Source organism: Bifidobacterium sp. B4142, from assembly GCF_026537325.1.
GTDB lineage: Bacteria > Actinomycetota > Actinomycetes > Actinomycetales > Bifidobacteriaceae > Bombiscardovia.
Genome location: NZ_JAFNMJ010000007.1, coordinates 1 through 56,782, shown reverse-complemented (window position 1 = coordinate 56,782; position 56,782 = coordinate 1). Strand labels below are relative to the sequence as shown.

The 56,782-nt window shown below is 59.7% G+C and carries 52 protein-coding genes and 3 tRNA genes; 10 read left to right on the top strand and 45 right to left on the bottom strand.

Annotated features, from left to right (window positions below; genetic code table 11):
- Positions 1 to 373 (top strand): hypothetical protein (locus J3U06_RS08950; protein WP_267444958.1); only part of this gene is annotated, 373 nt, incomplete at its 5' end.
- A gap of 126 nt (positions 374 to 499) precedes the next feature.
- Here J3U06_RS08950 and J3U06_RS08945 read toward each other — a convergent pair.
- Positions 500 to 576, bottom strand: a tRNA-Pro gene (locus tag J3U06_RS08945).
- 179 nt (positions 577 to 755) lie between these two features.
- Here J3U06_RS08945 and J3U06_RS08940 point away from each other — a divergent pair.
- The 6 genes from J3U06_RS08940 to J3U06_RS08915 all read left to right on the top strand — a co-directional run bounded on the left by J3U06_RS08940 (position 756) and on the right by J3U06_RS08915 (position 8,365).
- Positions 756 to 2,186 carry a UTP--glucose-1-phosphate uridylyltransferase gene (locus J3U06_RS08940; protein ID WP_198200628.1) on the top strand — a complete coding sequence of 477 codons (1,431 nt, stop codon included), beginning with the start codon at positions 756 to 758 and terminating at the stop codon, positions 2,184 to 2,186.
- 144 nt (positions 2,187 to 2,330) lie between these two features.
- A complete protein-coding gene (locus tag J3U06_RS08935; protein ID WP_267431216.1) occupies positions 2,331 to 4,286 on the top strand; it encodes a helix-turn-helix transcriptional regulator in 1,956 nt (651 codons plus the stop codon).
- A gap of 21 nt (positions 4,287 to 4,307) precedes the next feature.
- Positions 4,308 to 4,631 (top strand): hypothetical protein, encoded by a 324-nt coding sequence (locus J3U06_RS08930; RefSeq protein WP_267444957.1) that lies wholly within the window; start codon positions 4,308 to 4,310, stop codon positions 4,629 to 4,631.
- Positions 4,632 to 4,644: 13 nt separating this feature from the next.
- Positions 4,645 to 7,209 (top strand): DEAD/DEAH box helicase, encoded by a 2,565-nt coding sequence (locus J3U06_RS08925; RefSeq protein WP_267444956.1) that lies wholly within the window; start codon positions 4,645 to 4,647, stop codon positions 7,207 to 7,209.
- 84 nt (positions 7,210 to 7,293) lie between these two features.
- Complete coding sequence (locus J3U06_RS08920; RefSeq protein WP_220237292.1) at positions 7,294 to 7,641, top strand: RNA polymerase-binding protein RbpA; 348 nt, start codon at positions 7,294 to 7,296, stop codon at positions 7,639 to 7,641.
- Positions 7,634 to 8,365, top strand: a complete 732-nt coding sequence (locus J3U06_RS08915) for an HAD hydrolase-like protein (RefSeq protein WP_267400020.1) — start codon at positions 7,634 to 7,636, stop codon at positions 8,363 to 8,365. The genes J3U06_RS08920 and J3U06_RS08915 overlap by 8 nt, the downstream gene beginning before the upstream one ends.
- A gap of 158 nt (positions 8,366 to 8,523) precedes the next feature.
- Here the strand turns inward: J3U06_RS08915 and J3U06_RS08910 are convergent, their stop codons facing one another.
- From J3U06_RS08910 to J3U06_RS08795, 24 genes are all read right to left on the bottom strand, one after another.
- Positions 8,524 to 9,120: a MerR family transcriptional regulator gene (locus J3U06_RS08910; protein ID WP_416378836.1), complete on the bottom strand. Its 597-nt coding sequence runs from the start codon at positions 9,118 to 9,120 to the stop codon at positions 8,524 to 8,526.
- A gap of 14 nt (positions 9,121 to 9,134) precedes the next feature.
- Positions 9,135 to 9,578 (bottom strand): FHA domain-containing protein, encoded by a 444-nt coding sequence (locus J3U06_RS08905; RefSeq protein WP_267400022.1) that lies wholly within the window; start codon positions 9,576 to 9,578, stop codon positions 9,135 to 9,137.
- A 6-nt stretch (positions 9,579 to 9,584) separates the two neighbouring features.
- A complete protein-coding gene (locus J3U06_RS08900; RefSeq protein WP_024627696.1) occupies positions 9,585 to 10,418 on the bottom strand; it encodes a DUF881 domain-containing protein in 834 nt (277 codons plus the stop codon).
- A 4-nt stretch (positions 10,419 to 10,422) separates the two neighbouring features.
- Complete coding sequence (locus J3U06_RS08895) at positions 10,423 to 10,755, bottom strand: small basic family protein (RefSeq protein ID WP_015021764.1); 333 nt, start codon at positions 10,753 to 10,755, stop codon at positions 10,423 to 10,425.
- A gap of 1 nt (position 10,756) precedes the next feature.
- The gene (locus J3U06_RS08890) at positions 10,757 to 11,713 is read right to left on the bottom strand and encodes a DUF881 domain-containing protein (RefSeq protein ID WP_267400025.1); all 957 of its coding nucleotides are present in this window, start codon (positions 11,711 to 11,713) and stop codon (positions 10,757 to 10,759) included.
- Positions 11,706 to 12,320 (bottom strand): CDP-alcohol phosphatidyltransferase family protein, encoded by a 615-nt coding sequence (locus tag J3U06_RS08885; RefSeq protein ID WP_029676262.1) that lies wholly within the window; start codon positions 12,318 to 12,320, stop codon positions 11,706 to 11,708. Before J3U06_RS08885 ends, J3U06_RS08890 begins: the two co-directional genes overlap by 8 nt.
- Positions 12,321 to 12,324: 4 nt before the next feature.
- Positions 12,325 to 13,176 carry an ATP phosphoribosyltransferase gene (gene hisG, locus J3U06_RS08880; RefSeq protein ID WP_267444955.1) on the bottom strand — a complete coding sequence of 284 codons (852 nt, stop codon included), beginning with the start codon at positions 13,174 to 13,176 and terminating at the stop codon, positions 12,325 to 12,327.
- 50 nt (positions 13,177 to 13,226) lie between these two features.
- On the bottom strand, positions 13,227 to 13,490 hold the full coding sequence (locus J3U06_RS08875; protein WP_024627692.1) for a phosphoribosyl-ATP diphosphatase: 264 nt from the start codon (positions 13,488 to 13,490) through the stop codon (positions 13,227 to 13,229).
- 31 nt (positions 13,491 to 13,521) lie between these two features.
- The gene (gene rpe, locus J3U06_RS08870; RefSeq protein ID WP_267444954.1) at positions 13,522 to 14,187 is read right to left on the bottom strand and encodes a ribulose-phosphate 3-epimerase; all 666 of its coding nucleotides are present in this window, start codon (positions 14,185 to 14,187) and stop codon (positions 13,522 to 13,524) included.
- 89 nt (positions 14,188 to 14,276) lie between these two features.
- On the bottom strand, positions 14,277 to 15,188 hold the full coding sequence (gene lgt, locus J3U06_RS08865) for a prolipoprotein diacylglyceryl transferase (RefSeq protein ID WP_267400028.1): 912 nt from the start codon (positions 15,186 to 15,188) through the stop codon (positions 14,277 to 14,279).
- Between the two features lie 37 nt (positions 15,189 to 15,225).
- Positions 15,226 to 16,146, bottom strand: a complete 921-nt coding sequence (gene trpA, locus J3U06_RS08860; RefSeq protein WP_267444960.1) for a tryptophan synthase subunit alpha — start codon at positions 16,144 to 16,146, stop codon at positions 15,226 to 15,228.
- Positions 16,146 to 18,251, bottom strand: coding sequence for a tryptophan synthase subunit beta (trpB, locus tag J3U06_RS08855; RefSeq protein ID WP_267444953.1), 2,106 nt, complete (start codon positions 18,249 to 18,251; stop codon positions 16,146 to 16,148). Before trpB ends, trpA begins: the two co-directional genes overlap by 1 nt.
- An 86-nt stretch (positions 18,252 to 18,337) precedes the next feature.
- Positions 18,338 to 18,736 carry a phosphoribosyl-AMP cyclohydrolase gene (hisI, locus tag J3U06_RS08850; RefSeq protein ID WP_267400030.1) on the bottom strand — a complete coding sequence of 133 codons (399 nt, stop codon included), beginning with the start codon at positions 18,734 to 18,736 and terminating at the stop codon, positions 18,338 to 18,340.
- A 140-nt stretch (positions 18,737 to 18,876) separates the two neighbouring features.
- Positions 18,877 to 19,653, bottom strand: coding sequence for an imidazole glycerol phosphate synthase subunit HisF (hisF, locus tag J3U06_RS08845; RefSeq protein WP_267400032.1), 777 nt, complete (start codon positions 19,651 to 19,653; stop codon positions 18,877 to 18,879).
- Between the two features lie 113 nt (positions 19,654 to 19,766).
- Complete coding sequence (gene rlmN, locus J3U06_RS08840) at positions 19,767 to 20,954, bottom strand: 23S rRNA (adenine(2503)-C(2))-methyltransferase RlmN (protein ID WP_267444952.1); 1,188 nt, start codon at positions 20,952 to 20,954, stop codon at positions 19,767 to 19,769.
- A gap of 37 nt (positions 20,955 to 20,991) precedes the next feature.
- Entirely contained in the window at positions 20,992 to 21,981 is a 990-nt protein-coding gene (locus tag J3U06_RS08835; RefSeq protein WP_267444951.1) for a phosphatidate cytidylyltransferase, read from the bottom strand.
- Positions 21,982 to 22,006: 25 nt separating this feature from the next.
- A complete protein-coding gene (gene frr / locus J3U06_RS08830; protein ID WP_024627683.1) occupies positions 22,007 to 22,561 on the bottom strand; it encodes a ribosome recycling factor in 555 nt (184 codons plus the stop codon).
- A 114-nt stretch (positions 22,562 to 22,675) separates the two neighbouring features.
- The gene (pyrH, locus tag J3U06_RS08825; RefSeq protein WP_267400036.1) at positions 22,676 to 23,431 is read right to left on the bottom strand and encodes a UMP kinase; all 756 of its coding nucleotides are present in this window, start codon (positions 23,429 to 23,431) and stop codon (positions 22,676 to 22,678) included.
- Positions 23,432 to 23,641: 210 nt separating this feature from the next.
- The gene (tsf, locus tag J3U06_RS08820) at positions 23,642 to 24,496 is read right to left on the bottom strand and encodes a translation elongation factor Ts (protein WP_267444950.1); all 855 of its coding nucleotides are present in this window, start codon (positions 24,494 to 24,496) and stop codon (positions 23,642 to 23,644) included.
- A gap of 27 nt (positions 24,497 to 24,523) precedes the next feature.
- Positions 24,524 to 25,393 carry a 30S ribosomal protein S2 gene (gene rpsB / locus J3U06_RS08815; protein WP_267444949.1) on the bottom strand — a complete coding sequence of 290 codons (870 nt, stop codon included), beginning with the start codon at positions 25,391 to 25,393 and terminating at the stop codon, positions 24,524 to 24,526.
- A 225-nt stretch (positions 25,394 to 25,618) separates the two neighbouring features.
- A complete protein-coding gene (locus J3U06_RS08810) occupies positions 25,619 to 26,101 on the bottom strand; it encodes a peptide deformylase (RefSeq protein ID WP_267400039.1) in 483 nt (160 codons plus the stop codon).
- A gap of 3 nt (positions 26,102 to 26,104) precedes the next feature.
- Positions 26,105 to 28,057: an AMP-dependent synthetase/ligase gene (locus J3U06_RS08805; protein WP_267400040.1), complete on the bottom strand. Its 1,953-nt coding sequence runs from the start codon at positions 28,055 to 28,057 to the stop codon at positions 26,105 to 26,107.
- A 38-nt stretch (positions 28,058 to 28,095) separates the two neighbouring features.
- Positions 28,096 to 28,650, bottom strand: a complete 555-nt coding sequence (locus J3U06_RS08800; RefSeq protein WP_034524942.1) for a hypothetical protein — start codon at positions 28,648 to 28,650, stop codon at positions 28,096 to 28,098.
- Positions 28,651 to 28,849: 199 nt separating this feature from the next.
- Positions 28,850 to 29,974: a GuaB3 family IMP dehydrogenase-related protein gene (locus J3U06_RS08795; RefSeq protein WP_267400041.1), complete on the bottom strand. Its 1,125-nt coding sequence runs from the start codon at positions 29,972 to 29,974 to the stop codon at positions 28,850 to 28,852.
- A gap of 163 nt (positions 29,975 to 30,137) precedes the next feature.
- Here J3U06_RS08795 and J3U06_RS08790 point away from each other — a divergent pair, with 163 nt between their 5' ends.
- Complete coding sequence (locus J3U06_RS08790) at positions 30,138 to 31,397, top strand: NADP-dependent isocitrate dehydrogenase (RefSeq protein ID WP_267400042.1); 1,260 nt, start codon at positions 30,138 to 30,140, stop codon at positions 31,395 to 31,397.
- Positions 31,398 to 31,604: 207 nt separating this feature from the next.
- Positions 31,605 to 33,188, top strand: a complete 1,584-nt coding sequence (locus J3U06_RS08785) for a hypothetical protein (RefSeq protein ID WP_267400044.1) — start codon at positions 31,605 to 31,607, stop codon at positions 33,186 to 33,188.
- Here the strand turns inward: J3U06_RS08785 and J3U06_RS08780 are convergent.
- The 20 genes from J3U06_RS08780 to J3U06_RS08685 form a co-directional block, all read right to left on the bottom strand.
- Positions 33,158 to 34,984, bottom strand: coding sequence for an AMP-dependent synthetase/ligase (locus J3U06_RS08780; RefSeq protein WP_267400260.1), 1,827 nt, complete (start codon positions 34,982 to 34,984; stop codon positions 33,158 to 33,160). The genes J3U06_RS08785 and J3U06_RS08780 overlap by 31 nt on opposite strands.
- A gap of 119 nt (positions 34,985 to 35,103) precedes the next feature.
- On the bottom strand, positions 35,104 to 35,769 hold the full coding sequence (locus tag J3U06_RS08775; RefSeq protein ID WP_267441428.1) for a M23 family metallopeptidase: 666 nt from the start codon (positions 35,767 to 35,769) through the stop codon (positions 35,104 to 35,106).
- Between the two features lie 474 nt (positions 35,770 to 36,243).
- Positions 36,244 to 37,323: a LacI family DNA-binding transcriptional regulator gene (locus J3U06_RS08770; RefSeq protein WP_324123895.1), complete on the bottom strand. Its 1,080-nt coding sequence runs from the start codon at positions 37,321 to 37,323 to the stop codon at positions 36,244 to 36,246.
- Positions 37,324 to 37,476: 153 nt separating this feature from the next.
- Positions 37,477 to 38,376 carry a carbohydrate ABC transporter permease gene (locus tag J3U06_RS08765; RefSeq protein WP_229133174.1) on the bottom strand — a complete coding sequence of 300 codons (900 nt, stop codon included), beginning with the start codon at positions 38,374 to 38,376 and terminating at the stop codon, positions 37,477 to 37,479.
- 1 nt (position 38,377) lies between these two features.
- On the bottom strand, positions 38,378 to 39,304 hold the full coding sequence (locus J3U06_RS08760; protein ID WP_267400053.1) for a carbohydrate ABC transporter permease: 927 nt from the start codon (positions 39,302 to 39,304) through the stop codon (positions 38,378 to 38,380).
- A gap of 61 nt (positions 39,305 to 39,365) precedes the next feature.
- Positions 39,366 to 40,736 (bottom strand): ABC transporter substrate-binding protein, encoded by a 1,371-nt coding sequence (locus J3U06_RS08755; RefSeq protein ID WP_267400054.1) that lies wholly within the window; start codon positions 40,734 to 40,736, stop codon positions 39,366 to 39,368.
- 56 nt (positions 40,737 to 40,792) lie between these two features.
- Complete coding sequence (locus tag J3U06_RS08750) at positions 40,793 to 42,328, bottom strand: alpha-N-arabinofuranosidase (protein WP_267400055.1); 1,536 nt, start codon at positions 42,326 to 42,328, stop codon at positions 40,793 to 40,795.
- Between the two features lie 485 nt (positions 42,329 to 42,813).
- Positions 42,814 to 42,886, bottom strand: a tRNA-Asn gene (locus J3U06_RS08745).
- A 78-nt stretch (positions 42,887 to 42,964) separates the two neighbouring features.
- Positions 42,965 to 44,008, bottom strand: coding sequence for a tRNA (adenosine(37)-N6)-threonylcarbamoyltransferase complex transferase subunit TsaD (gene tsaD / locus J3U06_RS08740; protein ID WP_267400056.1), 1,044 nt, complete (start codon positions 44,006 to 44,008; stop codon positions 42,965 to 42,967).
- Entirely contained in the window at positions 44,001 to 44,513 is a 513-nt protein-coding gene (rimI, locus tag J3U06_RS08735; RefSeq protein ID WP_267400057.1) for a ribosomal protein S18-alanine N-acetyltransferase, read from the bottom strand. The genes tsaD and rimI overlap by 8 nt, the downstream gene beginning before the upstream one ends.
- Complete coding sequence (tsaB, locus tag J3U06_RS08730) at positions 44,510 to 45,298, bottom strand: tRNA (adenosine(37)-N6)-threonylcarbamoyltransferase complex dimerization subunit type 1 TsaB (protein ID WP_267400058.1); 789 nt, start codon at positions 45,296 to 45,298, stop codon at positions 44,510 to 44,512. Before tsaB ends, rimI begins: the two co-directional genes overlap by 4 nt.
- Entirely contained in the window at positions 45,295 to 45,879 is a 585-nt protein-coding gene (gene tsaE / locus J3U06_RS08725; RefSeq protein ID WP_267444948.1) for a tRNA (adenosine(37)-N6)-threonylcarbamoyltransferase complex ATPase subunit type 1 TsaE, read from the bottom strand. The genes tsaB and tsaE overlap by 4 nt, the downstream gene beginning before the upstream one ends.
- Entirely contained in the window at positions 45,876 to 46,853 is a 978-nt protein-coding gene (gene holA / locus J3U06_RS08720) for a DNA polymerase III subunit delta (RefSeq protein WP_267400061.1), read from the bottom strand. Before holA ends, tsaE begins: the two co-directional genes overlap by 4 nt.
- Positions 46,854 to 46,881: 28 nt before the next feature.
- Positions 46,882 to 48,366, bottom strand: a complete 1,485-nt coding sequence (locus J3U06_RS08715; protein ID WP_267444947.1) for a ComEC/Rec2 family competence protein — start codon at positions 48,364 to 48,366, stop codon at positions 46,882 to 46,884.
- A gap of 425 nt (positions 48,367 to 48,791) precedes the next feature.
- A complete protein-coding gene (locus J3U06_RS08710; RefSeq protein ID WP_267400063.1) occupies positions 48,792 to 49,457 on the bottom strand; it encodes a ComEA family DNA-binding protein in 666 nt (221 codons plus the stop codon).
- 100 nt (positions 49,458 to 49,557) lie between these two features.
- A complete protein-coding gene (gene leuS / locus J3U06_RS08705) occupies positions 49,558 to 52,527 on the bottom strand; it encodes a leucine--tRNA ligase (RefSeq protein WP_267444946.1) in 2,970 nt (989 codons plus the stop codon).
- A 75-nt stretch (positions 52,528 to 52,602) separates the two neighbouring features.
- Complete coding sequence (locus J3U06_RS08700; RefSeq protein ID WP_267444945.1) at positions 52,603 to 53,433, bottom strand: glutamate ABC transporter substrate-binding protein; 831 nt, start codon at positions 53,431 to 53,433, stop codon at positions 52,603 to 52,605.
- A 9-nt stretch (positions 53,434 to 53,442) separates the two neighbouring features.
- Complete coding sequence (locus J3U06_RS08695; protein WP_267444959.1) at positions 53,443 to 54,393, bottom strand: magnesium transporter CorA family protein; 951 nt, start codon at positions 54,391 to 54,393, stop codon at positions 53,443 to 53,445.
- 106 nt (positions 54,394 to 54,499) lie between these two features.
- Positions 54,500 to 55,315 carry a DUF1287 domain-containing protein gene (locus J3U06_RS08690; protein ID WP_121914813.1) on the bottom strand — a complete coding sequence of 272 codons (816 nt, stop codon included), beginning with the start codon at positions 55,313 to 55,315 and terminating at the stop codon, positions 54,500 to 54,502.
- A 5-nt stretch (positions 55,316 to 55,320) separates the two neighbouring features.
- Positions 55,321 to 56,346 (bottom strand): D-2-hydroxyacid dehydrogenase, encoded by a 1,026-nt coding sequence (locus J3U06_RS08685; protein WP_232340666.1) that lies wholly within the window; start codon positions 56,344 to 56,346, stop codon positions 55,321 to 55,323.
- Between the two features lie 213 nt (positions 56,347 to 56,559).
- Here J3U06_RS08685 and J3U06_RS08680 point away from each other — a divergent pair.
- Positions 56,560 to 56,632, top strand: a tRNA-Ala gene (locus J3U06_RS08680).
- Positions 56,633 to 56,782 lie beyond the last annotated feature (150 nt).

The following is a 56,782-nucleotide window of genomic DNA, read 5'->3' as shown; positions in this document are numbered from 1 at the left end:
GACATCTCGGGCCAGACCCAGGGCGGTGGATTTGATTATGACCCTCTACCAGGCTCCCGCAGTTGTCCTGGGTACGCTCCTTTGTAGTTCTGCACAGAACAGGAGGATACCGGCGACCTCAACCCTGACCGTCCGCCAGGCCGAAGCCAGCCGCAAACGTCAACTGATCCAGGTTGACTACCACGACCTACGTAATTGGACGGAAGAGGATGGCGCAGAGGACTTCCGCCAGTATCAGCGCAGGAATGCATCCGCAGAGACCATCAACATCAAGGGAAGGCGCGGCCGAGTTGCCGGGGACTCTGAGAAAGAAGCTGATGACGGCTTACGCTCAGCTCAACGCCGACCCCGAAGATCTTCTGGCCGATCATGAACTCACAGCTGGCGAATGAAGGGAAACGTGAAGAACGAGCGAAGCGACGGATATATGCAAATAGGTATCAAAGGGCCTGGAACTACAAATAATTCCAAGGCCTAAGACCTTGGAATCGTTGCTATTTGGTCGGGCCGGCGGGATTTGAACCCGCGACCCCTTGACCCCCAGTCAAGTGCGCTACCAAACTGCGCTACGGCCCGACGGTGCATCAGCACCGAGTAGAGATAGTAGCACAGCGTCACCGGGCCGACAATGGCCCGGCGAGTCCCGGCAGACAAGTGCAGACAGACGGGGCCACCTGATCGACTTGCTATCATGATTCTTGACGGTCGGCGCAACCCGCGTCGGCCGCAAGTCGTCCCAGCCCGGAAGGGGTTTCATGAGCACAGACGTTTTCGACCTTTCGGCCGCAAAGATGCGCGACAAGGGCATGAGCGAAGTCTCCATCAACCAGTTCAGGCACCTCTACGAAACCTGGGAACGGGGAGATGCCAAAGCCTGCGTGCGTGAAAAGGACATCACCCCGCTCAAGGACGTGCCCCGCACCAAGGACATCCACGACGCCATGGACATGGACATGGCACTGGACGCATTCTCCCGCACCGCCTTCATCAAGCTCAACGGTGGTCTGGGAACCTCCATGGGTCTGGAAAAGGCCAAGTCCCTGCTGCCCATCCGCCGCCACAAGGCCCGACGGATGCGCTTTCTGGACATCATCATGGGCCAGGTGCTGACAGCCCGCAAGCGCCTAGGGGTGCCGCTGCCACTGATCTTCATGAACTCCTTCCGCACCTCACGAGACACCATGCGCGCGGTCAAGCAGGACCGCCGCTTCGTCCAAAACGAGGTGCCCATGGAGATCATTCAGCACATCGAACCCAAAATCGATGCCGAAACCGGCCGTCCTGTCGACTTCCCAGCCAAGCCCGACCTGGAATGGTGCCCTCCCGGCCACGGCGACATCTTCTCGACCATCTGGGAGACGGGCTTGCTGGACACGCTCAAGGAGCAGGGGATCGACTACCTGTTCATCTCAAACTCCGACAACCTGGGCGCCAGGCCTTCAAGGACCCTGGCCGGCTATTTCGCGCAGTCCGGAGCGCCCTTCATGATCGAGGTGGCCGAGCGGACCGAGGCTGACCGCAAGGGCGGCCACATCGTCATCGACAAGGCCAGCGGACGCCTCATCCTGCGAGAGATGTCCCAGGTGGATCCGCACGACCGCAGCTCGGCCATGTCCATCCGCAAGCATCCCTACTTCAATACCAACAGCATCTGGGTCAGAGTCGATGCCCTGCGCGACAAGCTGGCCGAGTACGACGGGGTGCTGCCCCTGCCCATCATCGAGAACCGCAAGACCGTCGATCCCACCGACCCTTCCACCAGACCCGTGGTGCAACTGGAGACCGCCATGGGTTCCGCCGCCACGCTCTTTGAGGGAGCCATCTGCGTGCAGGTGGACCGCATGCGCTTCCTGCCCGTCAAGACCACCGACGACCTGTTCATCATGCGCTCCGACCGTTTCCACCTGACCGACTCCTACGAGATGGAGGATGGCAACTACGATTTCCCCAACGTCCAACTGGATGAGCGCTACTACAAGTACATTGCCGACTTCGATGAGCGCTTCCCCTACGGGGTTCCCAGCCTGGCGGCTGCCAACTCGGTCACTATCGAGGGGGACTGGACCTTCGGCAGGGATGTGACCCTGTATGCGGATGCCCATCTGAGCGATCGGGGACGTTCCTCATACGTGCCCAACGGCCAGTATGTGGGACCCCAGGGTATCGAACCGGACGAGTGGGTCTAAAGCCAGGCGCAAGAGGGTTCAGCCTGTCAAGAAAAGGGACCGTATTTGAGTGTTTGGCTCCCACGTTCCTGAAAATGAATCTATGATAGACAGATGTGCGTTAGGCGCACTGATAGTCAAAATTTTAACGATACGCGAGGACTGATGGCAGAAGGTACGAACGGAAGACGGCGTTTCTCTGATAAGTGGGGCAAACACGAACTCGATGTCCTGGCCGTCTTATCGTCCGCTTTTCCTCAATGGTTGACTTCTCGGCAGATAGCGCAGCGGGTCAAGGCCTATGCCGACTCTTACGGTGAGCTGGCCGATCAGGCTGCCAAGGCCGCCTTCGCCAAGCAGTTCCAGCGTGACCGGGCCAAGCTGGCAGCCATGGGAATCGCCATCGAATCCCGCCAGCCCGAGTACTCCTCCAAGTCCGAGGGGCAGGATTTCGCCTCCTACCGCCTGCAACTGGGGGACGAACCCCGCATCCGTATGCACTTCAACCAGGAGGACATGCCGGTGCTGGCCGCAGCCAACTATCTGGCCCGTTCCATCGCCATGTCCCAGGAGGCATGCGAAGAGCCCGTCCGCCCGGCCTCGCGCACCACTCCTCGGGTGCCGCAGGTGCCCATCCCTGGTCTGGGCCTGGATTCCATAGCTCCTGGACTGGGTACCCAGCGCATTCCCGACAATCTGGTCAAGGTCATAGACTCCCGCCGCTTCGCCGCCACCGTGGACGTGGACGGAGAGAATCTGAACGTGGCCTATGCCGATTCGGACGATCTGGCCATGTTCGTTCTGGAACACCCCGATGCATCCATCGTCAGCCCGCAGGAGGCCGCAGACGCCTTCCGGCGGCGCCTGGATTCTGCCGCCCGCTTCAAGTTGGCCGACGAGTCGATAAGCCCCGGCGCGGCAACGGTCATTTCCCCGGAGATCGCTCGCACCAGCGTCGAGCACTTCGCCACCGACCTCAGTGACGACGACACCGACCTCAGACACGCTCGCCGGGCCAGCGCATCCTCCTTCCAGACCGGGTCCGAGGTGGACCGTCGACTGCGGCTCATGCTCTTCCTGTCCGCACACCTGGGCGAGGAGTTCTCCCTGGCCGAGCTGGCCGAGCGCTTCATCGGCCACCCCAACAGCAAGGAAGAACTGCGCAAGTACGTCAACACCATCCACAAGGACATCAACACCCTGACCACGGTCTCGGACGACGGTGAGATGGCCGGCAGCCAATTCTTCGACATCGACTGGTCCCTGCTGGACGACAGCGGCATCGTCTCGGCCACCAACTCGCTGGGCCTGGAGCGGCTGGCCGGCATTTCGCCCCAGTACCTGAGCATGCTGACCGCCTCGCTCAGCTATCTGGCCCATTCACCCCTGTTGCCCGAGCAGTCCCGGACCCAGGCCGAGTCGCTCTACCAGCGTCTGCGCACGCATGTTGGGCCGGGCGAGACACCCTGGCTCTCCCTCACCGGGTATGAGACCGAGCCCAAGAGCTTCTCGGTGGTCCGCCGGGCCATTAAGACCGAGTCACTTCTGGACATGGAATACACGGACGCTGCCGGCCGCACCCGCCGCAAGGTGGTGGCCCCAGCCAAGATCTTCGTGGATGAGGGCGTCTACTATGTCGCCGCCTGGACCGACATCGGCGATGCAGCAGAGGGCACTGAGGCTGCGGACGCTCCCTCGGATTCCAGCCGCCACCTCAGGCAGGGCACCGGGCGCAACCGGCAGTGGCAGGTTCTGCGAATCGCCAGAATCGAGCATGCGACCATCGTCAAGCCCAGCCACAAGGTGGAGTTCCCGGACGTGCCAGTCAGCGAACTGCGCAAGTGGTCCTTCGACAACGGCACGGCTGCGGTCTTCATTACCGACCGGCCGGATCTGCCCTACATCAAGTCGCTGCCGGGCGCCTCGGTGGAGCCCTGCGGATCCGGGCAGAAAGTCCACCTGACCGTCTCCTCGGACTCCTGGTTCGTAGCCTTCTGCATCGCCCACGCCAAGCACATCACCGCAGTGGCGCCCAAGACCCTGCGCACCATGATCCTGGCCCGCGCCCAACGCGAGATCACCATCAGTGACGCCCACGACAAGGAGCAGGACCGGCACTAGCCCCGGTCGGAGAGGAGTCACATGCCTGGATGGATCTGGATCCCTTTGGTGATCTTCATGCTGGCCATGCTGATCGGGGGAGCCGTCTACGCCATCCGCCACGCCATGGCAGCCAGCCGCTCCATAGGGCGGGTCTCGGACGATCTGAACCGTCACATGCCGCAACCCCCGGCAGCAGGGCGGTCCCAAGCAACGGATAGGACCGAGGGTCCGGCCTTCGCCCTGCCTCTGTCGCAGTCAACCGAGCGATACAGCCAGGCCCATGCTCTGGTCCTGCAGCGCAAGGAGCAGCGTAGGAGGAATCACGGCCGCACCTGGCGGCGGTGGAAGCAGTTCAATAAGTAGTTCTTGGAGGAACATGTCAGGTCATCGTCACCACGGACAGGATTCAACAGCATCCGAACCGGGGCCGGCGGAACGCTACGCCCGTTTCAGTCGTCACCGCAAGCGCATGACCGGGGCTCCCGCACGCTTTCAGTCCAAGCTGCCCTTCCCCCTGGATGACTTCCAGCTGGAGGCCATCACCGCCCTTGAGGATGGCGACAACGTCCTGGTGGCCGCTCCGACCGGCGCCGGCAAGACCATCGTGGCTGACTTCGCAGTATTTTTGGCCCAGGAACAGAACGTCAAGACCTTCTACACCACCCCCATCAAGGCGCTGAGCAACCAGAAATACCATGACCTGGTCGACCGATACGGCGAGGACCGGGTGGGGCTGCTGACCGGCGACACCTCCATCAACTCCGAGGCGGACATCGTGGTCATGACCACCGAGGTCCTGCGCAACATGCTCTACGAGCAGTCCTCTACCCTGATGGCCCTGAAATACGTGATCCTGGATGAGGTCCACTATCTGGCCGACCGTTTCCGGGGGCCCGTCTGGGAAGAGGTCATCATCCATCTTCCGGCTTCAACCCGAATCGTGGGGTTGTCGGCCACCGTGTCCAACGTGGAGGAGTTCTCCGACTGGATCTCCTCAGTGCGCGGACGCACCCATCTGGTGGTCTCCGAGAGACGGCCCGTACCGCTGGAACAGCATGTCCTGGTCCAGGCCGACAGGCACACCGAGCCCGAGATCTTGGACTTGTATCGGCATGACGGTTCAGGACGGCAGACCCCAAAGATCAACCCGCGTCTGGTCTCCAGGCTGGCCCAGCTGGACAAGGCTGGGCAGGAGCGCGCCCAGGCCCGCGACCAGGGGCACCGCCACCGTCATGGCCGGGGCGGCAGACCGGAGCGGCGAACGGGGGAGCGGTATCGACCAAGCCGGGCCGATGTGGTCGATGAGCTGGACTTCATGGATATGCTGCCCGGCATCTACTTCATCTTCTCGCGCACCGGCTGCGACCAGGCCGTCCAGCAGTGCATCCGAGCAGGGTTGCAGCTGACCACCGATGAGGAAGCCCGCCGCATACGGCACATCGTGGACTCCATGGCAGCCGGCCAGCTCAGCAAGGAGGATCTCAAAGCGCTGGGATTCGCCCAGTTCCGCTTCGCTCTGGAGCAGGGCTTCGCCGCCCATCATGCCGGCGTCGTCACTCTCTTTCGGCAGATAGTCGAACACTTGTTCGAGTTAGGACTTCTCAAGGTGGTCTTCGCCACCGAGACCCTGGCCTTGGGCATCAATATGCCCGCCCGTTGCGTGGTGGCCGAGAAGCTGGAGAAATTCGACGGGACAGGCCATGTAGCTCTTACGCCTGGCGAGTTCACCCAGCTGACCGGTCGAGCCGGCCGGCGCGGCATCGACGACATTGGTCATGTAGTGGTGGTCGACCACCGGGACTTCAGCCCCAAGACCATGGCTGCGCTGTCCAGCCGGAGGGTTTACCCGCTGCACTCCAGCTTCCGGCCCACCTTCAACATGGCCGTCAACCTGCTCAACTCATCCAGCTACACGCGTGCCCGGGACACCCTGGACCACTCCTTTGCCCAGTGGGAGGCCAACCGATCAGCCTCCGAGCTGGAGGAGCGCATCGAGACCCTGACCAGCGGCCTGGAGGACTACCGGAAAGCTGCTCAGTGCAACCGTGGCGATCTGATCGAGTTCATGCGTATCCGTGCGGCCCTCTCTTCGGCCCAGAAAAACGATCGCCGCCGACTGAAACGGCAACGATTCACCAGCGAGAAGGCCCGCAACCGGGCATTCTGCGACCTTGACCGGCATATCGACCAGCTGCGTGAGCAGGAGCGCAACCATCCCTGCCGCCAGTGCCCTGACCTGCCCAAGCATCTGCGCTGGGGGAATCGATGGATCCGCATGGATAAGGAGCTGCAGCGCACCCGGGAACAGTACGAGTCCAAAACAGGGTCAGTCTCACGACAGTTCGACAGGATCTGCCAGATTCTGGCTGACCTGTGCTACACCCGGCCTATGGGCCCAGACGTCTGCCGACTGACCCGGAAGGGCCAGCTGCTCCGGCGCATTTACAGCGAGCAGGATCTGAGTCTTGCAGAGATCCTTGATCGGGGCATCCTCAATGATCTGGAGCCCGCCGAACTGGCAGCCGCAGTCTCCGGACTAGTCTACGAATCTCGCCGTGGGGTGGGGGAGCAGCCGGGGGAGAGGGCCGGATACCGGGCTCACAGGCTGGTTGAGGCCATGGAGGATATGAAACGTCAGTGGTCCCAAGTGCAGGAACGCTGCGATCAGGCTGGATTGGAACTGCCCCCGGAACTCGACTTTGGCTTGGGACCGACCATCTACGACTGGGCCTGTGGCGACTCGCTGACCACCATCCTGCGTGACAGCGATCTGACGGCAGGGGACTTTGTGCGCAACGCCAAGCGCCTGTCCGATGTGCTCACCCAGATCGTCCAGGTGGAACCCTACCTGGGCAGGGGAGGACATCACCTTGCCAGGACTGCCAGCATCGCCGCCGACCAGGTCAATCGCGGCATTGTGGCTTATACGGGCGTGGAGTGAACACGACCGCAGACAGGGAATAAGTTTCAGGTCAACACTGTTCTGTAGCTTGGAGGCAGTGACGGACATAAGTATGGAGGAATCATGGCAGAGCGCAGTCTTCGCGGCATGAGTATCGGGGCGAAGTCCCTGGAATCCGATCAGAATGTGGATTTCGCAGCACGCAGCGAGGTCGCCTACATCTGCCCCAAGGGCCATCGGACCATTCTGCCGCTGGCTGAGGGCGCTGAGGTGCCGCAGGAGTGGGAGTGCCGTTGCGGGCAGATCGCTCAACTCGAGGGGCATGACGAGCAGGAGTCCGGCAAAACCGGCAAACCGACCAGGACCCACTGGGACATGCTGCTGGAGCGCCGGTCCGAGGATGAGCTCAAAGCCGTACTGGACAAGCGCCTGAAAATGCACCGAGAAGGATGGTTCCCCGATTATGAGTAAATCACCGCGCCGCCTGGTTCTGCTGGATCTGGACGGCACCCTGACCGCCTCGCATCCGGGCATTATCGCCTCTGTGGTACAAACTTTCAAAGAGCTTGGTCATCCTGTGCCCGATGAGAGCGAACTTCGACGATTCATCGGACCAGCTATCGAAGCATCCTTGCGCCACAACGGCATCAGGGAGGAAGACATCGATAAGGGCGTACAGATCTACCGGCGCTATTACAGCGAGTTAGCAGCATTCGAGGATCCGAAGCATCCTGGCCAACACATTCCTGGACGCCTGCTCGCCACTGTCTTCGACGGCATCATCGAACAGCTGAGTCGTATGCGCAAACATGGTCTGACATTGGCTGTGGCCACCTGCAAACCCGAGTACCAGGCTCTACCGGTCTGTGACCACTTCGGACTGACACCACTGGTGGATGGCATCTATGGCGCCAGCAAGGACTCCACAAGAACCACCAAGGCCCAGGTCATCACCTACGCACTTGAGCAGACTGGCTTCAATGCAAAACTCGGCGACCGAGCCCTTATGGCCGGTGACCGCTGGACTGATGCCGATGGGGCGCTGGAAACCGGCCTGGACTGCCTGGGATGCCGCTGGGGCTATGCCGAGCCCGGAGAGCTGGAATCTCACGGCTGCTATCGAGTCATCGACCAGGTCGATCAATTGTGCCAAGCTGCCGAGGATTACTTCGACAACGATCAGACTCAGCACTGAGGATGCCACTGCAAGGTCAGCGCCAATGGATTGACCATGAATCGCTGGAAACGTCAGAATACTATCAGGATACTGATAGTGACCTAGTAAGCCGATAATGTACGTTATGTCAAATTTCTTTTCGTTTTTCTCCCCTGTTTCGGCTTCCACCGCGACAATCATGCAGCCCGCTGGCGCTGCTCGTGCTGCTGCTCCAGACGCTGGCGCAGACGCATGGCCGTCAGCTCGTCGATAGGCCGCTCAGGCAGACCCGGGGTCAGCTGTCCAGTAGTCAAATCCACATGATCACAGGTCTGCAGCTCAAGATCCATGCGATGCCAGATAGCACCCACAGAGATAGCAAAAACGGCACGCCCGGACTGCATCAGCGCAAAGACCTGATCAGGTCCTGAACATTCGGTGACCTGATCACCATCGCAGACCACCGTTACATGCTCGAGTTGACCAACAGTTCGACGCTCGAGATAGTTCACCGTATTCGTGGCATTGACCAAATTGACACCGGCATCCAAGAGACGCTTGAGGACAGCCAGGATAACCGCATCCTTGAAGGAGTAGAGCCTACGGGAGCCTGACCCGTGTGAGGCCTTGATTGACGGCTCTACAATCCTTTTGCGAGCCCAGTAATCCAGCTGCCGATAGGTGATGCCGGCCACCTTGGCTGCGACCGTTCCCCGGTAACCCCGGGTCGTGCCCTCAGCCTGCTCAGGCGAAAAGAGTTCACCCTGTACCAGCGTCGGCATCTCACCGGCCATGTCATGCCCCCCTGTCAGTTCTTGGCGATGACTGCCCGATTATCGAAGTAGACCAATCTGAACTTGCCGATCATGATCTCGTCGCCATTGTGCAGGTCGGCCTGGTCCACGCGTTCGCGGTTGACATAAGTGCCGTTGAGACTGCCAGTATCCTCGACCCGAAAACCATGGTCAGTCCGCACGAATATGGCGTGCGCCCGGGAGACTGTCGAATCGTCCAACAGAATGTCCGCCTTCGGATCACGACCCACGCTGACCTGATCCTCGTCCAACAGATAGCGCGATCCTGACACCGCTCCCCTGGTAGAGATCAGCAGGGCTGTACCTTCAGGCAATCGTGCCATGGTCACCAAGTCGTCCTTGGTCAGTGGACGGTCACCGTTGGAGGTGACTGGAATGTTCAGGGCCGGCATGCCGATGATGGTCGTCTCGCCCGCAGTGGGAATAGGATCTGTCATAATTGACTATTCTACAGGCTTTGCATACTGGTAGTCCTGCACGCGTCGAACCTGGTCGATTCTGACACTATTCGACTGCTCCACGGATACGGTCGCATGGAACTGCACCTTGATCCGCGAACCCACTCCCCCGGCGATCTGGACGGCATTCTGCAGGCTGTCCGGATCCCCAATGGCCTTGACAACGTAGGGGCTGCGCAGCTTGGCGTGGTCACACTGCAGGCCGGTGCGGGTGTCCAACAGATAAGTACTGGTAACCACCCGGACATCGTTGAAGGATATGACCTCAGCGCCAGCATTGCGCAGCTCTTCGATCAGATTGAACATGGTAGAAGCATCCACCCGATCACTGTCTTCGGTGACTGTCACCACCACTCCCCTGCCTTGTGCAGGCAGCCGCCCGGCAAGGATGCCGCTGCTCTGCTCATTCTGCTGGGCTATGCGGGCAGCTTCCTTTTGCTTGTCGGCGGCGGACTTGATGGAGGTCAGCTGCTGGTTGAGCTGGCTCTTGCGCTCCTCCAGCTTGTCGACCTGGTTGCTGGTCTCATCCAGCACCCGTACCAGCTCCTCCTCGGACAGACTCTGGTAGGAGGACTGGTTATTATGCACCTGGACCGCATAACCAAAGCCCAACAGGGCGCACATCAGGGCCACCAGGACGCTGGTAACCAGCCTGACCCTGGTGGCGTTGGAATTAAGGGTGCGCAGAGGCCGACGGCGAACCACCGGAAAAGCACCGGTCTGCGTGTCGTCGGCCGGAGCCCTGACCCGTCCAGGCCTCCTAGGCGGAATGCTCTTGGGCATTCCCTCATCGCGCTTCTTCCTCAGGGTGTGTCTCATATGCTCACCCCTTGAAAATGAACCGTCGAATAGCGGAGACGTTGGAGAAGATGCGGATGCCCAGCACCACAATGACGGCCGTAGACAGCTGAGAGCCCACGCCCAGCTGGTTACCCAGGAAGACCAGAAGAGTTGCCGTGATCACATTGGAGATGAAGGAGACCACAAAGACCCGGTCCGAGAAGCTGCGTTCGAAGTAGGAACGGACCGCGCCCATCAGGGCATCCAGAGCGGCCACCACCATGATGGGCAAATAAGGCTGCAGGACAATGGGAATGTCGGGCTTGAGGAAGATGCCCGCCACCACGCCTAGGATCAGGCCGAGAATTGCCGACATGTCAATGACTCCTTCCGGCATAGGACAGATTGGGCAAACTCACTGCATTCAGACTCAGGCGTCGCTGTTTGACCACATTGACAGTGATGTTCGCCTTCTTCAGGTCCCGCAGACGGCCCTGCAGATCGCTACGAACCATCAGATCGGACAAGGCACCTTGATCGCCGATGGCTTCGATCTTATAGGGTGACTCGATCGAGGTGGTCCCCACCAAAATGGTCTGACCGGCCGTACGCACTGATGTCTGTGTTCCTATTCTATTGCCGTTGATGGCGATGGCTTCGGCCCCCGCAGACCAAAGCTTGGTCAGGAACCACTGCAGGTCCTGGTCGGTGAGCAATTTGATCTGATCAGCATTCTCCCGGGAATCTTTGGAGGCAATGGGGTTGGCCAAGGTGATGACGACACCCTGCCCCTGCACCTTGCTGGTGCCGTTGGTCAGATCGTCAGCGGTCTGCGTACTGCTTTGCCCCTGGCCGCCCTCCTGAGCCGAGAGCGTATCGATGTTGCCATTAAGATCCGAGATCTGACTGTTGAGATCGTTGGCACGCTTGCTGACCGCCTCCACCTGGGAGATGAGCTTCTCACGTACCTTCTGACGGGGGTCCCGGTGCAACACCTGCACTATACCCGTGCCTGCCAGGCCGACCAGTACACAAATGACGAAGACCAGTATTCGGTTGACCCATACGCTCAGCGGCGATCTACGCTCGGCGGGCAGCAGACGGGCATCCTCGAACATGGGATCCATAGGACGGTTGGTCAGGTCGTCAATCAGCCTCAGAGACTCATCAGCCATGCGCCGACGCATGGATTCCTGAGCAGGCTCCGAGCTCTCCTGGTCTACATAGTGGCGTTCCAGACCTGCACTGGAATGCGAAAAAGCCGCCCGACGGTGAATCAAGGCACGGTCAGGCGGCACGTGGAAGGATTCGGGGGTCATCTGCGGCTCAGTCATGATGGCTGTCCTGACGAAGCAATCCGATGCCCTGGCGTGCGTAGATCAGCCCTGCCAGCCAGTAAAGGCCAACCCCCCAGATGACGGCCGCAAGTGCCACCAGGTGGAAGAGACGGAAGAAGGTTGAGGTGCCCACATCCGCAAAAATCAGGGCCGGTATGGCCAGCATGAGCACGGCCGTTCCGGTCTTGCCGGCGAAGTGCACGGGCAAGGGGCCATAATCGTGCTGGGCCAGCGCCAAAACCAACAGACCCATGAGCACATCCCGGACACCTACTAGGGCCAGAAGCCACCATGGCAGTATGGAGGCGATGCTCAGGGCAAGGACGGAACAGAGAATCAGCAGCCGATCGGCAACCGGATCAAGGATCTGCCCCAGCTTGCTGACCTGGTTGAACCTACGGGCAATGATCCCATCCACACCGTCTGAAAGGGCCGAAATCAGCATGACCACCAAGGAAATGATCAGATGACGGTTGGCCACCAGATAGGCAATAAGAGGTATGGAGAGGATACGAAGCAGGCTGATGACATTGGGTACGGTGAGAATTACCGACCTTGGCTCAGGGCTGTACCTGCTGCGTGAAATTCGATCAATCAGTGCCATCCGACTACATTCTAGAAGCTTGAAGGGCAGTTACAAGGATGGCACGCGCACCGATCTCATAGAGGCGATCCATGAGGTTGTTCACCTGGTCCCTGGGAACCATGGCCCTGACTGCGGCCCACTGCTTGTCGTGCAGGGAGGAGACTGTCGGCGACTCATAGCCTGGTGTGATGCCCACGGCCATGGCCACGCGTTCAACCGGGATGTCATAATCCATCAGTACATAGCGGCGGGCTGTCAGCACACCCTCCAGCCTGCGGGACATGACCGCCAACCGCTCATCATCTGGATCCAGACGGGGTGATCTGATGAGAATCCCCTCCGATTTCAGAATCGGATCGCCGAAGACCCGTAGCCCGGCGTTACGCAGGGTGGTGCCGGTGGAGACCACATCGGCGATCAGGTCGGCTACCCCGAGCTTGACTGAGGACTCCACTGCGCCGTCCAAGTGGATCAGTTCGGCCTTGAGTCCCTTGCTGGTCAGGTAGTTCTCAAGAAGCCGGTCGAAAGTAGTGCCAATGCGCTTGCCGTCCACGTCCTGCAAGGTGTTGATGGCACTGGCTTCCGGAGCGGCGAATCTGAAGGTGGACGCACCGAATCCTAACTGCGTGACCTCGACGGCCCGGGTTCCGGAGTTGAGCAGAAGGTCACGCCCGGTGATGCCCAGATCGATGGTTCCCAAGCCGACATAGACCGCTATGTCGTTGGGCCTTAAGTAAAAGAGCTGAATGTCGTTGTCAACGTCATCCACCACCAGTTGCCGATCGTTGGAACGCAGACGATAGCCAGACTCTGACAGCAGCCTCCATGCGGGCTGGGACAACATGCCCTTATTGGGCACCGCGACCTTCAACACGGCAACCTCCTAATTGCGGAAGCGAATCTACAGCGGGATAGGATCAGGGGTCACAGATACCTGTAGACATCCTCCAGGGTGATGCCCCGATCGATCATCATGACCTGAATGTGGTACAGCAGTTGGCTCATCTCCTCGGCCGTCCGCTCCTTGCCCTCATACTCAGCGGCGATCCAGGTCTCTCCAGCCTCTTCATTGATTTTCTTGCCGATGAAATGCGTGCCCTTATCCAGCTCGCCTACGGTCAAGGATCCTTCCGGACGTTCCTTGGCCTTGGTCGTAAGCTCCTCAAACAACCCATCGAAGGTCTTCATCTGGCTATCTCCATTCTTCCTGCAAAACCTGTCAGTCCTTGTAGCTTACCTGCGCGGCTTGCCTGATCTGGTCAATGGCCTTGGCCGGGTCGTCAGCGCCGTAGACCGCGGAGCCTGCGACCAAAACGTCGGCTCCAGCTTCTGCCACTATAGGAGCCGTCGTGGGGCTTACCCCGCCATCCACCTGGATGTAGGTCTTCAGGCCGCGTGCGGTGATCTGGTCACGAAGGCGGCGGGTCTTTGGCATCTGATTGTCCAGGAACTTCTGGCCGCCGAAACCTGGCTCCACGGTCATGACCAGAATCATGTCAAACTCATCGAGAATGTCGAATATCGGCTCCACAGGTTCGGCAGGGCGCACGGCCAGGCAGGCCTTGACCCCCATGTCGTGCAGCTGGCGGGCCAGACGGACCGGGGCATGGACGGCTCCGGTATGGAAGGTGACGGAGGCAACACCCAGCTTGGCGAATTCCGGGGCCCAACGGTCGGGGTCCTCGATCATCAGATGCACGTCCACCGGTAGGTCGGTCACCTGGCAGATGCGCTCCACCACGGGCTCGCCAAGCGTCAGGTTGGGAACGAAATGGTGGTCCATCACATCCACGTGAACCATATCGGCATTGGCAATAGCCTTGAGATCCCGCTCCAAGTTGGCGAAATCGGCGGAAAGAATGCTGGGTGCTATCTGAATGCTCATGGAGATTATTCTATGTTGTACGGAAGACCGGCGGCACCGGTTTGTGGCTCAATTGCACACCTACCGACCCCGGATAGCTGACCCCTGTCCTACTTGCTCCGGGCCTCGGATTCCTGACACACCTCAAGCTCGGTGATGGTCCGCAGCTTTTCGGACAGCAGGGAGGTCGGCTTGCCCTTGCGCGCTATGAGGACGAAGGCTGCAGCCGCCAGGAAGAAGACCGTCATGGACACCCAGACGTTGACCCTGACACCCAGGAATTCGTGGGCGAAGTCGATGCGAAGGGCCTCGATCCAGGTGCGCCCCAGGGTGTACCACATGACATAGAGGGCGAAGAGCGAGCCAGCCTTGAGCACGTTCACGGCCTTGTGGCCGATCCAGACCAGGAGGGCTGCGCCAATCAGGTTCCAGATCATCTCATACAGAAATGTGGGTTGGAAGAGGGTGCCTGTCGGACAGGTGGCCCCGTCATAGCACTGTTCGCTGCTGCCAATGGCGGAACCTGCCGCATCGATCTTCAGTCCCCAGGGCAGCGTGGTTGGGGCCCCGTAGAGTTCCTGGTTGAACCAGTTGCCCAGCCGCCCGATGGCCTGGGCCACCAGAAGGGCAGGAGCCACACTGTCGGCCAGCAGGGCGGTCGGGTAGCTCTTGTGACGGCACCAGGCCCAGGCTGCCAGTGCTCCCAGGAGGACCGCACCCCAGATGCCCAAACCGCCACGCCAGATGCGCAGAATATCGGCTGGATTGCCATCAGCTCCGAAATACCGCTCAGGTGTGGTGATGACGTGGTAGAGCCTGGCGCCGACGATGCCGGCCGGTACCGCGCAGATGGCGATGTCCAGAATCTGGTCGGTCCGGCCACCCTCCTTCTTCCAGCGCCTGGCGGTGATCCAGGCAGCCACGATGATGGCCAGAAGCATGGTCAGCGCGTAGAACCGGATGGTGACCGGCCCCAGATGGAAACTGGAGATTCCTGGCGATGGAATGTAGGCAAGCGTCATAAAGCCCCAATCTAGCCCCTGGGCCTTACAGCGCCACTCACTTCCTGGCCTGTGAGATGCCCCAACGCAGGTCGGAGCAAACCTCAGCCAGGGACTCCAGTGCCTTTCTACGGTCCTTCCGCGGCCTGCCCTCGTCATCCAGAAGGCAGTGGACCAGGGCCGAGCCGACGATGACCCCGTCCGCGTAGGCGCCGACCTGGGAGGCCTGCTGGGCGGTAGACACCCCGATGCCCACGCATACATAAGGGGCCCCAGCCTGCCTGACTCTCGCCACCAGGTTCTGCGCCGAGTTGGACATACTGGTACGTTCGCCGGTCACGCCCATCCGGGAGGTCGCGTAGACGAATCCTCTGGCTGCACGGGAGGTGATCTGCAGACGTGCATCAGTTGAGTCGGGCGAGACCAGATAGACCCGGTCAAGACCATACCGATCCGACTGCTCTATCCATTCCCCGGATTCGTCGACGATCAGATCCGGGGTGACCAGCCCGGACCCGCCGACCTCGGCCATCCGGGCGGCAAAATCCGCTACTCCGTGATGCATGATCAGATTCCAGTAGCTCATGACCAGAGCCCTGGCACCGTCCGCCTGAACCTGGCGGACCGCGTCGAAGACACCCTCGACCTTGACGCCATTGTCGATGGCACACTTGCTGGCCGCCTGGATGACCGGGCCATCCATGACCGGGTCGCTGTAGGGCAGCCCGATCTCGACGATGTCGACCCCGCTTTTCACCATGACCCGCATGGCCTCCAAGGATGTGGGCACGTCAGGGAATCCGTAGGGGAAGTAGCCGATGAATGCTGGCCTGCCCTCTTGGCGGAGGGTCTGCAGCGTGGACGCCACCGGGCTGGCCGTGCGGCTGAACCCCTTAGGTTGGACAGGCTGGGATTGCACAGGCTTGGGTTGGACAGGCTGGACGGGCGCTTTCTGCCACTGCCATTGCTGGTTGACCATCATCGGGCCTCCTCTTCTGCTTGATCGCTTCTGCTGTGCCCGGCCTGGGCTTCCAAAGCGCTGGCCTCCTGCTCGGACAGGTAGCCGAACCATCTGCCCGCCGTGGCTACATCCTTATCGCCCCTGCCCGAGATGTTGATCAGAATGACAGGATTCCTGATTCCCTTGCGCAAAAGGTCGGTGGCCGCCTTGCTGGCTCCGGCCAAGGCGTGCGAGGACTCCAGGGCAGGGATGATGCCCTCGGTCCGGCAGAGGTCGCTGAAAGCCTGCATGGCCTCCTTATCGGTTGCGTAGTCATACTTGACCCGGCCCATGTCGTGCAGCCAGGCATGCTCGGGTCCCACCGAGGCGTAATCCAGACCGGCGGAGATGGAGTAGGTGTCCATGGTCTGACCCTGGTCGTCCTCCAAGAGATAGGACTTGGTTCCTTGGAAGACGCCGATCTGACCGGTGCCTGGCGACAGGCGGATGGCGTGCTTGCCCGACTTGGGCCCGTCCCCGCCGGCCTCATATGCGTAAAGGGAGACCCGTGGATCGTCCAGGAAGGTGTTCATGATGCCGATGGCGTTGGAACCCCCGCCGACGCAGGCCACAACCCCGTCAGGATGGTCGATGCCGTATGCGGAAAGCTGTGCGGATGCCTCTTCGCCGATGATCTTCTGGAAGTCCCTGACGATGGTTGGGAAGGGATGGGGGCCGGCAACCGTGCCCAACAGGTAGTGGGTGGACTCCACGTTGGTCACCCAGTCACGCAGGGCCTCATTGATGGCGTCCTTGAGGATCCTGGTCCCGGTGGTCACCTCGACGACTTCGGCTCCCAGCATCCGCATCCTGGCCACGTTCAGGGCCTGTCTGCGGGCATCGATCTGCCCCATGTAAATTCGGCACTTGAAGCCCAGGAGGGCACAGACCGTGGCCGTGGCCACGCCGTGCTGACCGGCACCGGTCTCCGCGATGACCCGGGTCTTGCCCATGCGCTTGACCAGGAGCCCCTGACCCAGGGCGTTGTTGATCTTGTGGGCGCCCGTGTGGTTCAGGTCCTCCCTTTTCAGGAAGACCCTGACCTGGCCGCCGACCCGATCGCCGATCAGCTTGGCGAACCGAGGCGCCGGTGTCAGGGCCGAGGGACGCCCCACATAGACACGGTTGAGTCTGTTCAGCTCCTCACGGAAGGCCGGATCGGCCTTGGCCGCCTTGTAGACACGCTCCAGCTCATCAAGGGCGCCCACCAGGGCCTCAGGGACGAAACGTCCGCCATAGGGGCCGAAATAGGGACCGCCATGGGTCGACAGGGGTCTGGCCTCGGCGGCCTTGAAGCGGTGGCCAGCCTGAACCAGCAAGCGAACCGTACCCTCCTGGTCCTGGGAGGTGACCAGACCTTCTCCTATCAGGACCGCATCGGCCCCTGCCCGCGCGTACCGCTCCAGCTCGACCGTGCCGAACACTCCGGACTCGGCCACCTTGACCACATCCTTGGGCAGGTTGGAAGCCAGGCGGGCATACTGGTCGACGTCGACGCTCAGGTCCTTCAGATTCCGGGCGTTGATGCCAATCACCTTGGCACCGGCCGCGATGGCCCGCTCGATCTCCTGACGATCATGCGTCTCGACCAGGGCGGTCATGCCCAGGCTCCCGGCCAGGTCCAGCAGGTGCTTGAGACGTGTGTCATCCAAGGCCGCCACAATCAGTAGGATCATGTCGGCCCCGTTGGCCCTGGACTCCCAGACCTGGTAGTCGGAGACGATGAAGTTCTTGTTGAGCACGGGAATGCCCACGGCCTGTCTGACCTGTCGCAGATCCTCCAAGGATCCCAGGAAGCGCCTGCCCTCGGTCAGGACCGATATGGCCGAGGCACCCCCGTTGGCATACTGCCGGGCTAGAGCGGCGGGATTTTTGATGTCGGCAAGGTACCCCTTGGAGGGCGAGGCTCGCTTGATTTCCGCGATGATCGGAATACCGACGCTCTCCCTGAGCAGTCGCGCGGCATCCAGAGGTTTGCGCTTCATGCTCCTGACCTGTTGCTTGAGACTTTCCAAGGGAATCTGTTGCACCCGGCTCCTTGCATCCTCCACGGCGCCGGCCACCAGTTCATCCAAGACGGTCATAGAGCCCTTCCCTCCAGTTTCTTGTGTATTCCCTGTCACAACCTTAGCGTCTTTCTCCACTGGATTACCCATTACCCTTCCTCGCTCTACATCTGTGTCTGAGTACGATTGCCCTGTACCGCAGGCAAGGGTCCTCCGGCTTCAAAACACGACCTGTGTCCGGTGTGGCAGGCCGCCCCCACCTGGTCGACTTCGATAAGCAAGGCGTCCCCGTCGCAGTCGATGCTGACGCCCTTGACGTATTGGACATGCCCGGAGGTTTCCCCCTTGCGCCAGTATTCCTGTCTGGAGCGGGACCAGAAGGTGACCCTTCCTGTAGTCAGGGTCCGTCTCAGGGCCTCCTCATCCATGTACCCGACCATGAGCACCTGACGGCTGTCATACTGTTGGACCACAGCGGCAACAAGTCCCTTGGAATCCTTCTTCAGCCTGGCCGCTATGCTCGGATCCAAACGTGCTTCCTGGTCCTTCGAAGACTGTGACATTGATCCTCATTCTCCTGATTTGTCCGACACATCCTTGCCGGTTGATTATTTATGGTATGGGTATGGTTTCCCGATGACTGCCAGCATGGCCAGCAAATGCCATGCAGCATATGATGTCGAAATTATCTGCCAGATTGGGTTCAGGCCTGCCATCGAACCGGATACCCGGCCGTATGAAGCGCCTGCTTGACATCCTTGATGGACACCTGGCCGAAATGGAAGACGGAAGCCGCCAGGACCGCATCGGCCCCGGCCTTGACCGCAGGAGGAAAATCGGCGGCCTTGCCTGCGCCACCGCTAGCGATGAGCGGAAGAGAGACAGCCTTGCGCACGTCGGCGATCATCTCCAGATCGAATCCCTGACGGGTGCCGTCTGCATCCATGGAGTTGAGGAGGATCTCACCGGCTCCAAGCTTTTGAGCCTGCTTGACCCAGTCGATGGCATCGATGCCGGTGGACTGCTTGCCACCCATGGTGGTCACCTCATATCCTGAGGTAATGCCCTGGGCATTGGATCGGCGGGCATCGACCGAAAGCACCAGGACCTGACGACCGAACCGCTGGGCGATATCCCCGATGACCTGCGGATTGGCAATGGCTGCCGTGTTGATGCCGACCTTGTCGGCCCCTGACCGCAGGAGAGTGTCGACATCCTGCGGCGTCCGCACACCTCCGCCGACGGTCAATGGAATGAAGATCTGGTCGGCAGTGCTCTTGACCAGGTCCACCATGGTGGCTCGCCCGCTTCCAGAGGCAGTCACATCCAGAAAAGTCAGTTCGTCAGCGCCCTGCTGGTAGTAAGCGGAAGCCAGTTCGACCGGGTCGCCCGCATCGCGCAGATTTTTGAAGTGGACGCCTTTGACCACACGGCCCTGGTCGACATCCAGGCAGGGAATGACACGAACCGCTACCGCCATGCGACCTGCCTTCCTGCCTGAACCGATTTGTTTGAGTCAAGACCTTAGCTGCTCTGGTGTCCGAAGGCCCTGGCATGTCCACACTATGGCATGAACGCATTGTAAAAGCTGATTCAGGCCTGAAGCTTGACGGCCTTGGCTGCCAGCTGCCCGCAGGCACCTTCGATGTCCGATCCGCGAGTGTCCCTCATGGTTGCAGTGATTCCGGCCTTGTGGAGGATGTCCAGGAAGCGCTGCTCGTCCTCGGGCTTGGAGGCCGTCCAACGGGACCCCTCGATTGGATTCAAGGGTATGGGATTGACATGAGCCCAGTCGTCCCCATAATGATTGAGGCGCTTGGCCAGAAGGCGGACATGCTCGGCCTGGTCGTTGATGCCTCGCATCAGGGCATACTCGATGCTGACCCGTCTGCCACTAGCCAGGTAGTAGTCGTGGGCCGCGTCCAGAACCTGGGTGGTGTTGAAGCGTCTGTTCATGGGAACCAGCTCGTCGCGCAACTTATCGCTGGGAGCATGGAGGGAGACGGCCAGACGGACCGGAATGCCCTCTTTGGTCAGCTTGCGGATGCCGGGGACCACACCGACCGTGGAGACGGTGATGTTCCTAGCCGAGATGCCGAATCCCTTGGGTGGCAGGGCACTGATCTGTCTGACTGCGGAAAGCACAGCCCGATAGTTGCCCATGGGCTCGCCCATCCCCATGAAGACGATGTTGCTCAGACGTCCCGGGCCTCCGGCAACCTGTCCGGACCGCATCATCCGGGAGGCGGCCCTGACCTGTTCCAGAATCTCGCCGGTCGACATGTTCCGGGTCAATCCAAGCTGACCGGTGGCGCAGAAGGGACAGCCCATACCGCAGCCGACCTGACTGGAGATGCAAAGGGTGGCTCTGGAGGGATAGCGCATAAGCACGGACTCGATCCTGGACCCGTCGAAGAGCTCCCAGAGGGTCTTGATGGTCGTCCCTTGGTCCGCCTTCTGGACAGTGACCGGGGTGATCAGTTCAGAGAAGAAGCGGTGCACGGCCTCCTGACGGCTGGCTGCGGGAAAGTCCGTGAAGTCGTCCGGATTGGTGGACAGATGGTTGAAGTAATGGTTGGCCAGCTGCGAGACCCGGAATTTCGGCAGGCCCAGTTGCGCGCAGACCTCCTGACGCTCATGCTGGTCCATATCCGTAAAGTGGCGCGGTGGCTTGCCTCGACGGGCGTGGTCGGCCGCCAGAACGTCGCGGAAAGCCCCATCCTCGCCTCCTGGGGTGATGCCGGTTTCAGGCTCGGCACCGGTCAAATCGACATCTGTCATACCTCTACCTCATCCTGTATCAGCCGTCAAATACCGGTCACAGACCGGTAATCAAAAGAACCAGTGTGATGAACGGTGCGGACATGAGGATGGAATCCACCCTGTCCAGCACTCCGCCATGGCCCTTGAGCAGGTGGCCCATGTCCTTGATCCCCAGGTCACGTTTGATCAAGGATGCGCTCAGGTCCCCTAGGGTGCCTGTGGCTCCGACCATGATGCCCATGAGCAGGGCGACCCACCAGATCCGCCCCCAAACCGCCATGGGATAGGTGGCCGCGAAGATAACCAGGGCGCCAACCAGACAGCAGAGCATGGAGCCTGCCAACCCCTCCACGGATTTGCCGGGAGAGATGCGGGGCGAGATCTTGTGCTTACCGAAGAGCGAGCCAAAGAGAAGACCACCGATGTCGCTTAAGGCGGGCAGGAAAATCACCATGAATGCGTGTGCGGCAGGATGCCCGCCGAAGGTGGTGGGCAGGGTTATCAGACAGGCCAGAAGGGTGATGTAGACAACGGTCAGAAGGGTGACGCCCACATTGGCCAGGCTGCTTGATCGGTTCTCCCCATCTGAGGCGCCATAGGAGGCATCGGCCATGGTCTGCGCATCCTTGCCCGAGAGCTTGGCGTTCACCGCTTTGACCAGCCGACCGCCCAGGCGATGGTTGCGGGTGGCCGCAAGGGCCCCGACCAGGGCGGTGATCAGAACTCCGGCGGTCATGACCGCCACGTGATCAGGAGCGTAGAAGGAGGCCAGCATGGTGGCAGCCGAGCAGATCCAGAGCTCGACCACCGATATATGCAGGCCAGCCGTGGCAAAGTCCACCCTGAGCTCCCAAAGCCCCAGGGTCATGAAGATCACGATCAGGTAGATGAATGCGTCGATGCGCACCAGGATGCAGGCCAGGATGATGACCACCAGAAGCGCGCCAGTGGCCACCGCCTGCGGCATGTTGCGTCCGGTCCGCTTGTTCAGGCTTGCGACGGCATCCTGACCGGCCTTCTCGGCCGAGCTTTCCTTAGTACTCATGAAGTGTGGACCCTCCCCAGGCGGATCAGACCTCGAGGATCTCCTTCTCCTTGGCATCCAGGAGCTGATCAATCATGTCGTTCTTCTGCTTGGTGACGGTCTCCAGCTCCTTCTGCAGCCGGTTGCCTTCATCCTCGCCCAGGTCGCCATCCTTGACCTTGGCCTCCAGCTCTTCCTTGACCTTGCGCCGGATGTTGCGGACGGCCACCTTGCCCTCCTCAGCCTTGGTCTTGGCCAGCTTGACGTAATCCCGGCGGCGCTCCTCGGTCAGCTCGGGCATGGTGACCCTGATGACGTTGCCGTCACGGCTAGGGTTGACGCCCAGGTCCGAATCGCGAATGGCCTTCTCGACCGCACCCGCCTGGGAGGGGTCGAAGGGGGTGACGGCCAGGGTGCGAGGCTCCGGGACGCCGATGGATGCCAGCGACTTGATGGGCGTGGGAGTGCCATAGTACTCCACCATGATGTCGTTGAGGAAGGAGGGGTTGGCACGCCCGGTCCTGATTCCCGAGAAGTTCTCCTTGGTCGCCTCGATGCTCTTGTCCATCTGCCTTCCGGCCTGGTCCACCACTGTGGTCATGATCTGCTCCTTGCTGTATGGACCATCCGCCTGTGCGCGCGAGGTCCGTCATTCTTATACTCTACGGCCATGGGGCCACAGGGGCCAAGCGGCGCGGGGTGTGCCCGCAACCGGTCACAGGGTACGATCAGGACCACCGTGGACCAGGGTGCCCAGACGCTGGCCCTTGAGCGCTCCGGTCACGTTGCCATCACCCTCCAGTCCGAAGACACGGATGGGCATATCGTTGTCCCGGGCCATGGACAGGGCTGCCGCATCCATGACGGCCAAATTGTCCACCAGAGCCCGCTGATAGCTCAGATTGGTGAACATGCGCGCAGAAGCCTGCTTGTGCGGATCAGCCGTATACACGCCATCCACACCGTTCTTGCCCATGAGGACCTCGACGCAATGAATCTCCAGAGCCCGCTGGATGGAGACGGTGTCGGTGGAGAAGTAAGGCATGCCTGATCCGGCACCGAAGATGACCACACGACCCTTTTCCAGATGACGGATGGCCTTGAGCGGGATATAGGGCTCGGCCACCTGGCCCATAGTGATGGCTGTCTGCACCCTGGTGGCCTGACCATCCTGCTCCAGGAAGTCCTGCAGGGCCAGGCAGTTCATGACCGTACCCAGCATGCCCATGTAGTCGCCGCGCGAACGCTCGATTCCGGCCTGGCTGAGCTCGGCTCCGCGGAAGAAGTTGCCGCCGCCCACCACGATGGCCACCTGCACGCCGCCCTGTACCGCCTGGACGATCTCCTTGGCCACCCGCTTGACCACCTGCACGTCGATGCCGACCTCGCCTCCCCCGAAGGCCTCTCCGGAGAGCTTGAGCAGCACACGACGAGGCGATGCTGGGTTTTGCGCTGAATCGGATCCAGTCATAAAAGCCCTTTCTCCAAACATGATGACGGGCGGAATACGCCGGTAACTAGGGTATCGGGGCTGGACGACAACCCCTTCTTGGTCAGGCTCGGGACAAAAGAAGGGGAGCAGCCACGAAAGCCACTCCCCTATCGTCAATTACCATCAATGCCGGTCATCTGCCTATCCCTCAGCTCAGGATCAGGCCAGGCAACTCAGTACATTGCTGGGCTACTCCTCTTCGTCGCCTTTGCCGACCTCGAGACGGGCGAAGGCCAGAGCCTTGCCGCCAGCCTGCTTGAAGAGGTCGCCAATGGTCTTGGAAGTGTCCTTGACATACTGCTGCTCCAGCAGGACGGTCTCCTTGAAGAAGGCGTTCAGACGCCCCTCGACGATCTTGGGGATAATCTTCTCGGGCTTGCCTTCGGCCTGGGACTTCTCAGTGGCCACGCGACGCTCGGACTCCACCACGTCGGCAGGCACATCCTCGCGGCTGAGCCACTTGGGGCTCATGGCGGAGATCTGCAGAGCCACCTCATGGGCCACCTGGGCGCCGGCCTCATCAGTGGCGATCATGGCCACAATGGAGGGGGGCATTTCCACGGACTTGCGGTGGGCGTAAATCTCCACACGGGAGCCCTCGACCCGGGCCACCTGGCCGACCTTGACGTGCTCATGGAAGAGCGCGCCGGCCTCCTCTACGGTCTCCTTGACGGTGCCGGACTTGGATGGAGCGGCATCGACCTGCTCGACGTTGGAGGCATCAGCCTTGGCCACGTCGTCGATGACCTCTTGGCCGAACTCGACGAACTGAGGGGTCTTGGCCACGAAGTCGGTCTCGGAGTTGAGCTCGACGGCGTAGCCGATCTGACCCTGTCCGCCCTCGACGACGGTGGAGGCGATCAAGCCCTCCTGAGCCTTGCGACCCTCGCGGGCGCCTGCGGCCTGGATACCGGTGGCGCGGATGATCTCCTTGGCGCGGGCCATGTCGCCCTCGGCCTCGGTCAGGGCCTTCTTGACGTCCATCATGCCGGCGCCGGTCTGATCGCGCAGCTCCTTGATCAGTGCAGCGGTGATTTTTGCCATGAAACTCTCCTATCTAGACGTCAGATTTCAGGCAGCCTGATCGGCAGCGGGGGTCTCCTGCTGCTCTTGCGCAGGCTGCTCGGCCTGGGGAGCCTGGGCAGTCTCCTGGGCCTGCTCCTGCGGCTGTCCGTCCTTGTTCTCCAGCAGGTTCTTCTCCCACTCGGCCATGGGCTGGTCGGAGGCCTCCTCGGTCTTGGCGGCCTTGCTGGAACGCTCCAACAGACCGTCAGCCACGGCATCGGCCATCAGCCTGGTCAGCAGCTCGACGCCACGGATGGCATCATCGTTGGCGGGAATGGGGTAGGTGACAAGTTCGGGATCCGTGTTGGTGTCCACCAGGGCCACGACCGGGATACCCAGCTTGTTGGCCTCGGAGACCGCCAGGGCCTCCTTGTTGATGTCGACCACGAACAGGGCCGAAGGGGTGCGGTTCATGTTGCGGATGCCGCCCAGCTGACGCTCCAGCTTGTCCTTCTCGCGACGCAGCAGCAGGAGCTCCTTCTTGGTCAGCCCCGAGCCGTGCACGTCGTCGAAGTCCATCTCCTCCAGCTCCTTCAAGCGGCCGACCCGCTTGGTCACGGTCTGGAAGTTGGTCAGCATGCCACCCAGCCAACGCTCGGAGACGTAGGGCATGTTCACCCGGGTGGCCTGGGCCTTGATGGCCTCCTGGGCCTGCTTCTTGGTCCCCACGAAGAGCACGGTGCCGTTGTGGGCGACTGTCTGCTTGATGAAGTCATAGGCCTGGTCGATCAGACCGAGCGACTTGAAGAGGTTGATGATGTGGATGCCGTTGCGCTCCATCAGGATGTACTGCTTCATCTTGGGGTTCCAACGACGGGTCTGGTGTCCGAAGTGGACGCCGGCCTTCAGCATTTCGCTCATGGTGATCTGTGCCATGTCTATACCTTTCATTGTCGGTTATTGCCTGGCCATGTGCACCTGCGTGCAACTCCGAGGAGCCGACCGACACAGGACGTCGCGGACATGGCGCGAATTTGCGGCGTGTGTTCGGGAATACGCTTGGCGCGCCTGCCCGCCCGTGACAGCAGACCTGCGCAGTGACACGCCGAATTACCATGATACCCGAGGCCAATGACCTCGGGTATCATGTTCGCCCTCTGCCTACCTAGCTGATCTCAGCTGCTGCATGGCCTTGCGACGGACGTCGCTCTCCAGCCGATCCACATAGACATGGCCGTCCAGGTGATCGCACTCGTGCTGGATCATCCGCCCCATGATGCCATGGCCCTCAAGAGTCACCGTCTTGCCATCCAGGTCGATGCCGTGTGCTCGGGCGTAGTCGGCACGCCTGGTCGGATACCAAAGGTTGGGCAGGGACAGGCATCCCTCCTCGCCATACTGCTCGCCGGAGGCCTTGTCGATGACCGGATTGATGATGTAGCCCACCTTGCCACCAATGTTGTAGGAGAAGACGCGCAGGCCCACCCCGATCTGATTGGCCGACAGGCCTGCCCTGCCCGGGTCGTCCACGGTGTCCACCAGGTCACGGACCAGACTGCGCACAGCCGGGGTGATGCTGGTCACTGGATCGCAGGGGGTTCGCAAAACCGGATCGGGAACCACTCTGATTGTACGAATCGCCACTGCTTACTCCTCGTCCTCCGGGGCCGCTTCCTCCTCCTGGCGGCCATCACGCTTGCGTCCGGTCATGCTTGCCAGGGAATCGCTCATGGTGGTCCGTGCCCTGCTGACAATGTCGTTCTCCTTGGCAGCAGGCTTGGCTGGCGTCCTAGGCGCATAGAGGACCTTATCCACGAGTTCAGCGTACTGGCGGAGCACCTCGGGGCGCACCACCTTCAGGCTGGGGGTCAGGGTGCCGTCCTCCTGACTGAAGTCCTTGTCCAGCACCAGGAACTTACGCACCGACTCGGCCCGCGAGACGTTGCAGTTGGCCTTGTCCACATACTGCTGGATGAAGGCATGGATGGCCTCGTTGTGGCTGGCCTGCTCCATGCTCATGTCAGCGTCCAGACCCTGGGAGGTCAGCCAGGACTTCAGCATCCCGGCGTCCAGGGTGACCAGGGCACCTACGAAGGGCCTGCCGTCGCCCACGACCACGGCCTGGGAGACTACGGGGCAGGTGCTGATGACATCCTCCAGGGGAGCCGGGCTCACGTTCTTGCCGCCGGCGGTGATGATAACGTCCTTTTTGCGGCCGGTGATGAAGACGAAGCCCTGGTCGTCGATCTGGGCCAGATCACCGGTGTGGAGCCAGCCATCCTTATCGAGCACGGTGGAATCAAGCTCAGGCTGGTGGTAGTAGCCCATGAAGACGCTGGGACCCTTGACCAGGAGCTCATCGTCGTCGCTCAGCCTGACCGTGATGCCCGAGCCAGGGCGGCCGACAGATCCCACCTCGTTGGCATCCTCGAAGTTGACGATGCAGGGTGCTGCCGTCTCGGTCATCCCGTAGCCCTGAATGAAGGTGATCCCGTCGATCCCGTTGAAGAAATGGGCCAGGTCGGCGTTCATGGGCGCGCCGCCGCAGGCCAGGTAACTCAGGTTGGAGCCCAGGGCGGACTCGATCGTATTGCCGACGGTCTTGGTGTAGAAGGCGTGGGCGAGGCGGGTAAACAGCGAATGACCGTTCCCCTCCTGCTCGTCCTTGGACCACTTGATGAAGTGCTTGGTGGCCTTAGCGAAGACCTTGCCGGCCATGCCGGTGCCGGCCTTTTGCGAGGCAGCGTTGTAGACCTTCTCGAAGACGCGTGGCACGCCCAGCAGATATGTGGGCCGGAAGGTGCGCAGATCGGTCAGCAGGTGCTTGGCGTTGGAGACGTATCCAACCACGCCCTGGGCGCCGATAGCCACATACTGGATGTAGCGGGCGAAGCAGTGGGCAAGGGGCAGGAAGAGCATCAGGCGGGAGGGCGCTGCCAGCATGTGGTAGAGCACATCCCAGCCCACAAAGACGATGTGGACGAAGTTCCGGTTGGAGAGCATGGCGCCCTTGGGCTCCCCAGTTGAGCCCGAAGTGTAGACGATGGTAGCCAGATCGTCGGCCTTGACTTGGGCAATGGCCTGATCCAGGCGCTCATCTTCGATCCCTTGGCCGAATTCGCTGACTGCGTTCAGGCCCCCGGCTTCGAAATTGAAGACGTACTTGAGCTTGGGCGAGGATCCCCGGACCTGCTCCAGGATCTGTGCATGCTCTGAGTCACCGGCAAAGGCCAGGATGCAGTCCACATCCTGAACGATCTTCTGGGCCTGGCTGGGCGAGTCGGTCTCGTAGATGGGCACAGAGACCGCCCCGATGGCAGCGCAGGCAAAGTCCGTAACCCCCCAGTCATAACTGGTGGAGGCGTAGATGACCACAGTGCTGCCCTTTTCCACGCCCAAAGCCATCATGCCCTTGGCCACGGCGCGAACCCGTGCGGACATCTGCCCGGCCTTGACATCGTGCCAGTTTCTGGTCATGGGATCCTGCCACTGGGCAACCAGCTCTTCAGGGTCACGGGCGGTGCGTTTTGCCAGGAGTGAATAGATGGTGTCCTTGTCCGTCGTCGGGTGTTGAAGCTCGACCGTATATTCACGCAACATACCCACCATCATATGGGTCAACCCGCCAAAGCCGCCGCCTAGCCCATGTCGAAGCGCACACAGACCCAGCGCGAACCGCTTCTGGCGACGATCAGGTTGGTCAGCACAGTGCGCTCACCGACCAGAAATCCGATGGTGGTTTCGTACCGGTCACGGTCTACGCGGTAGATCTCAACCAGTTTAGGGATCAGCGGCAGATAAGTCATGCCGGCGTGGTCCGCTGTTCGGACCATGCCCAGATGCCGATCCCGTAGCAACTGGGCCAGCAGGGCCAATCGTTCCATGCAGACGCGGTTGAGCACACGATCCAGGCTCTTCATAGGTAAACGACCCCGCAACACATCGAAGACCCTGGATGCCAAGGCGCACAGATTGACAAGAATACGCTTGAGATCCGCAGACAGGCCCTCATGCCCGGCAGCATCCCCCGGCCGGATGAAGTTGACCGTTCGCACTGTCAGGTTGATGTCGCCAAATCCCAAGGGGACCTGCGTGCAGGTAGACGGCCACCAGCCGCCGACCTCCTGTCCTGTCGACTCCTCGGTTGCTTGATCTTGGTCCCAGACCGGTGCCAGATCCATATACTCCGTCATACTTCTCCCCTCGCACTACTATGTGCTTGTTCCCCCTCCCATGCCGGCGAGGTGCACTGGGCAACCGACGCAACGACAGCGAATACGTCCAGAGTAAGAATGCACTGAGGGATTGTAAAGGCCGGTTCAGGAATGTGGTCAACCTGGACCGGCCTTTAGACAGATTGTGGATAAATGGACCGTGAATGTCCTGTTCTACTCAGCAGCGGGGGGCGGGGGTCACTGCCACACGGCACTTCTGGAAGTTTTTGACATCCACATAACCGGTGGAAGCCATGGCCCGGCGCAGGGCCCCGATCAGATTCAGACTGCCGTCGGTGCGATCGCTGGGACCGAAGAGTATGCGCTCCAGGCTGCCCACCTGCCCGACCTGGACCCTGCGGCCCCTCGGCAGTTCAGGATGATGAGCTTCGGCCCCCCAGTGCATGCCCTGGCCGGGAGCCTCCGTAGCCTTGGCTAAGGGCGTGCCCAGCATGACCGCGTCGGCCCCCATGGCCAAGGCCTTGACAAAGGAACCCGAGGTACCAGTCTCCCCATCAGCGATGACCTGAACGTAACGTCCGCCCGACTCGTCCAGGTAGTCGCGACGCGCCTCGGCCACATCCGAGATGGCCGTGGCCATAGGCGCTTGGATTCCGACGGTGGCGGAATCAATGGATGACGCTCCCCCGCCGAACCCGACCAGCACCCCGGCGGCTCCAGTGCGCATCAGATGCAGGGCAGCCTGATAGGTGGCGGCCCCGCCGACGATGACCGGAACGTCCAGGTCATAGATGAACTTCTTTAAATTCAGGGGCTCATGGCTGGTGGAGACGTGTTCGGCCGAGACCGCTGTTCCTCGGATCACGAAGAGGTCCACGCCCGCATCGACCACCGTGGCATAGAACTCCTGGGTGCGCTGAGGGGACAGGGCTCCGGCCACCGTGACCCCGGCCTTGCGAATCTCCTGCAGACGGCGGGTGATCAGCTCCGCCTTGACCGGCTCCCGGTAGGCTTCCTGAATGACCCCGGTCGCCTGCTCCGGCGAGGCATGGGCTATCCGGTCCAGCTGCGGACGCGGATCCTCATACCGGGTCCACAGTCCCTCCAGGTCCAGCACGCCCAGTCCGCCCATCCGTCCCAGGGCGATGGCCGTCTCCGGGCTGGTGACCGAATCCATGGGCGCTGCCAAAAGTGGCAGGTTGAACTCGTAGGCATCCACCTGCCAGGCCGTGGAGACATCCTGGGGATCCCGGGTCCTTCTTGAGGGGAGTATGGAGACATCATCGAGCATGTAGGCCACCGTGGCCTTCTTGCCGAGACCGATTTCGATTTCCTGTGTCATGTCTGCCAGCCTAGCGCCTCACAATGACGCTCCGACGTGCTACGAACGGGTTACGAGCATGGGAACAGAGAGTAACAAACTTGGGATAAAACAGTTCGCGAGCGCAACTGAGGCATCGGGAGCAGGATCCGGCCCCCGACCCGCCGATCGATAGGAGGCCGCCATGGACAAGATCGCCGTGAAAGGACGTATCGTCGAGCTCGACGGTGACGAAATGACCCGGGTCATCTGGAAAATGATCAAGGAACGGCTGATTCTGCCCTACCTGGACGTGGACCTGGACTATTACGACCTGGGCATCCGCAACAGGGACGCCACCGACGACAAGGTCACCGTGCAGGCGGCACAGGCCATTCAGCGCGAGCACGTGGGCGTCAAGTGCGCCACCATTACCCCGGACGAGGCCCGGGTAAAGGAATTCGGTCTCAAGCGCATGTGGAAGTCGCCCAACGGTACCATCCGCAACATTCTTGGCGGAACCATCTTCCGCGAGCCCATCGTCATCGACAACATTCCCCGGCTGGTTCCCGGATGGTCCAAGCCCATCGTGGTGGCCCGCCATGCCTTCGGCGACCAATACCAGGCAACTGATTTCACTGTGCCCGGGCCGGGAAAGCTCAGCGTCGTCTTCACTCCTGAAGACGGGAGCGACCCGGTGACCCGAGAGGTGACCGTCTACCCAGGTCCGGGTGTGGCACAGGTACAGTTCAACCTGGACGACTCCATCCGCGACTTCGCGCGTTCCTGCTTCAACTACGCCCTGCAGAGGCACTATCCGGTCTACCTGAGCACCAAGAACACCATCCTCAAGGCCTACGACGGCCGGTTCAAGGACATTTTCGCCCAAGTCTACGAGCAGGAGTACCAGAGTCGGTTCGAACAAGAAGGGCTGACCTACCAGCATCGGCTGATCGACGACATGGTGGCCTCCTCGCTCAAATGGCAGGGCGGCTATGTCTGGGCCTGCAAGAACTACGACGGCGACGTCCAGTCCGATGCAATTGCTCAGGGGTTCGGATCCCTTGGTCTCATGACCTCCATGCTGATGACGGCCGATGGACAGACCGTAGAGGCCGAGGCCGCCCATGGGACCGTGACCAGGCATTACCGGCGCTGGCTCAAGGGGGAAACCACTTCCACCAACCCGATCGCCTCCATTTTCGCCTGGACCGGCGGGCTCAAGCAGCGGGCGCGGCTGGATGACACCCCCAAGGTGGCCGAGTTCGCGCAAACACTGGAATCCGTGGTCATCGAGACCGTACGCTCCGGTCGCATGACCAAGGATCTTGCCAGCCTGGTGGGTCCTGATCAGCCTTGGCTGGACACCGAAGGGTTCATGGACGCCTTGGACCATGCTCTTGCCGAGCGTATGTCTTCAGGTGCTGCAGAAGCCACCGAACGCAAGGCGGCCAAGGCAGACTAGCAGATAAGACACCAGCACCCTCTTCTTGCCATTGCAGACGGTTATTGCAGGCGGTTACTCTCCGCAGAACAGCCTTCACTATCAGTTCCACCGGCGAGGACCGTCTACGCGAAACATCGGCCTTTCATACGCTCCTGCCCGAGAGCCCATAGAATGGTTGCTCGGGACCCGGCCAGAGTCGGGCTCTGTCGGAACGAAGGAGCGAACGTGAAGAAGACCGGCTTTGCACGGCATTTGTCCGGCTTGCTGGCCCTGCTGGCGAGTTTGGTCATGGTGGCATCGGCTGGTGCTTGCGGTGGTCCGGCCTTGGGCAGTGCACAACAGTCTCCGAGCGCCCCACAGAGCCAAGGGGCTACTGCGGCCGCTGAGGTCCCCGGTCGGGTGGCTATTTTCACTCCCTCCGACGGCATCACCCTCTCCCAGCACACGCCCATCAACAAGTGGGCCGCGCTGGTTCCTGAGCTCAAGGCAGCACTGGCCAAGGAGCATCTTCCCAATAAACACATCGATGCCTACACCAGCGGGAACCTGGAGGATCAAAGCAAGGAGCTGCAGGATTACCTGGTCAACCGCCTTTCGGAGCGCAAGGCCGGGAAGACTTCAGAGCCGACCACACTGGTGGTGGCACCCATGACCTCGCCAGATTCCATTACCCGCCAGTATGGCGACTATATCAGCCAGTCATTGGATGCCGATGCCAAAGACAAGGCGCGCGCACGTCTGGTCTCTTCTCTGCGTCTTGCTGCGGGCGCGGGCATGCATGTGGTCCTGCTGGCCAACCAGGTGCCGGGCATCCAACCGGATCTGTTCGTGCAATTATCTGATGCACGGGCCATCGGTCAGATGCAGGCGGACAAGCTGGCCAGCAAACTGGAACTGGACAAGGCCAGCAAGGACAACCCCTGCCGCATCGAAATTCTGCTGCCGAACCGGACAGCTGACGCATCATCTGATGCATCCCCTGCTGACAAGGGTGTTGAAACCGTCCAGGCTGAGCAGAATTCCCTCCCCGCCCAGGCTTTCGCAGGAATCTGGCAGGTGTTGGGGCCCTACTTCAAGGATGGACGGGCTATCAGCCCCTCTGGGCTCCTGAAGACAGACAGCACCGAGAAGGACTGGCAGGCGATCGCCTTTGATCCAGGCAAGGACGCTTCGGCTACGGGCAAAGAGCTGGCGACCCGCCTGGCCACAAACGATGATGCCAAGACCCATACCGAGGTGGACGGCATTCTGGCCATGAACGACTTCATTGTTTCCGGCGTGGTCTCTGAGCTCGGGGATCTGGGTTATCGGGGTTCTTCGGCGGACGTCAACCCGGAGATCTCAATATCAGGCATTGTGGGATCCATGGTCGGTCATCAGGATCTGCACCGGCAGCACGTGCCCAAGCCTGCTCAGAGCCCTGCAGCCCAGAATCCGACGGCGTCGCAGGCTGATCCTTCGCAGACCACGGGCAGGACTCAGGATTCCACGCCCTCGGACGACCACGCTGCCTGGCCCGTCATCAGTGGATACGGCGCCTACGTGGACAACATCCCTCAAATCGTGGACGGACGGCAGTGGATGACTGGTCTGGAGGACAGACTGGGTCTTGCGGCTGATATGGCCAAGGCCTGTGTCGGGCTCAACAGCCAGGGCAAGGTGCCAGCCATGGATACGATCCACACCGTCAACCAGGACGGCAAGCAACAGCGCCGCCTGTCAAGACCCTTGGTTGCGGTTTCGGCCTCCAACCTCAAGGCGGCTCTGATTGATACAGGCTACATCAAGCCAGCCGACGCAGGTCTCTGAGCATAGATCTTCTGCTCGATCTGGTCTTCATACCGCTTGAGGACCTCCTGGCGACGGGGCTTGTATGATGCGGTGAGCAGTCCATTTTCACGAGTGAAGTCCTGGTCCAGAACTAGATAGCGGCGGATTCCCTCGGCCCGGGAGACCTGCGCATTGGCCGCATCTACCGCACGATCGATCTCCGTGCGGATGATAGGGTTCTCCCCAGCCGAAGCGGCATCGTCCAAGGGTTCAGCGCCCTGGTCCCGCAACCACTTGTTGACCTCCTCGAGATTGAGGGTGATCAGGGCCGAAATGAAAGGCCTGCGGTCTCCGATGACCATGCAATGGCTGATGATGGGCGAACGCTCAACGGCTGTTTCCAGCAGCGAAGGCGAGATGTTCTTACCCCCTGCAGTGATGATGATCTCCTTGCGCCGACCGGTCAACCGAACGAACCCGTCTTCGTCCAGACTGCCCAGATCACCGGTCAGCAGCCAACCGTCGCGAATCTGCCTGGTGGTGATTTCCGGATGGTTGTGGTAGCCCATGCAGACATCGGGGCCCTTGACACACAGCTGGCCCTCCTGGTCGATGCCCACGGTGATGCCGGGCATGGGCAAGCCGATGGTGCCCAGTCTGTAGCCTTCGGTGGGGTTGACCGTCACTGGACCCATGGTCTCGGTCATACCGTAGCCCTCCAGCAGAGGCAAACCTATGCCGTTGAAGAAGTCCGCAATGTCCCTGTCCAAGGGAGCTCCGCCCGAAATGGCATACCGGACCCGGCCGCCCAAGGCCTCCAGGATGGGGTCGTAAACGGTGCCTGTGTACATGAGATGCTTGGTCTTCAGCGACATGGGAACCCGGCTTCCGGTCTGCTGATGACGAGACCACTGCCTGGCCACTCCTGCAGCATCCAGGAAAATCCTGCCCCTGGCGCCTGTTCCGGCCCGCTGGGAGGCAGCGTTGTAAATCTTCTCGAAGATTCGCGGCACAGCCAGGATAAAAGTGGGCTTGAAGGTCTGCATGTCCTGCAACAGATTGCGGATGGACCCGGTAAGCCCCAGGGTGAGATCCGTGGCAATGGCGAAGAACTGCAGGCAGCGGGCGAAAGCGTGGGCCAGGGGCAGGCAGAGCAGAAGCCGCTTGCCCTCACCCAGGCAGATGTCAGGGACTGCCTGAGTACCTGAACGGACAGTGAAGACGATGTTGCTATGGCTGAGTTCTATACCCTTGGGCTTACCCGTGGAGCCTGAGGTATAGACGATGGTGGCCAAGTCGAAACCCTGCACCGAGTCGGCACGGGCTTGGAAGTCTGCCTGGTCCACCGCCCGCCCGTAGGCGGTCATGGTGGTCAGCGCTCCCCTGGTAATCACATACAAGTCGTTCAAATAGGCACACTGGGAGCGAACCGCATCCACTCGGGCCCTCATGTCGTCATCCTCCAGAAAGGCCATGCCGACATGGGAATCGTTGAAGATGCGCCGAATCTGATCGGGAGAGTCGGTCTCGTAGACCGGCACCGTCACGGCTCCGATGGACAGGATGGCCATGTCCAGGGCAGTCCATTCCCATCGGGTGTGCGAGACGATAGCCACCGAATCTCCCCGGCCTACCCCCCGGGCCATAAGCCCTTTGGCCAGCGCGATCACACGGTCGCGAAACTCACGGGCCGTTATCGTGCTCCACTCGCGTCCGCTCCGGTATTCGATCAAAGGATCGTCACCCAGGCGCTCCACCCTGTCCTCAAGCAGGGAGAAGACACCGGCATCGGCGTCTATGGGCTTCTCAAGCGGACGCGTAAATTCTTCCTGCATGTTCTGCATGACCACTCCCTGCTGAAACGGCGTTATGCTTTACGATTCTAACCGCTCCCCCGGGCCGGCGATATACCTGGTCTGCAGACGCGCGAGTCTCGCAGGCGGACCGCGCACTCCTATAGAGGCTTGAGACGAATGCGGTGCCGTCCGACTTTAGCGCCTGGATCCAGATAGTGATCATGACCATCTTTCAGCCCCCAGTGCAGACAATCTTGATCACAGTGGTCAGAGACCCCCTCTACTTCTCCCCAGACTGTGCCGGCCTGCAGCCGGGTTCCCTCCGGCAATGAGCTCTTCGCCGGCTCATAGGTGGAGGTCAGTTTGCCGTGACGAATGGAGACCACGTCCTTGCCTGCTACAGAACCGACAAAATTGATGACACCATCTGCCGGGGCCCGGATGTGCCTGCCTTGTTGCACTGCCAGATCGATCCCGCGATGACCGCTCAGCCATGGATGATCCGGAGGATCGAAGGGACGCATAATCTCTGGGTCGGCCTTATCACCAGGCAAAGGTTCAAGGGGCCACAGCCAGCCCCGGCGACAGGCTGAGGTCGATGAGGTAACTCGACCATTCTGCGCCGGAGCTGCAGCCGAAGGCAGGGTCGGCGCAGGCTGAGACGCGACGGTTGCCGTAGGCCCCGCGGTCGACAGGACCAGTGCCAGCGTCAGTGCCAGCAGGGTCCTGGGAAACCAGGGGGGCCGACAGCCGGAAGGCATGTCAGGCATCCGGCCGGTAACCCTCCGGATACCCTTGTTCTTATGGTCACGCGCACAGGCCATAGTCGCACCTTCATTCCGTCATCGTGGGTACCCGATTGGGCGCCCACCATCATGATGGACTGGATGCCAAAGCCATGTGAACCAGAAAGAGGCATGTGGTCAAATATGTAGTCTTCCACAGCTCGTCCGGCGAAAACCTAATGGTAATTGTTCCTACAAGAGCGCAAGGAATGAGGAAAAGACTCGTCAAAAGTGTTGACCGAACTTATACTTTGTAAACTGAGAAACCTTCTAACAAAATTAGGTAAAGGTTACACTAACTGCTATTGAATGCAGATGGGTTCTTACATATATCTCGTCTAATGTAAATATGCGAATAAGAAACTAGTGCCAAGCTATTAAAAAGTTGGAGAACTAGAATCAGCAAAGCTCACAGACGACCAGGCCCAAAACGAATTCATCAGAAATTACTTCAACAAACAATCACATTTCTTGCAATTGTTGAACCATAATTAAAGGTCAAGCCGCTTCTGCCTAGTTTGTTGCGGATATTGCTTTAGTATGTTTTTCTGTGGGGAAAGCCAGGGTTGAATCTCTCTCAACGAGTTGGAAATCAGTCACAAAAGTCCTAGATTTGCCCTTGTACCCATTAATGCGCTCAATCAACATATCAATAGCATGCTCAACGTAATCATTTAGGTATGGATCGATGGTAGTCAGTGATGGAGTCGAGTAGGACGACTCCGGTACATCGTCGAATCCCACGACTTGAACATCTTCGGGAATGCGAATTCCCTCGTTCTGCAAACCATGCAAGGCACCCAGCGCCATGGCATCAGTCAGGCAAATAATCGCATCCGGGCGTATACCTTTGGACAACATTTGTGTCACAGCCTGTACGCCGCTAACTCCTTCCATCCAATCCTTGGGCAGAAGCATCTGCCAATCCACCGATAGCCCCCGCTCTTCGAAGGCCTCGATATATCCCCTAATTCTCAGTTCTTGCAGGCCTTCGGTAGCGCACATGTATTCATTGCGCGTCTTTGGCTTTTCCGGTGCACCGAAGACTGCTATATGACGACATCCCATATCGAGCAACCTGCCTGTGACATACCGAATGGCTCTCGTATTAGGCATAGTCACCCAGTCAACACGATCATAGGAGTTGTAGTCACCGGCTAGAACAATCGGATAGGGCTGATCAAGGATGATACCTTCGTTCTTTAAAGGTTGGTCCGAAAAAAGCAGCCACCCATCTGCTGACAGCTTTGTAATTTCGTCCATGATGACAGGCAGACCTGATCTGTCCGACCCGTAAGTGCTAATCACAGTTCCATAACCGTGTTTTCGTGATATGTCTATGACTTTATCTGCCAAATAAGGGGCGAATGGCTGCGAAAAATCAAAAATTCCCAGACCTATGAGCTTGGTGGCACCCGTTTTTAATGAACGGGCCGATACATTGACCATGTATCCAAGTTCACGAATAGAGTTCTGCACGCGTTGTCTGGTGGAATCACGCATACTGCCAGTACCGTTGATAACATTGGACACTGTTTTGATGGAAACACCAGAATGCCTGGCTACATCCTTGATAGTCACTCTGGTTGTCAATAGAGCCCCTTACCAATCGGTAATTACATATATTCCGAATTCGCGCAACTCCACATAGTGGACTTATGCGAATTCGGAATATGTAACAACAATTCTGTTTTCAGTTTATCTCAACAAAGAACATACAGCCTAAATACCAGGTCCTTCCTTGAATCATGATTTAACAGATCCGGCCGTCAATCCTCCTACCCAGTACCTTTGCAGGAAGAGGAAAGCCAAGACCATGGGGATAATTGAGATGAAGGCTCCTGAAGTCACCAAATTCCAGACCTGTTCTGATGCTGCTCCGGCCTGGGATTTTGTCTGCCATTGGGTCAGCCCGACCGTAATCGGGAACAACTTTGGATTAGTGAGAACAACCTGAGGCAGGAAGAAGTTGTTCCAAGCACCGACCACGGAAAGCAGAAAGACTGTAGTAATTGCTGGGGTCATAATTGGCAGAGAAACTTGTGTGAAAGTTCTCAACTCACCTGCCCCATCAACTCGAGCCGCCTCGATCATCTCATCGGGTAGGGATTGCATGCAGTAGATTCTCATCAAGTAAACACCCATTGGATTAAGCAGAGATGGCAAAAGCACAGCCCAAATGGTGTTGGTCATACCGATGTCAGACATCAGCAGGAACGTGGGTATCACCAAGGCCGTCGAAGGAATCATCAAAGCACCAAGAACAATGTTGAAATATAGATTTCGTCCACGGAATCTGAACTTGGAAAAACCATACCCGGCCATAACCGCCACTACTGTGGCACCAAATCCTCCTACAAGAGCGTAAAGGAAGGAGTTGAAAATCCAGCGCCAGTAAATGCCATCCTGATAGGTCGTAAGTTGACCGATGTTCTTCCACAGGTCGAAATCCTTATCGAACCACATAGAGCCGTGGGCGCCGAAGAACAATCCCGAATTCGACTTTGTGGAGGCAACAATCAGCCACCATACAGGCAGGAGGAAATAGACCATGGCCAATATCAGTACTACATACACGAAAACGCTGGTATTACCCTGGATGCGCTTGGCACTTCTGCGAGTGCCACTTGTTCTTGTGGCTGACATGTCAGTCCTCCAATCCAGACTGATGACGAGTCAGTCTCATGAACAAAACGCTGAATATCACCACGACCAATCCCAGAGCAAACGAAACCGTGGCAGAGTAGTTGGTCTGGTTGTAGTTGAAAGCGAGAGCTTGCGCATACATATTGGGCGTATACTCGGGCGGTATGACCGTTGGCGCCTGATTGCGCAAAATGGTGGGTTCTGTATAGAACTGCAGGGTTCCGATAAGGGAGAAGATAGTCACCATGACCAATGATCCTGACACCATCGGCACCTTGATTCTTGTAGCAATCTTCAGTTCTGAAGCCCCATCTATTCTGGCTGACTCGTAGAGTTCATGCGGAATGGACTGCAAGGCCGAATACAAAATCACCATGTAGTACCCCGTCCATTGCCAAGTCACGACATTGACCAATGAACCGAAGATGCCGTTGGCGGTGAGGAAACCGGGAGTCTGCATTCCAAACAGCCCAAATATTGTAGTGAACGGACCCATATTCTTGGAGTACATAAATCCCCACATCAAGGCACCGATAACACCAGGAATTGCATAGGGCAGGAAAATAACCAGGCGAGAGACCGAGGCAAACTTGTTTTTAAAAGAGTCCAGGAGCAGAGCGAATATCAGGGCCAGACCCAATTGGATCGGAACCATGACGACGGTGTAGAGAATGACGCGCCCCATGCCGACCAGAAATATCGAGTCAGTAAAAACGCGCTGATAATTGGCGAACCCCGAGAAGGACTCCCCTTTGACTTGAGTATAAGTAAACAACGATACATAGAATGCGTAAGCAAGCGGTATCACAAGAAACAGCAGAAAGATGACCCCAAAAGGAGCCGTGAAGAACCATCCCCACATTGCTCTACGACTGCTGCCGACATTGGCTTTCGTCTTTCTCGGCTTAACTATTGCGTTCGAAGCCATTTCAGAACCTCCTAAAAAGGAGGGATACCGATCACGACATCCCTCCAATTAAAATGAGCAGTCACTCTATAGTGAAACCTTGCTGCTTGGCATAATTGTTCAGCTTGGTTTCCAGAGCTTTCAGGGTCTCCTTGCAATCATTACCTTTCTTGACAATTGCAGAGAAGGACTTGGTCTGTTCGTCATAGGCATAAGTCTGGAAGGGCAGGAACTCGTCACCTTTCCAAGCATTAGCCACTGGAATGGTGACTTCATTAGGCTTTTGGTTGCCCAAGAATGGCTCTTGCATGTTCTTGAAAGCGTCCGATGCGAGCTGCTTCTTCCAAGATGGGAACAATGCACCATCGGTGACACCGATATGCTGTGCTGTATCTGAATCGAACAGATCGTGAGCAACGCTGGCCGCTGCTTTGGTGTCTTTTGCTTGATCAGTTACAGCCCAAGCGGATCCTCCCTGGTTGACCTGAGGCGTGGAGTCATCCCAAACCGGTGCCTTATAGATCCTGAAATTGCCGCTTGAAGAATTGTCCAAGCCCTTGATGTAACCAGTCAGCCAGGAAGCCTGAACATAGGCAGCATACTTGCCGGAAATCATATTGTTGTTCCAGTCAGTCGTATTGGCGTCCGTCGTGTCGACCAGGCCCTCCTTGACCAGGTTCTGCCAGTACTCTAGAACCTTCTGCACACCTGGGGTATCCAACTTAATGCCTACCTTGTCAGGCGTCTTTGACGAATACTTGTAGACTTTCTCTCCCGCCTGAGCAAAGAGCGCAGGATTGACAGCGGTGCCGTTAGGAGCCCAATCGCTCAGGAACCCGTCGAAGCCGGCAGCTTTAAGATCCTTGCCTGCCTGCTCGAATTCCTTCCAAGTGGTTGGAACTTTGACATGGTATTTATCGAAGATGTCCTGACGCACGTACATGACGAAAGGACCAAGATCGACAGGAACGCCATAAACGGAGTTGCCGCCGCCCATGCTGACGCTCTTCCAGGCGCCTTCCGTGTACTCCTGCTTGTGATCATTCATTCCGTACTTGCTAAGGTCAACCAGATGCTTCTGAGCCCCCGCGACGAATTGCGGCATCGCTTCATACTCAAGCTGGATGATGTCAGGACCGCCGGACTTGGCTTTTATAGCATTATTGAATTTGGTGTATTCAGGACTTCCCTGACCAGCGTTCGTCCAGCACACCTGGATGTCATCATGGTTCTCGTTGTACTCATCGACTACTTTCTGAATGGCTGGATACCAGGCCCACACGGTGACCTTTTCCGCATTCGGCTTTTTAACCTTGTTCTGGCATTGTGCATTGGCATTCGCAGTTTTATCACTGTGCTCAGCCTGACTTTCACTCTTGGCGCCTCCACCGCCGCCACAGGCAGCCATGGAAATCGCTAAGATTCCCGAGAGTGCCGCTGCAATGATTCTCACAGTTCTCCTCATTATTTCTCCTTTGAATATATGTGGAAACCAACAATTTGTAATTATCAATCTATGTGGATAGCCGTCCACGAAACCGGAGGAAGCATGATACTCAATTTGCCGTTCTCAAAGGTAAAGTCCTTACGCGTCTGCAAACTGACACGCTCTGGATCCTCAAGCGTATTGCGAGCAGCAATATCTTCGTCATGGAGGCTCCGAACAACCACTTTGCCAGTTCTGTAGAGTCCGGAAAGATCGGAACGATACTCTACACTCCGATCAAGGCTGCGGTTGACAACGAAAACAGTCAGCGAGCCATCGGCTCCTCTTACCACAACAGAGTCCGTCATCGGCACATCGCCATATTGGCTGGTTTCGCATCTGTCGGCATCTTCCTGAGAGGGCAGCACACTGCCACCCTTGGCATATTTGGCAGTCAGAGCAAACGGGAAGAAAATGGTTTGTCTCCAAGCAGGACCACCAGGTTCTGTCATGATTGGAGCAATGACATTGACCAATTGAGCCAGACTGGCGGAATGCACGACATCAGCATTTCTGAGCAGGGTGATGAGCAGATCGCCAAACACCACTGCGTCAGCAACCGAATAGATATCTTCCAGAAGTCTCGAACCCTGAGGCCAGTTACCTATACCTACTGGAGGCTTACTCGGCTCTGCATCCTGATACCAGACATTCCATTCATCGAAAGATATATAGACCTTGTGCTTACTCTTGAGTCTGCCACGAACCGCCGCTATGACTGAAGCCACATCGCTGATGAACCCATCCATATCGACACCGGAAGCCAAGAAGCTGGCCATATCGCGATTGTGCGGTTCATAATACGCGTGGCAGGAAATGAAATTAATCTGATCGTAGGCTTCCTCCAGTACAGTACGTTCCCATTCACCGAAAGTAGGCATGCTGTGCGAAGAAGAGCCGCAGGCCACCAACTCTAGATCGGGGTCGACCATACGCATCGCCGTTGCAGTCTGAGTGACCAGTCTGGCGTATTCATGGGCGGTCTTGTGACCGATCTGCCAAGTACCATCCATCTCATTGCCTAAGCACCACATTCGAATTCCGAACGGCTGCTCACGACCATTGCGTCGGCGCATGTCAGACAAAGCCGTACCAGAAGGAATATTGGCGTATTCAAGTAGATCAAGGGCCTCTTGAATACCCCGTGTACCGAGATTGACAGCTTCCATGAGTTCGTTGCCGCCCAATTCATCCAGCCAATCCGCCATCTCATGAAGACCGAATTCATTGCTTTCGCCCGAATGCCAGGCCAGATCGATGCGCTTTGGACGTTCAGAGCGCGGCCCGACACCATCCTCCCAGCGATAGCCGGATACAAAGTTCCCGCCGGGATAGCGGATAGCAGTGACGCCAAGCTCCTTTACCAAATCAATGACGTCCTGTCTAAATCCCGCCTTGTTTGCAGTCGGATGATCTGGTTCGTAGATGCCTGTATAGATACCACGACCCAAATGCTCAACAAACGAGCCGAAAACGCGTTCATTGATGGGGATGGACCTTGTCTGCGTGTCCAGAATCAGATGCGCTTTTCCAGGCTTTGATTGTTGCCGTTCTTCCATGGATCTGGTCTCCTTTCCCCTGCCTTTTATGTCCATCAACAGTGCAAGGTTCTCTCTTTTGAGTACAACGTTGTTTTACCGCGAAATATGTAGAAGAATCATTTCTTTGCCTCGCTTTTCTCAGTGCAACCCTGCACATCACTAAATACACTATACAACAAAAAGAAAGTGCAGAACCAACAAGACATACAACGTTGTTCTAATTCGCCTGAGAATACACGCGACACGCCATCCGATGCAACACGATGCCTAAGGGTCTGTTGGGTCTTTTGACTGCTATATCTATAGGTAAATCTCAAAGCCGACTATCTACACATTGGGTTAAAGGAAACACGCAGAGAGGCAGAGCCTTGACAATTTCCCATCAGTCACTAAGTAGAAAACAATAAGCTAGCCCATTGCAATGACAGGCCAGTTCATTGCAGCTAGAACCAAACCAATATGGCTCACATAAAAAAAACCGCCGGGGAACCGGCGGTTGAGAGCTCCCGCAGCTGGGCTTGAACCAGCGACATTTCGATTAACAGTCGAACGCTCTGCCAACTGAGCTATGCGGGAATGTCCCGTTCAACTCTCGCTGAACACAATTACCATACTATAGTCAGGACCCTCGCATCCGACAACTTGGCGTGTCGATTACATGAGAATCCTGTCCATGGGCATGGCCGAATCGATGGAGAAGTCAGGAGCGGAGGGGGACAGTCCGGCCTGGACCAGATTGACGCCCAGCATGGCCACCATGGCACCATTGTCCGTGCACAGGTTGATCTTGGGAATGCGGACCTTGATGCCCTCCTGCTCGCCGAATTCCTGAAGCTTGCCACGCAGCTGCGAGTTGGCCGAGAACCCGCCGCCGACGATCAGAGTATCCGTGTCGAACCTGTGGCATGCGGCCATAGCCTTGCGGGACAGGACGGTGGCCACGGAATCAGCCAGGGAGGCACAGACATCGTCCACGGGAATGTCGAGCCCGGCCTGCTGTCTGCGTTCGACCCATCGAGCCACGGCGGTCTTGACCCCCGAAAAGCTGAAGTCATAAGGATGCTCGGCCCCGGCCCGGCCCTTGGTCAATCCCTGGGGCACGGCGATGGCGTGGGGGTCGCCCAGACGGGCATGGCGGTCGATGTGGGGGCCGCCCGGATAGGGGAAGCCAAGCAGGCGTGCGATCTTGTCGAAGCACTCCCCTGCCGCGTCGTCCAGGGTGGTGCCCACCACCTGGACCGATCGCGCCAGATCATCCACATGCAGCAACGAGGTGTGACCGCCGGAGACTATCAGGGCCAGGGCATTCTGAGGGAAGGGTCCGAATTGGAGCTGGGTGACCGCTATGTGTCCGATGACATGGTTGATGCCATACAAGGGCTTCTTCGCCGCCCAAGCCAACGCCTTGGCACCGGAAACGCCTACAGCCAAGCATCCAGCCAATCCAGGACCAGCCGAGACCGCTATGGCATCCACTTGGGACAGGTCCATATCCGCATCCTTCAGGGCCTTGGAGACGACCGGCACAAAGGACTCAGCATGTGCCCGCGAGGCGATCTCGGGGATGACGCCACCATAGCGGGCATGCTCGTTCATGGAGGATGCCACCACGTTGGACAGCAGCCGGTTGCCCTGAACCAGGGCGGCAGCGGTCTCGTCGCAGGTGGATTCGATGCCAAGCACCAGTGGCTCACTCATGGTCAATGATCCTTTCCTGTCCTTCCGAAGGCTTGTTGCTGACAAAACCCACCGGTCCCGGTCCAATCGAGCTCAAAGGTCTGGTCATAGCCCAGGCATCCACGTCTTCAGGCTGATAGTAACCCTTGCATAGACCGGCCTGTGAGAAGCCAAAGTTCTTGTAGAGGTCAATGGCCACAGGGTTATCTACGCGGACCTTCAGATTCATGCGTTGCAGACCCTCGCGATCGGCTCCCGTAATTATCCTGGCCAGCAGAGATCCTGCAATACCCCGATGCCGGGCTTCCGGCAAGACCCCGAGGGTCATCAGCTCGGCATCCCTTTCGCCTGACCAATAACCTCCGTAGCCCAGGATGGCACCCTGGTCTTCCCAGACCAGGTAGGTGCGTGAAGGCGCAGACAACTCGAACCGCAGCTCCTGCCGGCTCCAGGCCTGGTCACCGAAGACGCGCGACTCCAGATCGACCAGCCGGTCCAGGTCCTTAAAGACCGCCCTGCGAATCATGATTGGATTGCCACGTGCTTAAGCGGATTGGGCACGGAGACGTCAGGTCGGCGAAGATAGAGGGGCTCCACCGGGTCGATCAGCCCATGCTGGGCACGTCTGCTAGCGCAAGCAGCCATCAGGCCTGTCCCCCGTGTCCGATCCGCCAGGAAGGATCCTTCATCCAGCACCACCCGTATATCGGAATGCTTATCCAGACGCTCCCATTGGTCGGCATAGCGGCCGGCTCCATGACCGCTAATGACCAGAGTGACAGGACCCTGGTCCACAGACTCCCGCTCTTCCACAATGGCCGCGATCTTCTCACAGATCACCGTTGGATAGTCGATACTCATGTCGGTCAGCGGCTGGGCCGGGGCCTGCGCGCCATCGAAGTCGCCAAAAAGACGGTAGTAGAGTTGCCGCCGACGTGCATCGTTGACAGCCAGGACCAGAAGCCGTGAATGGTCCTGACCCTGCCGCTTGAACCGGCTGTAGGCATAGCGGGCCTGCGGCTCCAGGATGTCCTGTCCCAGCAGACGGGCACCCGTGGCAAACGCCAGGGCTTTGGCGGTGACGATGCCTGCCCGCAGACCGGTGAAGGGTGCAGGCCCCAGTCCCACCACGATGGTCCGCAGATCGTCTGCAGACAGCCCAGCCTGATCCATGACCTTGGCGATATTGACCTGGAGGCGTTCTACGTGCGAGCGCGAGTCGGTCTCGATGCACGGCTCCCACCCCGGCAGCCCCACAGTCGAGCCATATGAGGTATCGATCACCAAAAGGGACGTATCGGTCCCGCTCATGCCGTCATCGCCTTTCTCAGCTGATCCATTCTATTGGCCCAAGACGGACCCACTCCACGCAGACGTACCATACGCTGACCCTGGGAGCTGGGTGGCGCCTCAGGATCTTCCCGGGGACCCACGGGTCGGGCGATGCTCACTTCCAGACGTTGATCGGCCAGAGCAGAGACCATCTGATCGCCCCATTCCATCAGAATGATGGTCCTTTGGCCCGGGTCTTCCAATTCCTCATCCAGACCAAGGGACTCCAGCTCGTCCAGGAGCCGATCCACGGCATCCTCGCCAGGCAGATAGCCCTGTCCACCCAGCCGGTAGGCATCCACGTGGATCAGGGTAACCGGCGAGCCGTCTGACAGGCGGCCATGCAGCTCCCTTGCGATGGTGAACGTGGGCGAAACCACAGGGCCATCCATTCCAAGTCCGTCGCCCAGCCCCTGGGCCAGGGTGGTCTTACCCGCCCCCAGAGGCCCGGACAGGAGGATCACGTCCCCGCCTTGCAGACACGAGGCGAGGTTTCTGCCCAGGCGTTGCATGTCCTCGCCTGTAGGCACCGCCAGTTCCAATCCATCCTGCTGGCTCATGCCATTGTCCTTCCCTTGGCGGCGATCAGCTCCACTGCCCGTTCCAGAGCATAGCGGGCGTCGCCGCTGCTGGTCTTGCTGATCTCATCAGCCTGGGCCAAGGCCTCGATGCAGGCCGCCAGGCCGGAGGAGGTCCATCCATGCAGCTGTCTCTTGGCCTCCCGCAACTGCCAGTAGGCGGCCTTGGCCTCAGCTGTGGTAATGGATCCCGACTCGATGGCCGCCTCCTTGGCTAGCGTCCGCAGCTTCAGGGCCAGTACGCCAATCAAGGAGACTGGTTCGTTGCCCTGCTCCAGAGCCGTACGCAGAGCGACGACGGCCTGGGCCGGCCTGCCAGCAAGGGCCCTGTCCGCCACCGCGAATCCGGATACAGCCGGGTTGTCGGTCAGATAACGGTTGACGATCTCCAAGGTCATGGGATCCTGGGCAAAATCGAAGCAGAGCTGGGAGCACATGGCAGCCAGTTCCGGAGTGCGCTCGCCCAGAACATCCACCAAGCGCTGGGCAGCCCGTGGCTGGATACGGCGCTGATGGGCTTTGAAACGCCCATAGACGAAGTCGACCTTGTCGTCGAACTTCTTCAGATCCGGCATCCGCTCCGTGACAGCTCCGACCCGTGTCATTTGGGCCAGGAGCCTGCGGCCCCGGTTGCCCCCGTCATGACGTGCGATGACAATACTGGATTCGTCCCCTGCGCTCTCGCGGCAGAAATCAATCAAGGCCTGGCTCAGGGCTTCATCAGCCGCCTGCAGATCATCCAGACAAACCACAGCCGTCTGACTGAGCAGGGAGGGTCCGACCGCCTCCTGAAAGGCGTAAGCGTCGCAGTCCGCCGCGTCCAGCTCAATGTATTCGCTGTCCGGGTGAGCGGCACACGCCTGCGCGCACAGCTCCTTGAAACGCTGAGCGTTGAGGAAGGGATCGCCGCCGACCACCAGATGGACGGAAGGGTTCTCCTGCTGAGCTTCAGTCATGACTCAAATCTCCCTTCATCGCTGGACATTACCCTCGGTCATCTTTGAAGACCAGTTGGGCTAGAAGGCCATAGGTCTGCTGTAGCCAGCCCTTGATTGACACCCAAGCCGACGGCCGGAAGGGAACCCCGGAATTCACCCCTGTCACAGCCGGCCATGAGTGATCGAGCCCACGAGCACGGATGAATCGAATCAGCCGATGATCGATCACGGCCATGAGACCCAGACCAACCAGGCAGGCGCTACCGACCGGTCCCGGTGGCCAGGCCGCCGGAGCAGCCGCTTCGCCCAGCCACCTGGCGGCAAAAGCCATGACTCCGGTACCCAGGGAGGTCAGTCGGGCCAGGAACAGACCCACTGGAGGCCAGAGCCAGGAGGTGAGCAGAGCCAGCAGGCCAGTCACTGTTGCAGCGTCGACCACAGGAGTGACCAGCAGGTTGGCCAGTGGAGCCAGTAGAGGCAACCCGGGACTCATCAACACCTGCACGGGCAGGGTTCCGGCCTGGGCGCACAGGGTCGTGGCCAATGGACGTGCCAAAAATGTCGGTAGATGATCTTCAAGGAGGGCTGCCAACCGCCGGTTACCCAGGCCGATGCCCAGCACGGCTCCACAGGAGAGTGCGAAGCCGAAGCTTGCAGCCATGGAAGGTCGCAGGATCAGCACCAGCAGGACACACCAGGACAGCGTGTTCAATGACTGGGCAGGCCGGCAGGCAGCCAGAGCCAAGGCCGAAAGAAGCCCCATGGCCTGAGCTCGCAGAACTGAATCACCTGGGACCATCAGCATACCCAAACCCAGATAGGCGGTAGACAAAACCAAGGCCATCAGCAAGGGCGGCGAGCGCAGGGCTCGCATGATCCTGACCAACAGCGAGGCCAGAATCATGAAGTGCCCGCCAGAGACCGCCATCAGGTGCAGGATGCCCGATGTCCGGAAGTCCTGGGTCAGACGGGTGGCATAGGCAGGCTCCACTGCCGGCCTGCCCAGGGAGCCATCCGACCCGGGCAGGGCCTGATTGCCCAGAATGCCCATGGTCAAACCCGGCACCAGGATCCGTCCCTGATCGTCCAGTCTGCTGGTCTGCTCGAGAAAGGCCCTTTGCATACGGGCGATCAATCGTCTACAGGGGCCTGGCGGCTCGACCTCTTTCGCCCCGTCTTCCACAGCCAGCCAGGGAATAGGACGGCCGTAAGCAGAGGGCTCCAAGAGGCCTCGCGCACGATACTGCCCGCCCTGTTGCAGCAGGCATGACCGGCTTCGGGCGAAGAGGATGATCCGTTCATCGGAAGGCATGCGCACCCCGGCCACAGTAACCCATGCCAGCCTGACCTCCGCCTGACAGTCCCAGCCTCGCCGAGAGGATGCACTCATGGGGTCCACAGCCCAGCCACGAACCTCAGCCAGCGCTTTTCCCTGACGAATCTGCCGAGCTGCCGGCCCGCTGCGCACTGACTCATGACCGACTGCGGCGGCCAATGCCACAGTCAGAGCCACAGCAGCCAAGACAGCCAATGTCGGCAGCTTCCGAGGACCAAGCCAGGTGGAAATACACGGAGACTGACAAACTTGGTGCAGCCGGATCCGCCGGCATGGGCGATAGGGTGGGCGCGATACCTGACCCTTGCAATCAGCGTCCCCTGCAACAAGCAAGCAAACGAGTTTGAAGGCAAGCATGACCATGGCTATCAGCAATGGAAGCGCCAAGACAAGCGGCATCAACCAGACCGACATACCCATGCCGCCTCTGGACTCCCCTGCCGTCTTGGACCAGTCGCCGCTCTTGGATGTTCCGGCCACGGATCCGCCCACGCTCCGGCCCAGAAGCCATGGGACCAGCAGGGCGATAGCCCAGGCCAGACAAGCAGCGGGAAGCATGCGAAGATTGCGATTGCCATTGTCTCGATCAGCAGCAAGACGATCTTCTGCCCGGCAGACCATCATTGCGCCACCAGATATGGGCGTAATCGGGCCAGTGTCTTGGCACCGATGCCGGGAACATCCAGAAGCTGATCGACCGAGGCGTAACGACCGCCGAGAGCACGCCGATGCTCCAGTATTTTTGCTGCCGTGACCGGACCGATCCCCTTGACATTCTCCAGATCCTTTTGACTGGCACTATTGAGATTCACCCGTCCGGTCTGATCCGCTGTTCCCGCGGAGGCACTGGAGGCCGGAGCAGCAGAGGCGTTGCCTGCCCCTTCACCGTGTTGAGCGGAATCCGAGGCCGATTCGGTATGCCCGCTGCCTTCGTCACCATGGGTGTTCCGTCTACCATCGCTTCCTGAAACATGCTTGCTTCGGTGTGCAGCACCGTTGGCATCGCCCTTTGCCAGGACCGATGACTTGCCCCCGGACCCGTCGACTGCCACTCCTGCGGCCAGCGCCCGTTCCTGCTGGGCCAGCAGGGTCAGACTGATCGCAAGGGCAACCACCAAAATAAGAATGGCTATCAAGGCCTGAAGCGGCGTAAACGACCAGACAGGCCGATCACGCCGAGTCTGGGATTCGGCCATATCTTCGGCCGACCCCCTTGACCTGGCGGATTGATTCAGAGCCAGAGCCTGCAGGGGCGGCGCCGGCGGCTGGGTGATGTTGATGCTCATGGACCCAGCCTGACATGAAAAAGCCCCCCGATATGAGGTCGGGAGGCTATGTGGTCGAAGGTCATCGCCTGTCCACAGCCTGGCTGCGGGCAGTGCAGGATCAGGCCGGCACGACCGAAACGATCTTGGGTGCCTTGACGATGACCTTACGCGGCTCCTTGCCACCCAGCCGCTCCTGGACGGCGGGCAGTGCCAGGGCCATGGCCTCGAGTTGATCAGGCGCGATGTCGGGGCTGACCTGCAGCTTGCCACGGACCTTGCCCTTGACTTGGACCACGGCGGTGACCGTGTCCTCGCCGAGATAGCGATCATCCCAGGTCGGCCACTGGGCATGCGCCAGGGACTCCTTGTAACCCAGCCGGCTCCAAAGCTCCTCGCAGATGTGGGGGGCGATGGGCGAGAGCATGAGCACCAGGGGCTCGATGGCTGCCCTGGGTGTCGGATTCAGGCCGGTCAGATGGTTGTTGAGCACGATCATCCTGGCGATGGCCGTGTTGGGCCGCATGGCCTCCATCTCCACCGTCACGTCGTGGATGGTGGTGTTGAGCAGCTTCAGGGTCTTCTGGTCGGGCTCTCCCTCGTCCAGGACCACCTCGCCGGTCTGCTCGTTCACCACGTTGCGCCAGAGCCGCTGCAGGAAGCGCATGCCGCCCACCACATTGCGCGTGTTCCAGGGCCTGGACTCATCCAGGGGGCCCATGCTCATCTCGTAGAGGCGGAAGGTGTCGGCCCCGTAGGTGCTGTACATATCGTCCGGGGTGATGATGTTCTTAAGGCTCTTGCCCATCTTACCGAACTCGCGGTTGACCGGCTGTCCCTGCCAGGTGTAGCTGACCTTGCCGCCCTCATCATGCTCCTCCACCTCGGCGGCAGGCACGTACTGTCCGCGTTGGTCCGTGTAGGCGTAGGCCTGGATCATTCCTTGGTTGAAGAGCTTGTGGAAGGGCTCATTGGACGAGACGTATCCCAAATCGTAGAGGACCTTGTGCCAGAAGCGGGCATAGAGCAGGTGCAGCACCGCATGCTCCACACCGCCCACGTAGAGATCGACGCCGCCCGACTCCCCGGCAGTGGCATTGTGCTTGGGACCCAGCCAGTAGTCGTACTCCTCCGGATCAACCATGTGCTGGTCGTCCTTGGGGTCGATGTAGCGCATGTAGTACCAGCAGGAGCCGGCCCAGTTGGGCATGGTGTTGGTGTCCCTGTGGTAGACCTTGGGGCCGTCGCCCAGATCCAAGGTCACGTTCACCCAGTCCTGGTTGCGGCTCAGCGGTGCCTCGGGGCTAGATTGGGCATCCTCGGGGTCGAAGGTCTTGGGCGAATAGTCGGGCACGTCAGGCAGGGCCACCGGCAGCTGGTCGTCGGGCAGCAGGTGGGGCAGGCCCTGGTCGTCATAGACCACCGGGAAAGGCTCGCCCCAGTAGCGCTGACGGGAGAAGAGCCAGTCGCGCAGCCGGTAGGAGACCGTTCCATGGCCCACCCCGGCCGACTCCAGCCATGCGGTCACTTTCTCGATGGCCTGGTCAACACGCATACCGTCCAGGCTGAGCGAATCGCCAACGGCCTGGGTGGCCTGGACCGAAGAGTTGACCACAATCCCGTCGTGGGATATGAAAGGTGCCTTGCCCCGGTAATCGTCCAAGGTCTGTCCGGAATCATCCAGCGGGCTGACCGTGTAGACGACGGGCAGACCATACTTGACAGCGAAATCGTAATCGCGCTGATCACCGCCTGGCACAGCCATGATGGCTCCAGTGCCGTAGTCCATCAGCACGTAATCGGCGGTGAAAATGGGCAGCTTGGCCCCGGTGATGGGGTTGAGAGCATACAGCCCGGTAAACAGGCCGGTCTTGGCCCCGCCTTCGTCCACGCGATCCTTGGCGGTCTTGGCCTCGGCGGCCCGTCGATAGGCCTGAACGCCCTCCGTGGGATTGGCATAACCGCCCTTCCACTGTTCAGGCACATCCTCAGGCCACTCCTGGGGCAGGTGTTGCAGCAGGTCGTGCTCAGGAGAGACCACGGCAAAGGTGGCACCGAAAAGCGTATCGGGACGGGTGGTGTAGACCTCCATGGTCTGATCGCCGTCAGGGCTGGGCACGGTGAAGTCCACCGAAGCCCCGTGCGACTCCCCGATCCAGTTGCGCTGCATGAGCTTGACCTTTTCGGGCCAGTCCAGAATGTCCAGATCCTCCAGAAGCCGGTGACCGTAGGCGGTGATGCGCATGGACCACTGCTTGAGTTCGCGCTGGTAGACCGGGTAGTTGCCGCGCTCGGAGCGGCCCTCAGCGGTCACTTCCTCGTTGGCCAGGACCGTGCCCAGTCCGGGGCACCAGTTGACCGGCGAGCGCGAGATGTAGGCCAGACGGAAGTCGTTGAGCACCTCGGAGCGCTCGGCCTCGTCCAGGTCCTCCCAGGAGGCATCGGGATGACCGGGGATGGGCCTGCTTCCGGACTTGAAAGCCTCGACCAGTTCGCTGATAGGCCTGGCCGAGCCCGTCCCCCCGTCGGCACGGCGGTAGTCGGGGTCGTACCAGGACTCGTAGATGCGCGAGAAGATCCACTGGGTCCAGCGCACGTAGTCCGTATCGATGGTGGCGAAGGAGCGGCGGTCGTCGAAGCTGAGCCCCAGCCTGTGCAGCTGCCAGCGCATGTTGTCGATGTTCTGTTCGGTGGTGGCCCGGGGATGCTGGCCGGTCTGGACTGCATACTGCTCGGCGGGCAGGCCGAAGGCGTCGTAGCCCATGGCGTGCAGGACGTTCTCGCCCTTCATCCGGTGGTAGCGGCTGACCACGTCGGTAGCGATGTAGCCCAGGGGGTGACCCACATGCAGGCCCTTGCCCGAAGGATAGGGAAACATGTCGATGACGAAGTAGGGACTGCGGCCCCCAGCATGATCGCCCTGGGCATCGGTCAAATCACCCTTGGTGTTGGCTGCCCAGAAGGTGCCCTCCTTGTCCCAGCGCTTCTGCCAGTGCTCCTCAATGGTCTGCGCCATGGCGGCATCGTAGCGGAACTTGGGCTGATCGGATTCCTGGGTCTGCTGATGATCCCTGTCTTCATTCGCGTTCATATGGTGAATTATCGCCATTCACATGGACACGGCCGAGCCAATGTCCAGCATCCGTCATCCTGGCAGAAGCCTTGCTCAGCGATCGCCGGGCCGCAGGGTGCGGGCGGCGGCATCAATGGAGTAGCCGATGGACCTGGAGGCCCGGCCCAGGGCGGCCTTGAAGGACCCGTCCCGCATCATCCTCTTCAGAGCTTGGTCGATGACGTCCACCAGCTCCGGATCACCGTGGGGCACGCCGATGCCGTAATGTTCGTTGGAGAAGGGGTTGCCGACCAGGCGCAGCTGGCCACCGCCACGAACATGAGCCAGTCCAGCCAGGGCAAAATCGTCGCCGCTGGCAGCATCCGTGTCCCCGCTGAGCAGAGCCGTGACGCACTCAGGAAACTCCTCCCGCTCCTGGACCTGAGCCTGGGGTGCCAGCGAGCGCACCAGGGCCCCGGAGGTGGATCCCGCTGCCACGCAGACCCGCTTTTGTGCCAGATCCTCCACCCCGGCAATGTCGTTTTGAGCGCGACGAACCAGCAGGTCCTGCCCGGCAGCCAGGTAGGGCCCGGCGAAATCCACCAGCTTCTGCCGTTCCTGGGTGATGGAGTAGCCGGCCACGACCATGTCCACCTGGCCCTGTTCGAGCATGCGCTCGCGGTCCACGGGCTTCACCTGGCGGAAGACGATCTGCGACTCGGCGTATCCCAGCTCGTGGACCACGTACTGGGCCACATCCACATCCAGACCCCGGTACTGGCCGGACTGGGCGAATCCAAGCCCGGGCTGGTCGAAGGGGATGCCCACGCTGATCTTGGGCCCGATGGAGCCGGCCCGGTAGCGATCCTCCTGGCGGCCGCACCCGCTCAGGGGCACCGCCAGAACCAGCGCCGCCAGAGCCGCCGCAATCCTGCGTGCAAACATGATCAGCCCCTACTTGAACATTCTCGAGCGCGTCAGGAACCAGGTCACCAGGGCGGTCACCATACCTGACAGAATCACCACGACCGCGAACCCCCAGGGTTTGTCAGTGAAGGGCATGCCGAACATCCCCTGGTTGAAGTTCATGCCATACATGGAGAAGATCAGCGTAGGCACCGACAGGCTGATGGAGATGATGGTGAAGATCCTCATGACGTTGTTGACGTTGTTGGAGACGATGGAGGCGAAGGCGTCGGTCATGTTCGAAAGCACGCTTGAGTAGATGTTGGCCATCTCAATGGCCTGCTTGTTCTCGGTGATCACGTCGCCCAGAAGATCCTCGTCGTCCGGGTAGCGCTTGATCCGCTCCAGCCCGGTCAGCTTCTCCAGGACGATCTCGTTGGACTTGAGGCTGGTGGCGAAGTAGACCAAGGTCTTGTTGAGCTCCAGCAGCATGAGGATCTCTCGGTTCTGCATGGAGTGACGCAGCTTGAGCTCCAGCCGGTCCGACTCGCGGTCGATGATGCGCAGGTAGCGCAAGTAGAGGGTAGCGTTGCGGTAGAGGATCTGCAGGATGAAGCGGGACTTCATGAAAGTGTTGAAACCCCGGATGGTGCCTTCCATAAAGGGGTGGAGCAGGACGGTGTCCTGCATGCAGACGGTGACAATCAGATCCTCGGTGACGATGATGGACAAAGGAATGGTCTCGTAGTAGTCCCGGCCGTCGCGCTCCTCGGCGCGGGGAATATCGACGATGACCATGGTGTACTCGTCCTCAACGTCCACACGCGAGCGCTCCTCATCGTCCAAGGGGGCACGCAGGTCAGCAAGGTCGATACCGGTGGTCTGGGAGACGTTGGCCAGCTCGACATCGGTGGGCGCCGATAAGCATATCCATGAGCCCTTGGAAGCCTTGCCGATCTGCTCGATCTGCCCGTTCATGGTGCTGAATACTCTCATCATCGCCATCACCGCCTCTCGTGCTCGAACCTGGCCGACGTTTCTGGCCGAACCGATAGTAGCAGACAACCAGTTACCGCCGTGTTCAATTCCGCAGGGTAGTCCCCGGTCATCCCCGCCATGGCCGCAGGACGGCGGGTTGGATTTTGGAGGCGTCGAAGCGAAAATGCCCGGTGATGGGACGGTGGCCTGGCGAGCCCAGGTAGTCGTTCTCCCTGTCGCGCTGGCCCATGTTGTGCAGAAGCAGGGGAATGCCACGGCTGTCCCTTCTATCGGAGGCCATGCCGATGTGCCAGGAGGTGTCGAAGATGACGATGTCGCCCTGCTGCCACTGGTCGGTGGTCGCAGTGTCGTTGGTCAGACGCTGGGCATGCCGGGACAGGAATACGCCGAGGACGTTGGTCCGCCTGAAGTCGATGTTCGGATCCGGGCTGTTGATCACTCCGGCATAGGCCCCAGGAGACGAGGCGATATCGGCATCGACCATGGTCTTCAGATCGTAGCCGGCCTGCCGGAAGGCCCTCCAGATCTCGTCGGTGCAGGCGCCGCGGTCATCGGGAGGATAGCCGCCCTGGTAGTAGCCGCTGTCATAATGAGGATGGCGGCGGGCCTCCTGATGGGCTCCACGCACCATGGCCGTGTAGTCATCCACGCCGTCATGGTTGTAGTCCACAGGCGAGGTCAGAGGCGAATGGGCCGCGGTCTGCTCTGGAGAATATCCAGGAGGGCCGTGAGAAGCGGTCCTGGGGCCGTTTGCGGAGGAGTTTTGATTGTCTGAATGGCGAGCAGGCCCGACGCCCACCAGCCTGCCAGCCAGGGCCAAGGAGCCCGCCACAATCAATGCAAGCGCCAACAGGACGGCCGCCCACCGCAGAACCGTTGTCCGTCGATGGCTGCGGCCTCTGTTGTTTCGCTCTGTCGGCATGGCGGTCACCTCATCCGGTTGCGCAGGGGCCTGCCATCCATGAACCGATGAAGGTTATCCAGGCAGATTTCCCGAACCTTGTCCATGTTGGAGGGCAGGTAGGCTCCCCCGGCCACATGCGGGGTGAGCAGGCAGCGTGGTTGCCTCCAGAGCGGGTGGTCTTCAGGCAGGGGCTCCGGTTCGGTCACATCCAGACCTGCACCGAAAATGCCGTCCTTATCCAGGGCTTGGGCCAGAGCCATGCAGTCCACGGCATCTCCCCTGCCCGCGTTGATCAGCACGGCGGTGGACTTCATCAATGCAAGACGATGGTCATCGATGATGTGCCGGGTCTGCGGCGTTGAAGGCAGGGCCAGAGCCACTACGCCCATCTCAGGCAGCAGGGCATCCAGATCATCAAAACCAGCCAGACGGTCGAACCCCTCCACCGGCTGGTCGGGATGGCGCCTGATGCCGATGGTCCGAGCGCCTACGGCCTTTGCCAGACGAGCGAAGGAGGCTCCGATATCCCCTGTGCCTAAAACCAGGACCTGGCAGCCATGCGGCGAAAGGACGGCCCCGCGAGGTTCCCAACGGCCCAAACGCTGATTGTCCCGGTAGGCCGGCAGGTCCTTCATCAGAGCCCACATCATGGCGAACATGTGCTCGGAGACCGACTGCCCGTAAGCGCCTGAGGCACTGGTCAACATGGCGCCCGGAGGCAGAACCCCCGGTTTCATGTAGGCATCCACACCCGCGCTGCTGGTCTGCAGCCAGACCAGGTTACGGCAGGCAACCACCTGCTCGGCCGGCGGATTACCCAAAATGATCGTGGCCTCCGATCGGAGGGATTCAGGGACATCGATGAGCCAATGCATGCTCTGCCGCATGTCCGTGTCGACAATGAACTCCTGACGAACGCCTGGAGCCGCCTGGAGGAATTCCTGTCGTTCACTCTGGTCCAAGGGCAGGCAGTTGATGATGAGCTGGTCCCCAGGATGGTTCTCGTTCCGCTTTTCAACCCGCACTTCCGCATCGTTTTTGCCGGTCATGGTCCGCCGCCTTTCCGTTGCTGCCGACCCCCTTGGTCGCCCCTTGTTCATCATGCTAGCGCACTTGCAAGCTCAGGAATGCCTCAAGACCATTCGAGGATAAAATCCATCAAATAGCTCACAATCCCTGCAATTCCGGGGCAACACACTGAGTTGCTCCATTCGCCAATCCCGGTGTACTATAAGCAAGGCTTCACCAAGCAAGGCAAGCACGGGGCTATGGCGCAGCTGGTAGCGCGTCTCCATGGCATGGAGAAGGTCGGGGGTTCGAATCCCCCTAGCTCCACAGATAGGATCCCGAGGTCACCTCGGGATCTTTTTATATTCGTTGGGCTTGCAAACGCCAGATCGGGGCCTATAGGAACTAAACGCGTTGTTTTAGGTTCTGTGTGTGGGTTTGGTTGTGTGTTGGTCAGAGTGTGGTGTTGGGGTATCT

Excerpts from the sequence above, each read along its gene's own strand:
- J3U06_RS08775 (WP_267441428.1), bottom strand. The coding sequence starts at position 35,769 with ATGGCCTGTGCGCGTGACCATAAGAACAAGGGTATCCGGAGGGTTACC.
- J3U06_RS08935 (WP_267431216.1), top strand. The coding sequence starts at position 2,331 with ATGGCAGAAGGTACGAACGGAAGACGGCGTTTCTCTGATAAGTGGGGC.
- rlmN (WP_267444952.1), bottom strand. The coding sequence starts at position 20,954 with ATGACAGATGTCGATTTGACCGGTGCCGAGCCTGAAACCGGCATCACC.
- J3U06_RS08900 (WP_024627696.1), bottom strand. The coding sequence starts at position 10,418 with ATGAGACACACCCTGAGGAAGAAGCGCGATGAGGGAATGCCCAAGAGC.
- J3U06_RS08925 (WP_267444956.1), top strand. The coding sequence starts at position 4,645 with ATGTCAGGTCATCGTCACCACGGACAGGATTCAACAGCATCCGAACCG.
- J3U06_RS08790 (WP_267400042.1), top strand. The coding sequence starts at position 30,138 with ATGGACAAGATCGCCGTGAAAGGACGTATCGTCGAGCTCGACGGTGAC.
- J3U06_RS08750 (WP_267400055.1), bottom strand. The coding sequence starts at position 42,328 with ATGGAAGAACGGCAACAATCAAAGCCTGGAAAAGCGCATCTGATTCTG.
- J3U06_RS08800 (WP_034524942.1), bottom strand. The coding sequence starts at position 28,650 with ATGACGGAGTATATGGATCTGGCACCGGTCTGGGACCAAGATCAAGCA.
- J3U06_RS08760 (WP_267400053.1), bottom strand. The coding sequence starts at position 39,304 with ATGGCTTCGAACGCAATAGTTAAGCCGAGAAAGACGAAAGCCAATGTC.
- tsaD (WP_267400056.1), bottom strand. The coding sequence starts at position 44,008 with ATGAGTGAGCCACTGGTGCTTGGCATCGAATCCACCTGCGACGAGACC.
- pyrH (WP_267400036.1), bottom strand. The coding sequence starts at position 23,431 with ATGACTGGATCCGATTCAGCGCAAAACCCAGCATCGCCTCGTCGTGTG.
- tsaB (WP_267400058.1), bottom strand. The coding sequence starts at position 45,298 with ATGAGCGGGACCGATACGTCCCTTTTGGTGATCGATACCTCATATGGC.
- J3U06_RS08920 (WP_220237292.1), top strand. The coding sequence starts at position 7,294 with ATGGCAGAGCGCAGTCTTCGCGGCATGAGTATCGGGGCGAAGTCCCTG.
- leuS (WP_267444946.1), bottom strand. The coding sequence starts at position 52,527 with ATGAACGCGAATGAAGACAGGGATCATCAGCAGACCCAGGAATCCGAT.
- J3U06_RS08700 (WP_267444945.1), bottom strand. The coding sequence starts at position 53,433 with ATGTTTGCACGCAGGATTGCGGCGGCTCTGGCGGCGCTGGTTCTGGCG.
- rpe (WP_267444954.1), bottom strand. The coding sequence starts at position 14,187 with ATGAGCATTCAGATAGCACCCAGCATTCTTTCCGCCGATTTCGCCAAC.
- holA (WP_267400061.1), bottom strand. The coding sequence starts at position 46,853 with ATGACTGAAGCTCAGCAGGAGAACCCTTCCGTCCATCTGGTGGTCGGC.
- J3U06_RS08690 (WP_121914813.1), bottom strand. The coding sequence starts at position 55,315 with ATGCCGACAGAGCGAAACAACAGAGGCCGCAGCCATCGACGGACAACG.
- trpB (WP_267444953.1), bottom strand. The coding sequence starts at position 18,251 with ATGACCGTCTTGGATGAACTGGTGGCCGGCGCCGTGGAGGATGCAAGG.
- hisF (WP_267400032.1), bottom strand. The coding sequence starts at position 19,653 with ATGGCGGTAGCGGTTCGTGTCATTCCCTGCCTGGATGTCGACCAGGGC.
- J3U06_RS08695 (WP_267444959.1), bottom strand. The coding sequence starts at position 54,393 with ATGATGAGAGTATTCAGCACCATGAACGGGCAGATCGAGCAGATCGGC.
- J3U06_RS08910 (WP_416378836.1), bottom strand. The coding sequence starts at position 9,120 with ATGGCCGGTGAGATGCCGACGCTGGTACAGGGTGAACTCTTTTCGCCT.
- J3U06_RS08710 (WP_267400063.1), bottom strand. The coding sequence starts at position 49,457 with ATGAGCATCAACATCACCCAGCCGCCGGCGCCGCCCCTGCAGGCTCTG.
- J3U06_RS08915 (WP_267400020.1), top strand. The coding sequence starts at position 7,634 with ATGAGTAAATCACCGCGCCGCCTGGTTCTGCTGGATCTGGACGGCACC.
- J3U06_RS08875 (WP_024627692.1), bottom strand. The coding sequence starts at position 13,490 with ATGAAGACCTTCGATGGGTTGTTTGAGGAGCTTACGACCAAGGCCAAG.
- J3U06_RS08940 (WP_198200628.1), top strand. The coding sequence starts at position 756 with ATGAGCACAGACGTTTTCGACCTTTCGGCCGCAAAGATGCGCGACAAG.
- J3U06_RS08885 (WP_029676262.1), bottom strand. The coding sequence starts at position 12,320 with ATGGCACTGATTGATCGAATTTCACGCAGCAGGTACAGCCCTGAGCCA.
- J3U06_RS08780 (WP_267400260.1), bottom strand. The coding sequence starts at position 34,984 with ATGCAGGAAGAATTTACGCGTCCGCTTGAGAAGCCCATAGACGCCGAT.
- J3U06_RS08905 (WP_267400022.1), bottom strand. The coding sequence starts at position 9,578 with ATGACAGATCCTATTCCCACTGCGGGCGAGACGACCATCATCGGCATG.
- rpsB (WP_267444949.1), bottom strand. The coding sequence starts at position 25,393 with ATGGCACAGATCACCATGAGCGAAATGCTGAAGGCCGGCGTCCACTTC.
- frr (WP_024627683.1), bottom strand. The coding sequence starts at position 22,561 with ATGACCACAGTGGTGGACCAGGCCGGAAGGCAGATGGACAAGAGCATC.
- J3U06_RS08930 (WP_267444957.1), top strand. The coding sequence starts at position 4,308 with ATGCCTGGATGGATCTGGATCCCTTTGGTGATCTTCATGCTGGCCATG.
- trpA (WP_267444960.1), bottom strand. The coding sequence starts at position 16,146 with ATGGTCAACCAGCAATGGCAGTGGCAGAAAGCGCCCGTCCAGCCTGTC.
- rimI (WP_267400057.1), bottom strand. The coding sequence starts at position 44,513 with ATGATTCGCAGGGCGGTCTTTAAGGACCTGGACCGGCTGGTCGATCTG.
- hisI (WP_267400030.1), bottom strand. The coding sequence starts at position 18,736 with ATGTCACAGTCTTCGAAGGACCAGGAAGCACGTTTGGATCCGAGCATA.
- J3U06_RS08835 (WP_267444951.1), bottom strand. The coding sequence starts at position 21,981 with ATGAGTACTAAGGAAAGCTCGGCCGAGAAGGCCGGTCAGGATGCCGTC.
- J3U06_RS08685 (WP_232340666.1), bottom strand. The coding sequence starts at position 56,346 with ATGACCGGCAAAAACGATGCGGAAGTGCGGGTTGAAAAGCGGAACGAG.
- J3U06_RS08805 (WP_267400040.1), bottom strand. The coding sequence starts at position 28,057 with ATGTTGCGTGAATATACGGTCGAGCTTCAACACCCGACGACGGACAAG.
- J3U06_RS08795 (WP_267400041.1), bottom strand. The coding sequence starts at position 29,974 with ATGACACAGGAAATCGAAATCGGTCTCGGCAAGAAGGCCACGGTGGCC.
- lgt (WP_267400028.1), bottom strand. The coding sequence starts at position 15,188 with ATGACGCTTGCCTACATTCCATCGCCAGGAATCTCCAGTTTCCATCTG.
- J3U06_RS08890 (WP_267400025.1), bottom strand. The coding sequence starts at position 11,713 with ATGACTGAGCCGCAGATGACCCCCGAATCCTTCCACGTGCCGCCTGAC.
- J3U06_RS08895 (WP_015021764.1), bottom strand. The coding sequence starts at position 10,755 with ATGTCGGCAATTCTCGGCCTGATCCTAGGCGTGGTGGCGGGCATCTTC.
- J3U06_RS08765 (WP_229133174.1), bottom strand. The coding sequence starts at position 38,376 with ATGTCAGCCACAAGAACAAGTGGCACTCGCAGAAGTGCCAAGCGCATC.
- tsf (WP_267444950.1), bottom strand. The coding sequence starts at position 24,496 with ATGGCAAAAATCACCGCTGCACTGATCAAGGAGCTGCGCGATCAGACC.
- tsaE (WP_267444948.1), bottom strand. The coding sequence starts at position 45,879 with ATGAGCCAGCAGGATGGATTGGAACTGGCGGTGCCTACAGGCGAGGAC.